General features: G+C 71.1%; 59 protein-coding genes. 42 read left to right on the top strand and 17 right to left on the bottom strand.

Annotated features, from left to right (window positions below; translation table 11 throughout):
- From ACWCQM_RS38790 to ACWCQM_RS38775, 4 genes are all read left to right on the top strand, one after another.
- The coding region (locus ACWCQM_RS38790; RefSeq protein ID WP_450919782.1) for a hypothetical protein at positions 1–228 on the top strand (228 nt) is incomplete at its 5' end.
- Positions 229–1098: 870 nt separating this feature from the next.
- A complete protein-coding gene (locus ACWCQM_RS38785; protein WP_450919781.1) occupies positions 1099–1875 on the top strand; it encodes a hypothetical protein in 777 nt (258 codons plus the stop codon).
- Positions 1872–2318, top strand: coding sequence for a MarR family transcriptional regulator (locus ACWCQM_RS38780; RefSeq protein ID WP_267942938.1), 447 nt, complete (start codon positions 1872–1874; stop codon positions 2316–2318). Before ACWCQM_RS38785 ends, ACWCQM_RS38780 begins: the two co-directional genes overlap by 4 nt.
- A gap of 36 nt (positions 2319–2354) precedes the next feature.
- Complete coding sequence (locus ACWCQM_RS38775) at positions 2355–2528, top strand: hypothetical protein (protein WP_450919780.1); 174 nt, start codon at positions 2355–2357, stop codon at positions 2526–2528.
- 158 nt (positions 2529–2686) lie between these two features.
- On the opposite strand, the gene ACWCQM_RS38770 is transcribed toward ACWCQM_RS38775, so the two are convergent.
- Positions 2687–2962, bottom strand: coding sequence for a hypothetical protein (locus ACWCQM_RS38770; RefSeq protein ID WP_450919779.1), 276 nt, complete (start codon positions 2960–2962; stop codon positions 2687–2689).
- Complete coding sequence (locus ACWCQM_RS38765) at positions 2962–3198, bottom strand: hypothetical protein (RefSeq protein WP_267942935.1); 237 nt, start codon at positions 3196–3198, stop codon at positions 2962–2964. The genes ACWCQM_RS38770 and ACWCQM_RS38765 overlap by 1 nt, the downstream gene beginning before the upstream one ends.
- Positions 3199–3327: 129 nt before the next feature.
- Here ACWCQM_RS38765 and ACWCQM_RS38760 point away from each other — a divergent pair, with 129 nt between their 5' ends.
- The gene (locus tag ACWCQM_RS38760) at positions 3328–3696 is read left to right on the top strand and encodes a hypothetical protein (protein ID WP_450919778.1); all 369 of its coding nucleotides are present in this window, start codon (positions 3328–3330) and stop codon (positions 3694–3696) included.
- A gap of 401 nt (positions 3697–4097) precedes the next feature.
- Here ACWCQM_RS38760 and ACWCQM_RS38755 read toward each other — a convergent pair whose 3' ends face one another.
- A complete protein-coding gene (locus ACWCQM_RS38755) occupies positions 4098–4874 on the bottom strand; it encodes a hypothetical protein (protein ID WP_450919777.1) in 777 nt (258 codons plus the stop codon).
- Between the two features lie 102 nt (positions 4875–4976).
- Positions 4977–5567, bottom strand: coding sequence for a telomere-protecting terminal protein Tpg (gene tpg, locus ACWCQM_RS38750; protein ID WP_450919776.1), 591 nt, complete (start codon positions 5565–5567; stop codon positions 4977–4979).
- Between the two features lie 131 nt (positions 5568–5698).
- Here tpg (ACWCQM_RS38750) and ACWCQM_RS38745 point away from each other — a divergent pair, with 131 nt between their 5' ends.
- Entirely contained in the window at positions 5699–7213 is a 1515-nt protein-coding gene (locus ACWCQM_RS38745; protein WP_450919775.1) for a hypothetical protein, read from the top strand.
- 89 nt (positions 7214–7302) lie between these two features.
- On the opposite strand, the gene tpg (ACWCQM_RS38740) is transcribed toward ACWCQM_RS38745, so the two are convergent.
- Both tpg (ACWCQM_RS38740) and tap read right to left on the bottom strand, forming a co-directional pair.
- Positions 7303–7860, bottom strand: a complete 558-nt coding sequence (gene tpg, locus ACWCQM_RS38740) for a telomere-protecting terminal protein Tpg (protein ID WP_450919774.1) — start codon at positions 7858–7860, stop codon at positions 7303–7305.
- 12 nt (positions 7861–7872) lie between these two features.
- Positions 7873–10128, bottom strand: a complete 2256-nt coding sequence (gene tap / locus ACWCQM_RS38735; RefSeq protein WP_450919773.1) for a telomere-associated protein Tap — start codon at positions 10126–10128, stop codon at positions 7873–7875.
- 248 nt (positions 10129–10376) lie between these two features.
- Here tap and ACWCQM_RS38730 point away from each other — a divergent pair, with 248 nt between their 5' ends.
- Positions 10377–10640, top strand: coding sequence for a hypothetical protein (locus ACWCQM_RS38730; RefSeq protein WP_450919772.1), 264 nt, complete (start codon positions 10377–10379; stop codon positions 10638–10640).
- A gap of 4 nt (positions 10641–10644) precedes the next feature.
- Here ACWCQM_RS38730 and ACWCQM_RS38725 read toward each other — a convergent pair whose 3' ends face one another.
- The 6 genes from ACWCQM_RS38725 to ACWCQM_RS38700 form a co-directional block, all read right to left on the bottom strand.
- Entirely contained in the window at positions 10645–11478 is an 834-nt protein-coding gene (locus ACWCQM_RS38725; RefSeq protein ID WP_450919771.1) for a DciA family protein, read from the bottom strand.
- On the bottom strand, positions 11475–13739 hold the full coding sequence (locus tag ACWCQM_RS38720) for a hypothetical protein (protein ID WP_450919770.1): 2265 nt from the start codon (positions 13737–13739) through the stop codon (positions 11475–11477). The genes ACWCQM_RS38725 and ACWCQM_RS38720 overlap by 4 nt, the downstream gene beginning before the upstream one ends.
- 1039 nt (positions 13740–14778) lie before the next feature.
- Entirely contained in the window at positions 14779–15330 is a 552-nt protein-coding gene (locus tag ACWCQM_RS38715) for a GNAT family N-acetyltransferase (RefSeq protein ID WP_450919784.1), read from the bottom strand.
- Complete coding sequence (locus tag ACWCQM_RS38710; RefSeq protein WP_450919769.1) at positions 15330–16100, bottom strand: GntR family transcriptional regulator; 771 nt, start codon at positions 16098–16100, stop codon at positions 15330–15332. Before ACWCQM_RS38710 ends, ACWCQM_RS38715 begins: the two co-directional genes overlap by 1 nt.
- Positions 16101–16194: 94 nt before the next feature.
- On the bottom strand, positions 16195–16740 hold the full coding sequence (locus tag ACWCQM_RS38705) for a UTRA domain-containing protein (protein ID WP_450919768.1): 546 nt from the start codon (positions 16738–16740) through the stop codon (positions 16195–16197).
- Positions 16741–16781: 41 nt separating this feature from the next.
- On the bottom strand, positions 16782–17570 hold the full coding sequence (locus ACWCQM_RS38700) for a GntR family transcriptional regulator (RefSeq protein WP_450919767.1): 789 nt from the start codon (positions 17568–17570) through the stop codon (positions 16782–16784).
- Between the two features lie 446 nt (positions 17571–18016).
- Here ACWCQM_RS38700 and ACWCQM_RS38695 point away from each other — a divergent pair, with 446 nt between their 5' ends.
- The 13 genes from ACWCQM_RS38695 to ACWCQM_RS38635 all read left to right on the top strand — a co-directional run bounded on the left by ACWCQM_RS38695 (position 18017) and on the right by ACWCQM_RS38635 (position 29882).
- Positions 18017–18889 carry a hypothetical protein gene (locus ACWCQM_RS38695; protein ID WP_450919766.1) on the top strand — a complete coding sequence of 291 codons (873 nt, stop codon included), beginning with the start codon at positions 18017–18019 and terminating at the stop codon, positions 18887–18889.
- A gap of 170 nt (positions 18890–19059) precedes the next feature.
- Positions 19060–19452, top strand: coding sequence for a hypothetical protein (locus ACWCQM_RS38690; protein ID WP_450919765.1), 393 nt, complete (start codon positions 19060–19062; stop codon positions 19450–19452).
- A 232-nt stretch (positions 19453–19684) separates the two neighbouring features.
- On the top strand, positions 19685–20008 hold the full coding sequence (locus ACWCQM_RS38685; protein ID WP_450919764.1) for a WhiB family transcriptional regulator: 324 nt from the start codon (positions 19685–19687) through the stop codon (positions 20006–20008).
- Complete coding sequence (locus tag ACWCQM_RS38680; RefSeq protein ID WP_450919763.1) at positions 20005–20184, top strand: hypothetical protein; 180 nt, start codon at positions 20005–20007, stop codon at positions 20182–20184. The genes ACWCQM_RS38685 and ACWCQM_RS38680 overlap by 4 nt, the downstream gene beginning before the upstream one ends.
- A 447-nt stretch (positions 20185–20631) precedes the next feature.
- Positions 20632–22176, top strand: a complete 1545-nt coding sequence (locus ACWCQM_RS38675; protein WP_450919762.1) for a DUF2637 domain-containing protein — start codon at positions 20632–20634, stop codon at positions 22174–22176.
- A 135-nt stretch (positions 22177–22311) separates the two neighbouring features.
- Positions 22312–22860, top strand: a complete 549-nt coding sequence (locus ACWCQM_RS38670; protein ID WP_450919761.1) for a hypothetical protein — start codon at positions 22312–22314, stop codon at positions 22858–22860.
- Positions 22857–23063 carry a hypothetical protein gene (locus tag ACWCQM_RS38665; RefSeq protein WP_450919760.1) on the top strand — a complete coding sequence of 69 codons (207 nt, stop codon included), beginning with the start codon at positions 22857–22859 and terminating at the stop codon, positions 23061–23063. The genes ACWCQM_RS38670 and ACWCQM_RS38665 overlap by 4 nt, the downstream gene beginning before the upstream one ends.
- 123 nt (positions 23064–23186) lie before the next feature.
- The gene (locus ACWCQM_RS38660) at positions 23187–25955 is read left to right on the top strand and encodes a hypothetical protein (protein WP_450919759.1); all 2769 of its coding nucleotides are present in this window, start codon (positions 23187–23189) and stop codon (positions 25953–25955) included.
- A 16-nt stretch (positions 25956–25971) separates the two neighbouring features.
- The gene (locus ACWCQM_RS38655) at positions 25972–26424 is read left to right on the top strand and encodes a conjugal transfer protein TraB (RefSeq protein ID WP_380955181.1); all 453 of its coding nucleotides are present in this window, start codon (positions 25972–25974) and stop codon (positions 26422–26424) included.
- Between the two features lie 87 nt (positions 26425–26511).
- Positions 26512–28830: a hypothetical protein gene (locus ACWCQM_RS38650; protein WP_450919758.1), complete on the top strand. Its 2319-nt coding sequence runs from the start codon at positions 26512–26514 to the stop codon at positions 28828–28830.
- A 40-nt stretch (positions 28831–28870) separates the two neighbouring features.
- Complete coding sequence (locus ACWCQM_RS38645) at positions 28871–29059, top strand: hypothetical protein (protein WP_030634042.1); 189 nt, start codon at positions 28871–28873, stop codon at positions 29057–29059.
- 40 nt (positions 29060–29099) lie between these two features.
- Entirely contained in the window at positions 29100–29297 is a 198-nt protein-coding gene (locus ACWCQM_RS38640) for a hypothetical protein (protein ID WP_450919757.1), read from the top strand.
- A 90-nt stretch (positions 29298–29387) separates the two neighbouring features.
- Complete coding sequence (locus ACWCQM_RS38635) at positions 29388–29882, top strand: hypothetical protein (protein WP_450919756.1); 495 nt, start codon at positions 29388–29390, stop codon at positions 29880–29882.
- Between the two features lie 78 nt (positions 29883–29960).
- Here the strand turns inward: ACWCQM_RS38635 and ACWCQM_RS38630 are convergent, their stop codons facing one another.
- Positions 29961–30179: a hypothetical protein gene (locus ACWCQM_RS38630; RefSeq protein WP_450919755.1), complete on the bottom strand. Its 219-nt coding sequence runs from the start codon at positions 30177–30179 to the stop codon at positions 29961–29963.
- 100 nt (positions 30180–30279) lie between these two features.
- On the opposite strand from ACWCQM_RS38630, the gene ACWCQM_RS38625 reads away from it, so the two are divergent.
- The 18 genes from ACWCQM_RS38625 to ACWCQM_RS38540 all read left to right on the top strand — a co-directional run bounded on the left by ACWCQM_RS38625 (position 30280) and on the right by ACWCQM_RS38540 (position 41837).
- Positions 30280–31038, top strand: a complete 759-nt coding sequence (locus ACWCQM_RS38625; protein WP_450919754.1) for a hypothetical protein — start codon at positions 30280–30282, stop codon at positions 31036–31038.
- Positions 31039–31198: 160 nt separating this feature from the next.
- A complete protein-coding gene (locus tag ACWCQM_RS38620) occupies positions 31199–31798 on the top strand; it encodes a hypothetical protein (RefSeq protein ID WP_450919753.1) in 600 nt (199 codons plus the stop codon).
- A 156-nt stretch (positions 31799–31954) separates the two neighbouring features.
- Positions 31955–32416 (top strand): RRQRL motif-containing zinc-binding protein, encoded by a 462-nt coding sequence (locus tag ACWCQM_RS38615; protein ID WP_450919752.1) that lies wholly within the window; start codon positions 31955–31957, stop codon positions 32414–32416.
- Positions 32417–32444: 28 nt separating this feature from the next.
- A complete protein-coding gene (locus ACWCQM_RS38610) occupies positions 32445–32921 on the top strand; it encodes a hypothetical protein (RefSeq protein ID WP_450919751.1) in 477 nt (158 codons plus the stop codon).
- Positions 32922–32949: 28 nt separating this feature from the next.
- Positions 32950–33213 carry a hypothetical protein gene (locus ACWCQM_RS38605; protein WP_450919783.1) on the top strand — a complete coding sequence of 88 codons (264 nt, stop codon included), beginning with the start codon at positions 32950–32952 and terminating at the stop codon, positions 33211–33213.
- Between the two features lie 127 nt (positions 33214–33340).
- Complete coding sequence (locus tag ACWCQM_RS38600; protein ID WP_450919750.1) at positions 33341–33922, top strand: hypothetical protein; 582 nt, start codon at positions 33341–33343, stop codon at positions 33920–33922.
- Position 33923: 1 nt separating this feature from the next.
- A complete protein-coding gene (locus tag ACWCQM_RS38595; protein ID WP_450919749.1) occupies positions 33924–34091 on the top strand; it encodes a pRL2-8 in 168 nt (55 codons plus the stop codon).
- Positions 34092–34186: 95 nt separating this feature from the next.
- On the top strand, positions 34187–35143 hold the full coding sequence (locus tag ACWCQM_RS38590; RefSeq protein ID WP_450919748.1) for an AAA family ATPase: 957 nt from the start codon (positions 34187–34189) through the stop codon (positions 35141–35143).
- Positions 35144–35240: 97 nt separating this feature from the next.
- Positions 35241–35546: a hypothetical protein gene (locus tag ACWCQM_RS38585; protein WP_450919747.1), complete on the top strand. Its 306-nt coding sequence runs from the start codon at positions 35241–35243 to the stop codon at positions 35544–35546.
- A 91-nt stretch (positions 35547–35637) separates the two neighbouring features.
- On the top strand, positions 35638–36315 hold the full coding sequence (locus ACWCQM_RS38580; protein WP_450919746.1) for a GGDEF domain-containing protein: 678 nt from the start codon (positions 35638–35640) through the stop codon (positions 36313–36315).
- Positions 36312–36638, top strand: a complete 327-nt coding sequence (locus tag ACWCQM_RS38575) for a hypothetical protein (RefSeq protein WP_450919745.1) — start codon at positions 36312–36314, stop codon at positions 36636–36638. The genes ACWCQM_RS38580 and ACWCQM_RS38575 overlap by 4 nt, the downstream gene beginning before the upstream one ends.
- Positions 36639–36710: 72 nt before the next feature.
- A complete protein-coding gene (locus tag ACWCQM_RS38570) occupies positions 36711–37259 on the top strand; it encodes a WhiB family transcriptional regulator (RefSeq protein WP_450919744.1) in 549 nt (182 codons plus the stop codon).
- On the top strand, positions 37259–37936 hold the full coding sequence (locus ACWCQM_RS38565) for an Lsr2 family DNA-binding protein (RefSeq protein ID WP_450919743.1): 678 nt from the start codon (positions 37259–37261) through the stop codon (positions 37934–37936). The genes ACWCQM_RS38570 and ACWCQM_RS38565 overlap by 1 nt, the downstream gene beginning before the upstream one ends.
- 3 nt (positions 37937–37939) lie before the next feature.
- A complete protein-coding gene (locus tag ACWCQM_RS38560; RefSeq protein ID WP_450919742.1) occupies positions 37940–38431 on the top strand; it encodes a hypothetical protein in 492 nt (163 codons plus the stop codon).
- A 99-nt stretch (positions 38432–38530) separates the two neighbouring features.
- The gene (locus ACWCQM_RS38555; protein WP_450919741.1) at positions 38531–39046 is read left to right on the top strand and encodes a hypothetical protein; all 516 of its coding nucleotides are present in this window, start codon (positions 38531–38533) and stop codon (positions 39044–39046) included.
- Positions 39043–39729 (top strand): hypothetical protein, encoded by a 687-nt coding sequence (locus ACWCQM_RS38550; RefSeq protein WP_450919740.1) that lies wholly within the window; start codon positions 39043–39045, stop codon positions 39727–39729. Before ACWCQM_RS38555 ends, ACWCQM_RS38550 begins: the two co-directional genes overlap by 4 nt.
- A 240-nt stretch (positions 39730–39969) precedes the next feature.
- On the top strand, positions 39970–40899 hold the full coding sequence (locus tag ACWCQM_RS38545) for a ParA family protein (protein WP_450919739.1): 930 nt from the start codon (positions 39970–39972) through the stop codon (positions 40897–40899).
- Positions 40899–41837 carry a hypothetical protein gene (locus tag ACWCQM_RS38540; protein ID WP_450919738.1) on the top strand — a complete coding sequence of 313 codons (939 nt, stop codon included), beginning with the start codon at positions 40899–40901 and terminating at the stop codon, positions 41835–41837. Before ACWCQM_RS38545 ends, ACWCQM_RS38540 begins: the two co-directional genes overlap by 1 nt.
- Before the next feature lie 139 nt (positions 41838–41976).
- Here the strand turns inward: ACWCQM_RS38540 and ACWCQM_RS38535 are convergent, their stop codons facing one another.
- Entirely contained in the window at positions 41977–42285 is a 309-nt protein-coding gene (locus tag ACWCQM_RS38535; protein ID WP_267942947.1) for a hypothetical protein, read from the bottom strand.
- A gap of 295 nt (positions 42286–42580) precedes the next feature.
- Between ACWCQM_RS38535 and mobF the strand changes: the two genes are divergently transcribed.
- Entirely contained in the window at positions 42581–44551 is a 1971-nt protein-coding gene (gene mobF, locus ACWCQM_RS38530; RefSeq protein WP_450919737.1) for a MobF family relaxase, read from the top strand.
- A gap of 523 nt (positions 44552–45074) precedes the next feature.
- On the opposite strand, the gene ACWCQM_RS38525 is transcribed toward mobF, so the two are convergent.
- A complete protein-coding gene (locus tag ACWCQM_RS38525) occupies positions 45075–45356 on the bottom strand; it encodes a hypothetical protein (RefSeq protein WP_189846507.1) in 282 nt (93 codons plus the stop codon).
- A 981-nt stretch (positions 45357–46337) separates the two neighbouring features.
- Between ACWCQM_RS38525 and ACWCQM_RS38520 the strand changes: the two genes are divergently transcribed.
- From ACWCQM_RS38520 to ACWCQM_RS38510, 3 genes are all read left to right on the top strand, one after another.
- Positions 46338–48002 carry a replication-relaxation family protein gene (locus ACWCQM_RS38520; protein ID WP_450919736.1) on the top strand — a complete coding sequence of 555 codons (1665 nt, stop codon included), beginning with the start codon at positions 46338–46340 and terminating at the stop codon, positions 48000–48002.
- A 39-nt stretch (positions 48003–48041) separates the two neighbouring features.
- Positions 48042–48545, top strand: a complete 504-nt coding sequence (locus ACWCQM_RS38515) for a hypothetical protein (protein ID WP_450919735.1) — start codon at positions 48042–48044, stop codon at positions 48543–48545.
- A gap of 68 nt (positions 48546–48613) precedes the next feature.
- A complete protein-coding gene (locus tag ACWCQM_RS38510) occupies positions 48614–48850 on the top strand; it encodes a hypothetical protein (protein ID WP_450919734.1) in 237 nt (78 codons plus the stop codon).
- Between the two features lie 206 nt (positions 48851–49056).
- Here the strand turns inward: ACWCQM_RS38510 and ACWCQM_RS38505 are convergent, their stop codons facing one another.
- Entirely contained in the window at positions 49057–51939 is a 2883-nt protein-coding gene (locus ACWCQM_RS38505; RefSeq protein WP_450919733.1) for a Helicase associated domain protein, read from the bottom strand.
- Positions 51936–52892, bottom strand: a complete 957-nt coding sequence (locus ACWCQM_RS38500) for a hypothetical protein (RefSeq protein WP_450919732.1) — start codon at positions 52890–52892, stop codon at positions 51936–51938. The genes ACWCQM_RS38505 and ACWCQM_RS38500 overlap by 4 nt, the downstream gene beginning before the upstream one ends.
- Between the last annotated feature and the right edge of the window lie 523 nt (positions 52893–53415).

Here is a 53415-nt window from a genome sequence, read left to right as displayed (position 1 = left end):
ATGACCGCCCCGCCCGCACCCGCCGGCCCCGCCATCAGCCTGAGCAAGGTGCGGGTACCACAGCGCGATGCGCTGTGCAAGCGGGGCGGTCGCTGCGCTCCCTTGGCCACCGCGATGCGGTGGCGGTCCCCTCCGCTGCGCTTCTGGGACCGGTGGGGCCGGCCGCTGCGCGCCCGGCTGGCCCGCGCGGTGCGCGGCCCTGGTTGCGGGGTGTGGTGGTGCGGCTAGTGGGGCCTCCAGTTGGGTAGTTGAGAGGAGTGCGGGGCGCTCCTGGCGGGTCCGCTGCGCTCCCCCGCTGGGCGGTCCTTCCGGCTGCGCCTCCAGAACCTTGAGGGCCCGAGATGCGGGCCGGGCTGGTTAGGAGGGTGGGGGTCGCTCGTTCGGGTTGGGGTTTCAGTATAGCGGGTGCATCCGGAAGATGCACATGTAGCATTGGCGGAAGCAGAGGACACCCCCCAACCAACCTGGTCGGGCGCTCCTTTTGCTGAACCGTCAGCACCGCAATTCGGTTCGCCCTTTTACCCGAGGAATAACGAATTGGGAAGCTCGGCCCGAGCCACAGAACGGAACCTCAGATATCGAAAGGTTGGAATTCCGGCGTACGGAGGTACCGGAGCCAAACGGCCCCCCGGGCCGGGCGGCGGAACCAGCAACGGACCCCGGCCCCTCTTGTTTGCGCTTGTCCCGTCACGGCTGTGACCACCCGAGACTCAGAGCCGGTGCTGCCGTCCACTGCGCACGCGAACGCTGCAGAGCCGCACGCGAAGCCGCCTCAGCAGTGTCGGGTCCGGCGGGCCCGTGGGGGAGACCTCAACCACTGATATATAGCGAGATCAAGAAACCGCAGGTCAGAGGGTTGCGAATCTTGAGATGTGTACCGGGTGAGGGGACATATCCCGATCGATGTGTCCCTCCTGAGGGGGCACATCGACCCGTCAATGTTCACCAGGGGCAACACGGAATCTAGCCCCATGTCAAGCTCAGGCGACACGAGTGGACGGATGTGTCCCGCGTGACGGGTCGTGCGGCACCAGGGGGGAGATCTGTCCCCCCTGGGGGGACACAACTCAGGTGTCATGTCGTGTCGGAGCGACATGCATGTCAAGCGGAGGTGACATACTGCTCCGCGTCGCAGAGATCAACAGCTTGGAGAGCAGCCTCGTGTCGACAGATCCGCAGCGCCGCCGCCCGGGGGCTCGTGGGGCGCCGGAGCCGCAGCCGAAGCTGCCGCTGCCTGACGATCCGGCTGACGCCTGGGACCGGCCGCTACGGCCCATCAAGGATCTGGACGAGGTCGCCCGTGCGTACCCGGGCCGCAAGCTCACTCTCGACAGCGAGCGCAAGTCGCTGGAGTTCTACGGGCCGCCGGACCAGCCGAACGCCTTCTCCATGGACAGCCTGGAGTTCTTCCTCGTCATCGCGCAGTTCTTCCGCGAGGCGCTGCCGCTGCGGCTGATCCTGCTGATGATCGCGTGCCAGAAGGCCGGCGGACGCATCCCTCTGACCCAGGACGAGATGGCCCACGTCCTGGACGTCACGCGCACCAAGGTGAACGAGTCCCTCAAGGAAGTCATGGGCCACGGCATCGTGTTCCGGGTGAAGCGCGGCGTCTACCAGTTCAACCCGCCCTACTCCTATCGCGTTGCCGAGTTCATCCCCGGCACGGAGACCACGGACGCGCAGTACATCCGGGTCGACCAGCACGAGACCATTGCCAAGATCCGGTCGGATGAGAGCCTGCCGGACCTGGTTCGCTTCCCCTCGCTGGAACGAATGCGCCAGGAGATCCAGCAGATGCGCGAGGAGCGGGCGAAGATGCGTGCTGAGCGCCGCCAGGAGCGGGTACAGCAAAAGGAGAAGGGGGCCGAACAGTGAGCGGTCTGCATTTCGCCGCGGTCAACGCGGAAGGCGTCGTCGCCGATCTGGACCTGCTGCCCGCGGCCTACCGCGTGCTGCTGAAGATGCGCGCCCACAGCGAGCCGGGCGGCCGGATCGAAGTCGAGCAGGCCACCCTCGCGAAGATGCTCAAGCTGAGCCGGACTGCCGTGAACGCCGCGCTCCGCGACCTGGACCTGGCACTGCTGGTGAAGAAGCAGCGGGCTGGCGTCTACCAGCTCAACGCCATGCTCGCCGGCTACCTCTCCCCCGAGGACGCCATCGCGGCCGTCAAGGCGATGCCGAAGGACGAGCGACTGAACGCGCCCGGCTTCGTGGAGCGTTACCGGAAGGCCGTGGAGGCCTACCAGGACCAGCTCGCGGAGAAGCGCCGGGTCCGCGAGGACGCCAAACGGCGGCAGAACCTCAAGGCCGTGTCCTGACCCCCACCCGCTCGTACAAGGGACGGCGCTGCACCCATGGGTGCAGCGCCGTTCTCGTACCAGGCGGCCCACAGGGCTCACCGCCGCGAGAGCAGCAGGGACCTGTACTTCCAGTACGCGATGCGGGCCTGCTCACGTCTGGGCGGCACGCGCCGCGACAGGGTGCAGCAGCTGGAGCAGGGCGAGGAGAGGCGAGCCGCTGCACGGTGAGGCGGGCCTTGCTGCACGAGCAGCACCCGTGCGCCGCCCGGGGCCGGCCTTCCTCTGTCATCGCTCTCCAGCACCTCAAGAACACCGTGCAGCAGGGCGTGCTGCACGGTGCAGAGTGCGAGCAGCACCAGGAGCAGCGCGAGGTACGTGGGCGGGTGCTACACCTCGAGGAAGGCGACGACCACGATGGTCTTGAGCGCGGTGACCCAGTACACGAGCCGGACACGTTCGACGTCGTCGACGTACTGGCGCAGCTGCGGTCCGGTGCTGTCGCCGGGGAGGAGTTCGCCGGCGTCGGGGTCGACGGAGACGACGACCAGGGCGCGGTCCAGGGCGTGGAGTTCGGCCTCGCTGGTGATGGCGTCCAGCTGCTTGGCGGCGGAGTCGGAGAACGCGATGCGGGCGCGGCGGCGGGGGCCGTGCGGTGCGGGCATCAGGCGACGGCCGGGCGCTGAGCGGCGAGCCGGGCGAGATGCGCTTCGCGCAGCTCCTCCCACGGGGTGCACTGCTCGGGGTCGGGCAGGCCGTTCGTCGCGATGTCCTCCAGGACGGCGGCGAGCTGGTCGGCGCTCTCGCGGGTCCGGGCCGCGTACGCGCGCAGCCCGTCAGCCGTGTCGGGCTCCAGCTGCTGACGAACGGTGTTGTCGGCCGGGGCCGGCTGGTTGCTCATCGAGGGCCTCCAGGACGCGAACGGGCTTGTACCACCACGGTATCGGCCTACGGCGGCCGCAGGGACCGCTCTGCTCACTCCGGACGGACGGGAGGCTGGTCACCCGCATCCCGCCGTCGTTATCGAGGTATGGACGTCTCCCTCACCGACCTGGTCAGCTCCCTCGGGGACACCGTCGTCGACCTCCTGGAGGCGGGTGAGACCGAGGGGTGGTCTCCGACGACCGCCGACGACGCGCTGAGCTTCGTGGACGTCCTGTGCGTCGCCCTGGCCGCGCACGGCGGGCCCCTGGAGACGTCCCTCGCACAGGTCCGGGCGCACATCGCGGCGGCCCAGCGGGGTGTACGGCGGGATCTGCCGCCCGCGCCCAGGCGAGGCAGCGCGGCGGCGCGGGCGCAGGAGCAGGACGGCACGGCGCGGTTCCGGGCCTGGCGGGATGCCCGGGTGCACCAGTGGCCGGCTCCACCTCGCGTACGCCGGAGCAGCCTGGATGCGTGAGATCGCGGTCCTCGGCCCTCCCGTTGGCAGCTACAGCCCGTGCTGTCGAGCCGCGCGCGGGTGGCGGGAGGGAAGGTGTCACGTTCCCTGAGATGTGGGCCGAGAAGGCCGCAACCAGACCCGCATATCGGGCATTGAGTACGTCTCGGGGGCGGCGTGACACTTCTTCGGGGCGGGCGTGACAGGCGGCGTCACGCACACGCTCCGTTACCGTGACACCGTTCGATGGCTGGCGACCCCCAGACCCCCAGACCCCCAGAGTTTCCCGCGCAACGCGTCTGCCTGGGAAAACGGTCCTCCACCCCCCAGGAGTAACGGTCAAAACGCGCATATCTGGCAGCCAACCCCCCAGAGCTCACCGGTGGTTCCGGGGCTCTGGGGGTGTGCGGACGGTGACGCCGTCACCGCTCGGGGCGGGCGCGGGCGAGAACGGCGGCCAGGTCTCCGGCGGCTTCCGGCTCGGTGGCGGCGAGGCGGGCGGCGAACGCCAGCTGGCCGACCTCGACTCCGGGGACCAGGCGGAGGAGTTCGGCGAGCAGCGCGGCGTGCGCGAGGACCGGCGGCGTGAGAAGGCCGGCCGCGGCTTCGCGGGCGGCCGGGTCGCGGTAGTGCCCGAGGCGGGTGGCCAGCGCGCGGGCGAGCCAGGCGTCGACGTCGGCCTGGATGTAGCCGCCGGCGCGGCGGGTGAGCTCCTCGCGTACGGCTTCGTCCCCGGTGCGGGGCTCGGCCTGCTCCAGGGCGCCGAGCTCGCGCAGCGCCTGGAGCTCGTCGGCGCGGGCCGCGATCCGCATCGCTTCGCGCAGCTCGGCCTCGCGGGCGGCGGCGGCCGCGGCGTCGGCGGCGAGCTCGGCCCGTACGACGTCGTCGGTGTCCGGGTCGTAGACCGTGCCCGACGGTGCGTCGGCGAGCAGCTGGGCGATGCGTTCCCACTCGCCGAGTTCCGCCGGGCCGCGCTCGTCCAGGGCCAGGTCCTCGAAGCGTGAGTTCTGCCGGGCGTCGAACCGGGCGACGTCCAGGGCGGCCGCGGCGGCCTCAGCGGTCATGCCCCGGGCGCGGCGCCGTACCCAGCGCCGTCCCGTACGGGCCGGGTCGGCCGGCTCGCGCGGCACCGCGACGTACGGAGCGGTCGTACGGCGGCCGGTACGGCGGGGCGGCCAGGACGGCAGGGGCGTGGTCATCGTCGGCCTCGCATTTCACAGGGAATGAGGGGCGGGCCGCCGTCAGAGCGCTGAACGGCGGCCCGCTGAAAACGGTTATAGCAGCCCTGGAATTGTGTGGTGTCAGAACTCGAAATCTATCGACTGGACGTGGGTGAAATCCGCGCGCAGCCCCTGGGCCCGGGTGCCCCATTCCGTGAAATAGGACTCGGTGACGGCCTGGGCGACGACCGGATGCAGCTCCTCCTCCGTCGCACCAGCCTCCTGGAGCTGGAGGATCTGCTGCACGTAGGTGGGCGAGATCGCGGTGGTGATGTGCCGTTCGCGCCCGTCGTCGGAGGACCCGGAGGCGGCGAACCCGAAGTACGCGACGACGTGCACCATCATCCCGCCGGAGGTGGCTGCCTGCTCCCTCGCTTGTGCTCTGACCTGCGGTTGCCATTCGGACTCGGTCTCTTCGACCAGGGCGGCCTGGAGGCGCTTCTGCGGGGTCGTCAGCGTCCCGGACCGGTAGCGCTCCACCGTGCGGCGCGAGACGCCCAGACGCTCCGCCAAGGCCTTCGTGGACCCCTTCGCCCGCGTGAGAAGGAATTTCACCTGAGCCTTCGCGGATTTCGGCGCGGGCCGGGTGAAGACCTTCCGCTCCGCCCGCGCGAGGGCGTCCAGGACCTTGCCGCGGCCCGGGGCCGGCTGCTGCTGCTCGTGATCGCTCATACCTCCAGGGACCACGGATCGCCTGTGGACAGAGGAGGGCGGGGCTTCGGCGGTGGGAGGCTGTGGCGGATTCGGCCCCGGTAGGGGAAACCGGTCGCGCACTCGCCTTGTGAGGCCGGACACTTGGACGTATGCGGCAAACTCCCTCCTCTTACCCCGTTCCGGAGCCTGCGTACTTCGAGCGGATCCTTCGCCACGACCCGACTTCGCTGACCCGGCTGATCGCGACCAGCAGCGCCGCCGTCCCGTTCGCCCGGACCCCAGCTCCCCAGGGCCTCAACCCCCTCGCGCCGTGGGCCCTGTTGGACGTTGCGTGGATCTCTCTTGCCCGGGGCAGGGACAACCGCCACCCCGCTACCGGCCAAGACCTCAACGAGATCCTCGACCTGTTCTGGGCCCTCGACGACCCGGTCACCGAGGAACCGGCGGGCATGGAGCGCTGGGAAGGTTTCTTGCAACGAACGCTCCACCATCAGGCCCCGTGGCAGGAGGACAACTACTCGCAGCTGAGCCGCACCATCGCCTGGCTGTCTCAGACCCCTTACCCTGCCGACTCCGAGGATCCCTTGAAGGTGATCGTCCCGGGCTGGGACGACACCCTTCTCGGCTGCTCGCTGGCGGACTACCTCGGCATCGCCAACCTCGTCTGGGGCTGTGCCACCGCCCACCCGAACCCGCGCTGCCGCGGCCGATTCGCCGTGGACTGGTACCCCTCCGGGGACTACGACCAGTTCGACGGCATCCGCTCCCCGAAACAGATCAAGGCGGTACTCAACCAGCACCTCGTCACGACCAGGAACAAGCTCCGCGCCTCCTTTCCCACCGGCCACGACCCGCTCCGGCGGCGCTACAGTCACAACCCGCTCAGGTCCACCCCTCTGGTCGGCGGCGTCGCGGGCGGCTACCTCGTCCCGGTGCCGGCCGCCGTGCTGGACAAGGCGTCTCCCCTCGGCCTCTACTACACCGGGGGCGACAACATGTCCGCGTGGGGCCAGTCGTTCACCAACGACGTCGGCAAGCTCTTCGAGCACTACGTCGGCCGCCACCTCGACCTGCTGCCCGACGCCACCGTCCGGCCCGAGACTCTGGTCAAGATCTCCAGGAAGGAGAGCAAGAAGACGGTCGACTTCTTCGTCGTCTTCCCCAACCTGGTCCTGCTGATCGAGGTGAAGTCGACCCGCCCCAACGAGCATCTGAGGTCCGGCGGACCGGAGTTCGCCACCTTCCTCAGCAACACACCGGTCAACAAGGGCTTCGAGCAGATCAACCGGTCGGTCGACTTCCTCCGCTCCGGCAAACACCCGGAGCTCGATGGCATCCCGACCGACCGGCAGATGATCGGCATGGTGGTGACCGCGGAACCCTTCCACCAGATCAACACCCCCGCACAGCGACAGCACCTGCCCAAGACCACGATCCCCGTGATGGTCACCGCCATCGCCGAACTGGAGCAGGCAGTCACCATCACCGGCACCAGCCTGGCCGACCTCCTCTGTGCGGCCGTCGATGCCGATGCCGTGGACTTGCGCCAGATGTTCCCCCGGTACGAGTTCCTGGAGAACAACGCCGTCCTGGAGCAGGGCTGGTCCGCGATCCCGTTCGCCCGACCCCGTCGCCCCCGGGACCAGAACGGCGCTTTCGCCTAGCCTGCCAGCGGCCGACGGACCGTCGGGCAGACCGCAGAAACACAGTGGGCCCGGACCACACGGTCCGGGCCCACTCGTCGTTCAGGGCTCTACAGGTCGAACTCGAGGTGTTCGATGTCGGTGAAGCGGACTTCGTCCAGGGAGCCGGCGCGGCGGCCGCCGTCCTGGAAGTAGACCTCCTTGAGCGCTTCGGCGGCGATCTCCTGGAGGCGGGCGTCGGACGCGCCCTGCTCCTGGGCCTCGAAGAGCCGGGCGGCGTGGACCGGCGGGAGGGCGAGGGTGAGGTGGCGGATGCGGTCCTGGTCGGTGGAGCCGATCGGGGCGGTGTAGCCGAGGCGGGCGCGGACGTCGATCATGATGCCGTCCGTGGACGCGGCCTTCGCCTTGGCCTTGGCCCGGATCTGCGGCTGCCACCGCTGCTTCACCTCACCGTCCAGACGCCCGGCGAGATCGGCGCGGGGCTTCTTGATCTGGTCCTTCACGTACCGCTCCACCGTGCGCTGGGACACCCGGAGCATCTGCGCGACCGCCTTCGTGCCGCCGAGCTGCTTCACCAGGTACCGCATCTGCGCGCCCGCGCTCTTCGGCGCCGGGCGGGTGAACGCCTTCTGCACCGCCTTGTTCAGGCCGTCCCCGATCAGGCTCATGCCGGTCTTCTCCTACTCTCCGTTGTCGGCGGTGCTGACGGTGCCGTCCTTGATGGACCGGGCGAGGTTGAGGTCCGGGGCGTTGAACCGCTCGCGGACTTCCTCGCCCCACAGGACGGTCTGGGTGCCCTCGTGCTTGACCAGGCCGGGGTTGACGCCCAGCTTGAATCCACCCGGGAGCGGCTTGCCGTCCCGGTAGGGCAGGACGTCCAGCGGTGACTCGCCGTTGGCGGCGTAGACGACGCAGTCGGACAGGACCGCGATCGGGTACTGCCCGGTGAACGCCGCGTGCTTGACGATCTTGCGGTGCAGGTTGATGCGGGTGCGGGAGATAACTGCCGCCCGGATGTCGGGCCGCCACGTCGGGCGGTCCAGGGCGCGCCACCGCTCGCCGGTCCGCCAGCCTTCCCCGCGCGGGCGCTCGCGGAGCTTGCCGACGCCGCCCTTGGCCGTCGCCTTGATGGCCGTGATGACGATGCCCAGCTCCGGGTCACGGCTCTTGTAGCCGTCCATCGCCGTCAGGAAGTCTTCCGGTGAGAGGTCGGTGGTGACGCCGATGTCGGCCATGGTGGCGAGGTAGGCGTCGCGCAGCCGGGTGTACCAGCCGTCCAGGTAGCGGCCGTTGTCGTACCGGACGTACGCCTCGGTCGGGGCGACGTCGTATCCGAGCTCCTGGGCGTACGCGACGGTCGGTGTCGCGTACCAGGCCGGGCCGGTCGGCCGGTCGCCCTTCGGCGTGAACGGGGAAGGCAGCAGGCTGCCGTCCAGCTCCACCCACTCTTTGCCGGCCTTCACTCGGTTCAGGTCGACGTGGGAGAGGTCGACCAGCCAGGATCCGGGCAGCTTCGGGTCGAACACCGGGTTCATGACGTGGGTGGGCTCGCCGAGGCCGACGGTCAGCCCGTTGGCCCCGGCGCCGAAGGCCATGTTCACGTCCAGGCCCACCAGGAAGCGCAGGGTGCACTCCGCGTCGGTCATCGGCCGCGCCCAGTCGTAGGACTCCTCGAACAGCATCTCGGAGGGGCCGCGGACGTGGAAGCGCGGCAGGTTCAGGTCGTTGAGGACCGGGTGCCCGTTGGGGGCCTCGGGCGGTGCGCAGTCCACGGGGTCCGAGCCGAGTGACCCTGGGGTCTTGGTGTCGGCCTGGCGCAGGGCGCCGGTCTCCTCGTCCCGTACGGCGTGGGTCGGCGGGTGCAGGGCGGTCATCAGTTCCAGGCTGGTGACGGCGGTGGAGCCGCGCGGCGTCATCACCCTGGTCGCGTAGGTGCCCAGGACGCGGGTGAGCTCCGCCGGGGGGAGTTCTGCGGCGTGGTCCCAGAAGCGGGGGTCCAGTGCGTTCCAGGAGGGGATGCACAGCTGTACGCACTGGCGGTCCGATCCCTTGGCCGGGCGGTAGATCCTCGCCCACGGCCCGAAGCCCCTCTTCGTCAGCTTCCACTCGGCCCGGGTCAGCTGCTTGATGACCTTGTGGCCCTCCGGGATCCGCCCGGCGTCCTTCTCCTCCGCCGTGAGCGTGACGGGCAGCCCGTAGCGCTCCAGGGCGGCCTGGGTCAGGACGAGCAGCGGGTCGGCCGGCCTTCCCGGCCCGGACAGCTTCGGCTGCCCGAGCTTCGCCTCCCTCAGCGTCCACTCCACCAGCGACGGCAACGACTTGGCGGGCACGTCCAGGACCAGGCCGCCGACACAGTAGGCCAGCACCTGCCCGTCCTCGACGTCGACGACCGCCAGCGGCCCGTTCTCGAACCGCGGATCCGTACCGCCCGCAGGGGTGTTGGCCGCGGCCGCCTTCCGTGCGCTGGGGCGGCGCGACGTCGACGGCCTGGTGGTGCTCTCCGGACGCGGCGCGGCCGCCGGAGCGTCCACGAGATCCGCAGCGGGAACCTGCGGCTTCACCGGCTCACTCACGACTCCGGCGCTGGAGATCGGCTCGGTGGGCTGCGGCTCAGCCGGAGCGGGCACGGCGCCGGTGAACGTGGCGGGAACCGGGGCATCCGGCGCGGGTGCCGTCTCTGTGGCCGGGGCCGGGGTGGCGGGGTAGAGCTCCGCGAGCTTGTCCAGCAGCCGGGCGTACGCGTCACGCTCCGGGGGACGGGGCTCGGTCTTCCCGGACTCCCAGCCGGACACCGTGGCCCGGCGGACCTTCAGCGCGCCGGCGACTTCGTCGATCGTCAGGCCGTGCGCGGAGCGCAGCCGTTTGCGTTCCGCCGGGGGCGGCAGGGTGGCGCGGGACGCGAGCAGGGCGTCGACCGCGTCGAACAACTCGGACATGGAACACCTCCTGACCGACACTCTACCCCACGGAACGTACGAACGGCCAACTTTTAGCGTACGAATACCGTACGAATTGCGTACGAGCCCCTTTCGAGAGGGGGTGCAGCCCTGCTTACGGCCGGTCCGCTCAGGCCGAGCCCGACCGGAAGGCCGGCCCGGCGCCTCACTGCTCCTGGTCCCCCGTCACGGGCAACTTCCCCTGAACTCGCTGCCGGGTGCACGGGTGGCGGGCCAGACTGGGCTCCATGACGCAGGCACCCCGGGTGTACGGCACCGAGCACGACCTTCCTGCGGCCGGACCGCAGCCCGGCCGTACCTACCGGGAGCTGACCGGCGGACCGCTGGACGGGCAGCTGATCGATGTCACCGGCTGGACGGACGAGGAGATCACCACCGGCGCGTACCTGATCACGCTGCACAGCGCGTACGGACCGGGCGGGCGCGCCTCGTACGCGCCGACCATCGGCCGCCCCGACGGCCCGTGGGTCTGGGAAGGCGACGTGCCCTGACATCTCACGCCGTACGGTCCAGCCGCTGCGGCGCGGCCGCCGCCGGGGTGATGGTGGCCAGCCCGGCTCGTTCGGCGGCGAGGCGCTGTAGAGCCCGCGCTCGGGATATGTCGCTCGGCCGGACCTGCTGCTGGGCGGCCGCTTTGGCTCGCAGTTCATCGAGGGCCTGGCGGCCGTCGGCGAAGTGCTCCTCAGGTTCCCGGAGCCGTTCGCGGAGCTGCCGTTCGGCTGCGGCCTGGATCCTCGGGTTGGGGTGCTGCTGCCCGCTCCAGGTGGCGCGGTGGGCGGCGATGGCTTCGCGGTAGCCCTCCGGCGGATCCGTACGCCGCATCGGTGCTGCGGGTGCGGTCGACGGTGGGTCCGGTTCGGCGGCCGCCGTTGCGGGCGCGGCGTTTACGGGTGAGGGTGCCAGGACGTGCAGGGCGCGGACGTTCGCACCGGGCACCTTCTCGTTGGCCGCCGCGACCAGCTTCGGCGCGCTCCACCGCAGCTGCGTCCCGGCTGCCGGAAGGTCGGGGACGACGTCCAAGCGGCCGGTGTCCGCGTCGAAGGCCACGGCCTTCACGCGCCCGGCAAGTTCGGGCACGACCGCGGCCAGGATGGTGTCGAAGGCGGCGAGGACGCTTCCGCCAGCGGCCGGGGCGGTCATGCCGCGCTCGGTCATCATCCGGTTGATCGCACTGCCCAGCCCGAGCGGCTCACGGCCGTCGCGCCGTGCGACGGTGGTGGTGCGCCGCTTCGGCTTCTTAGCGGTGGCGCCGTTCTTCCTCGCCGCTTCCCGGGCCGCGAGCAGGGCCTGGCGGGCCAGGTCGACGCCGGACACTTCGCCGCTGCTCACGACCGCTCCCAGGTGGAGTAGCTGAGGTTCAGGTGCCCGAGCCGGGCGTGGTGCTGTGCCTGGTCGACCAGCTGGTTGCTGAACAGTCGCCTCGCTGACGGCTCCCCGTAGTGGTCGATGTGGTCGAGGAGGACCTGGTGGTCCTTCATCGCCCGCACCCGCCAGTCACGCACCTGGTCGGCGGTCAGCTCCTCGAGGACGAGCTCCTGGTCGTCGTCGGCGACGTCGGCGGTCTCCGGCTCCACGACCGGAGCGGCGGCGGCCGGGCGCGGCGCGGGCAGCGCGACCGTGGCCAGCGAGGCGGCCGGGACGTCGTCGGCCGGCTGCGCGGCGGCTGCTTCGGCGCGGGCCGCTTTCGCCTCGGCCTTCCGGGCGCGGTACTCCTCCCACTCGGCCGCCTGCGCCCACGCCCTGGCCGTCACGGTCTCGTGCAGCTGCCGGTCGGTGGCCGCCCGCCGCTCGGTCGCGGAGGCTCCGGGCATCGCGGCATCCACGGCGGCCCCGACCGCGTGGCGGGTGGCACGGCTGTCGGCCTGCCGGTCCTCGCAGCGCGGGCAGTCCCGGCCGGAGTCGAGCAGCGAGCCCTCATCGCACCGGGGCTCCGCACACAGCCGGATCTGCGGCAGTCCCCGACCGATCAGCCAGCCCACCGGGTCCGTGATCGGGCCACCCAGCCGCATCTGGTTCTCCAGGCGCCGGGCGAGCCGGTCGGCGAGGATCTGCGGCGCGTCGCCGGAACCGGCGAACCCGGTCACCCGGGCCAGCTCGGCACGGACCTTGGCCTCCACCAGACACCGGGTACCTCGGCTCTCCAGGCGAGCCCAGACCAGTTTGACCGGGGCCAGGACGGCCCGCAGATCCAGCGACGGCAGAGCCACCCTCCCCCGCTGCTGCCTGCCCTGGCCTTCGCCCTCCAGGACCCGCTCGCTGCCACCGGCCACCGGCCCGCAGCCATCCTTCCCGCCTTCAACGACCGGGGACTTCTTCGGCTGTTCCCCGCGCAGCGGGCCACCCTCGCCGTCGACCAGCGTCAGCCGGGCAGCTCCATCGCCGTCCACGGCCTGGTCCTCGCGCTCGCACGCGCGGTCCGGCAGATCACCGAACCCACCACGGCCTTCGCCGGAAAAACCACCAGAGAGCGAGAGAGAAGAGCGGGGAGTAGCCAAGGAAGGGTGGTCAGTGTGAAGGGCTGCCGCAACGTGGGGGTCTGCAACATCCATCTCATCGGCAACCGAGGCATCGCTGACCTGCGGATCTTCATCGGACTGCGACGGTTCACTATGCCCTGCTGCAACACCGCGCTCTGAAAACACGGGTTCCAGGGCCTCCGCACGGTCCTCCCGGACCACGTCGGCACCACCACGGCCATGCGCAGCAGCGACCGCCGGCACCAGCAGCCGCGACCGGTTCGCGAGCCCGGACGCCGTCCCCAGGCGCACCCGGAACACCAACTCCCGGCCCTCCAGCCGTCCGAGGATCCCAGCCGCCGCGGCGGCCGTGCACCCCATCAGCCGGGCCAGCGTTGCCGCCGCCCGGCCGCGCTTGGTGTCCACGCTCCCGCCGCACAGCCGAACCCGCCCGGACTCCCGCGCCTCCAGCACCAGCAACAGCAGCGCGAGGCGGTCCGTCGCCGCGCCCCGGCCGGTACGCGTACCGATCAGCCCGGCAGGCGACACCCGGCCATCCCGGTGCTTCCACCCGGGCCCCATCACGGCCTCCAACAGCCGCTTCAGCGTCACGTACTCCTTCTTCGCCAGGTTCAGAGGGTGCCCGAGCACGCTCTGCGCGTCCCACAGCGGCACCACCTTGCACTCCAGCCCGACGTCCTGGCCGTAGTCGCCCTCCGCCGTCTCCACCGACACCACACCCGAGCGACGCAGCCCCGGAACGACGTCGGAGGCCATGTACGACACGGACGCCCCGATCCACCGCCCCAGCTCCGAAGTGCGGATCTCCACCACACCCGTCTCCGACGGCGTCCGCGACGCCAGAACCAGCACCGCCAGGCGCACCGCGTCCGACGCACCGCTCAAACCGTCCGCGTCCAGCAGCTCCCGTACCGCACCACCCAGCCGGGCGCGCGCGTCCCTGCCGAGCGACAGCGGATGACCCGCCGCCCGCTTCGGGACCGGCCCGGCCTGCGCCGGGACCGACCGCAGCCGACGCCGCGAGCTCCCGCCCGGCACGTCGTCGACGGAGTTGTCCACGACCTCCCAGACGTCGTGGTCCAGCACGGCGGCCGACGCCGCGCCCGCGCTCACAGAGCACCGCCCTTATACCGGGTGACTGACCCGTACACGTGCGTTCCTACAAGAGAAGAGAAGCGTGTCGCAAAAGGCGTAGAAGAGGATGAAGCGACCGGCGATCCCGTCACACGGGACGATCCGGACGACCAAACCCACCCGAAACGGGCGGGGGTCCGCTTTCCATAAACCGGGAGATCAGGCACTATGACGGGGACACCAACTTCATATCGGTAGCTCAGACCGTGACCAGCCCCCTTGCGGGAACGGCCACGATCACGTGGACCCCCGAGCCCGACGGCCTGCCAAGGCCACCGGAACCCGGGGTGAAACGACACCGACCTTCGACGGGCCCCTGCCACGGGAAGCCGTAGAAGATCACTTCGGCCGAACTTCACGGGCCCCCTGCCACGGGAAGCTCACGAAGCTCTGTTGTTGGCCAGACCTCACCGGCTCCCTGCCATAGGAGCCCCGAGGAACTGGGGTGAAGCGCCCGCTTACCAGGCGGGATTTTGCTGATGTTGCGTGTTGCGTTGAAAGTCCCAGCTCAGTGAGCTGGAGCCTGGAGCCGGGTGTGAACCGGAGACCAGGCGGCCGACCTGATGGTCGGCGCGATGGGCCGCGCGAGGCCGAAGTGGATTCCCGTCCACCTCATTGGCGCGCGCGGCCGGTGACCTAGGTCATCCCGACCCCCTCGATACCGATGGTGGAGTCGGCCTGCCCGAAAACGATGTGCCCGAAGGTGTGACCGCCGGAGCCAACCGGCCGTGCTGCGCGTGTAGTTCCGCGCGAGCGGGTACTCTTCATCCCGCGATCACCTCCCTTTTAGGTGCATCGTCCGGCGAGGCAGAGCCTCGTTCGAGAAGCCCCAGGTGACCGGCCCCGGTCCCTGGGGTTCTCGCGTTATGGATCATGTCTGCGCACAGCCTAACCCCAGCACCTGACGAAACCGCCGGACGCATTCGCACAAATTCCCCAGCACCACGAATGCCGCTCCCGCCTGACGGGAAGCCAGAAGCGAATTGCAGGGCAGGCGACATGCTGATCGGGAGGCCTCTCATCGCTTTGTCTCTGACGTGCTGGGAGCGGTCAGCAACACGCCCGGGTGGCGTACGACCGAGGCTGACCGTTGCCCCAGCCACCCGGACAGCCGATGAGTGGGAGCCTCGGTGCGGACATGCTCAAAGCCTTCGCGTAGGTAGAACTCCTGCAGCGCCTGGTTGTCGCGCCAGCAGTCCAACCGGACCCACGGCTTACCCTGCGCGCGGGCCTGGCTGCCGGCCCAGTCGAGGAGACGGCCGCCGAGGCTGCTGCCCTTCGCGGCCCGTGTGGTGATGAGCTTCGCTACGTAGACGGCGCTGTCAGGGAAGTCGCTCGGTTTCCAGAAATCCATGTCGGCCGGAGCGAGAGTCACCGTGGCAAGCAGCGAATGGTCCTCAACGACCCAGGTGCGGCCGGCTTCGATATCGATCATCCATTTCGCCAAGGCCGGACCGCGAGTCTCCGGGTTCCGCCATTGATCGATTCCTGCGGCAGCAAGCCAGCCTTCCGCCTCGATGCGCAGCCCCATCAAAGCGTCGACATCCGCCGTGGTGGCCAGCCGAAGCATCACCGGTTGATCTCCATTTCGTAGATGATCCGATTGCGGTCGCCCGGGGCGATCGTGACCATCACGCGGATCGGAACGCCGTTGCCTCCGTAGCCAATTCGAGCGTGCTGGCATACGGGAGTGCCCGGGAGGTTCTGCAGGTTGAGGCGCTCGATCTCGGTGCTCGTGGGCATCCTGATGTCGAGCTCGTCGCGGAGGCGGTGCTGCGGGTTCCCCGTAGCGGCGAGGATGCCGCCCTTCATGGCCACGTCGCGCTCCTCCATGAGAGGGGTGCCTTCAGCGATCTCAACCGGAAACCACGAGTCCGCGAGTTGGCACGGCTCACCGTCGACGAGACGAAGCCGCCGACGGGCAACGACGGGCGTGCCCGGCTCCAATTGGAGCCAGTTGGCGATGTCCTTGGGCGCGGGTTCAGTCGAGACATGCGGGATGCCTTGCTCAGGCTCTCTCCCCTGGGCTCGAACCTGCGCCTTCCAGTCGTCAACGTTGGTCACAGGGTCGTCGCTTCGCTCCCCCCGTTCGTACTCACCGGGATTCCAGAGCAACGGGTTGTAGACCCGCACGAACACGCCCGCGCCCTGCCGGGCAACGATGTGACCCGACTCCTTGAGCTGGGTGATGGCCCGATACACGAGCAGCTCGCTGACATCGAACTCCTCCGCGATCTGCTTCGTGCTGGGCAGCTTGTCGCCCGGCTGCAGCGCGCCGGAGTCGATCCGGGCGCGGAATTCCTCCGCGAGCCATCTGGATGTAGCGGGCTTCCTAGTCATGGCGGGAACCTTAGCGCAACTTCCTATAGGAAGTAAGCGGGCGGGGTCGTCCAATCGATCAGCGACCGACCGAACGACCCCGAGGGCCGTTCGGTCAGCTGGTGGGCACGCTGTAGCGCAGCACCCATGCATCCGGAGCCAGGGTGTGCACGGTCACCTCGACAGCGCGACCTTCGCTGGTTCGGCCGACATGGATGATGCGGATCAGGAGAGTGCCGGCCTCGATGCCGAGCGCGGTCGCTTCAGCCTCGCTCGCCGCGTGCTGCTGGATCTCCTCAGTGACCTCGGCCTGCTCAAAGCCGGCCTCCGCCATACGCGAGATGATCCCGCCCTTGCCCGGGTCGGGCTGCTCAATTCCGGCGGCTTCGGCAACATCGAGCGGGATGTAGGAGTCGGCCAGCTGCACCAGGCGGTCGTCGCTGAACATCAAGCGCTTACGAGTTGCCGCCTCGGCTCCGACCTCCACACCGAGGATCGTGGCGACGACGGCCGGCACCGCGTCGCGCTCCACGACCGTCTCGACGCGCGGGATGCCGCCCAGCTTCCGGATTTCGGTGTCGAACGCCCCACGCGAGGCTCCCTCCTCCCGGCGCGCACGCAGGTAGCGGGTTGAGGAGTCACGCACGATCTTGTCGCTCACGGTGATGAATCCGTTCTTCGTCTGGTGATGGTGATGGGTCGTTATGCCGGAGCGCCTGGTGCGTCCGGCGGGTCGATCGGCCAGGTGTAGCTCAACGTCCAGAGCGTCGTCGACACCACGTGCACGCAAGCTTCGACAACTCGCCCCTCTTCACTGCGGGCTACGTGCGTGATCTCGTACACCTGGCGCTCTACGGGAATGGCCAGAGCGCTGGCCTCTGCCGGAGTGGGCGAGCGGACGTCGATGGTCTCCGTGATCGTCCGCTGACCGTGGCCCAGCTCTTCCAGCCGGGACTTCGAGCCTCCCGCTCCGGTGTCCTGCTGTTCCAGCTGTGTACCGAACGCGATTCTGCCCGGGAAGTAGCTGGTGGCCAACTGGACGACGATCTCGCCCGCGAACATGACCCGCGCCCGGATCAGCACCGTGTCCGGTACCGAAGGGTCCACATCCAGCAACTCGGCAATGCGGGCCGGAGGGGTGCCCCGGCTGATGTCGGTCTTGCTGGCCGGCGCCATCCCCAAGCGCTCGATCTCGGCCGCGAAGGCACCACGAGCCCCGCCTCGTTCACGGGCGACACGCATGTACCGGCCGGTTCCGTCGCGGTGGATCTTCCCCAGGATGGGCGACACGATCGTGCCCAGCTTCTGGACGCCGATGGTCAGTCCCCTCTCGGTCAGGTCGCTGTATGCCCGCTGGACCGTGGTCCGTGAGCCGCGACCAGCAGCCACGAGTTCGGCGATCTTCGGCAACTTCGCGCCGGGCAGGTACACGCCTTCAGAGATCTCGTTCGCGAGCTCGTCCGCGAGCTGCTTCCACCGTGGCGTTGCCATGGCACGCCTCCCTTCCTACGGTCTGACGACCCATCCAACCTTAATTCCGGTATTAACGCACGGGACCGCTTGACCCGAAGGAAAAAACCGGGATTATTCAACATGCCTGGTGTTGCGGTCCTTGAACGCAGAGTCACCGCACCTCCGGCGAACTTCCTATCGGAAGCTGTTGACGGTGCCGCTCCTGCGGGTCTACTGTCTGCATCAACTTCCGATAGGAAGTTGATGCACCACCGCAGAAGCGCTTCCCCGATGGGGAGGACCAGGGTCGATAGCACGACCAAATCCCCTGGGCCGGTCACCTGGCCGGATGTCTTCCGCTGCACGTCGCAGCGCTGATGCGCTGTCCGATCGACCAGGACGCCGGCCTCGGCCGGAAGCCCTGGGGGTCGGAGAGCCCACCCGCGACGCAGCCCCCTCTCCCCTTCCACCGGAGGAGTTCCCTCATGGCCGCAATCACCGCGGAGCCCAAGGCCCGCAAGCGCCGGAAGACCCGTACGAAGAACGTCAGCAGCCTCTCGCCGCTCGTCGCCTCGCAGTTCACGGCGAGCCAGATCGATCTGACGCCCGGCAAGGAGCACGCGATCTGCCCGGCCTGCACGTGCTGGACGCCGATCACCGGGGTCCTCGGCACGCCGGTGCTGGTCCCGCACCACACCACCCCGTACCACGACCGCACCCCCAACCCCCGGCGCTGCTCCAACAGCAACCGCCGGATCGTCCTCAACACCGCGCCCGAGGCGTGGCGAGAGGAGATGGCGGAGCGGACCGAGGTGTCCGCGTCGGTCGCCTCCCGCCGGGCGACGAAGGTGCTGCCCAAGCCGAAGAAGGGCCCGGCGCCCACCCCGGTCCACCGCCTCGCGACGCAGGGACCGCAGAGCGCACCGGCCCTGCCCCGCCTGGTCCCCCTGCTTGAGCGCGCCCGCCGCGCCGTCGACCGGCACCACATCGGCTGCTTCCTCTGCAGGGCCGGCGGGCGGTGCGAGACGGGCCGCGCCCTGGAGGTCCGGGCCGCTGAGACGCAGGCTTCCTGCACGATCGCCCGGGAGCAGCTGCACCGCCAGGAGCGCGAGCAGGGCGGCCGGTCGGCCGCTCCGACGCGCCGCTCCGAGTGGGCGGCCGTGCTCCCGGCGGTCCGGGACGCCGACACCCGCCGTATGTCCGTGCCGGTCCCGCGCGGCCGGGCCGAGGCGCCCGCCCAGGCCGGAACCGCGAACGTGCCGACGGAGCCGGAGAACCTCGAGGCGTACGACCGGCGGCAGGCCGAGCTCGGCCAGCAGTACGCGCAGCGGAAGGGCTCGGTGGCTCTGTCCGCCTGACCCGCCCGGGACGAACGACCGAGGCCCCGGCCGACCCCACGAGAGGGGGTCGGCCGGGGCCTCGGCTGCTCGTAGCAGTCGACTCCCCAAATGGGGAGTGATCGCGACAGCCCTTGGGATTGCAGCCCTCGGGCTGTCCAGGACCTGACTCGGAGGACCTGATGCAGCACATGATGACACGCACGATCCCGGCTCCGTCGTCCGGCATCTACGACGACATGACCGAGGACGACAACAAGCGCGGACCGGAGCGCGACGAGACCGACCACTGCTTCCAGCAGCTCGTGAAGCAGCTGGTGGACGACGGCGATACCCGTGCCGCCGTGGCCGGCCGCCGGGTACGGCGCACGCTCCAGGAGATGGCCCCCGGCTACGTCCGTCAGCCGGTGCTGATCCTGCACCGGCCGGTGATGGGCGGCCAGTGCCCGCTCTGCGAGCGGTTCAACTGCACCGGGCACGACTGCCCGCCCGGCGTCACCGCGCTGGACGAGCAGGGTCACAAGGACCTGAGCGACAAGGTCGGCAAGAAGAACGAGCGCAGCGAGAAGCCCTACCCGAAGTAGTGGTTCCCCTCATACGCGCCGCCCGGACCGCGCAGCACCTCGCGGTCCGGGCCCTCACCGTCCACGGCCTGGCCCACCCGATCACCCTCGCGCTCCTGGCGGCCGCCTCCACGGCGGCCGCCAGGGCGTGGGAGGCCGGTCACCAGGTGACAGACATTCACCCCGCCAGCACAGCGAGCAGCCCCGGGACGCACCCCGGGGCTGCTCCGTACGGACCTTCCAGGAGGCCCTGATGAACCCCTTCTCCATCGTCACCGCCGTCTACGCCCCCTCCGCCGACCTGCCGGTCAACACGAACTGGCGGACCCGCAGCGCGTGCCGCACCGAGGACCCGGACCTGTTCTTCCCCATCGGCACCACCGGCCCGGCCGTGGTCCAGGCCGAGGAGGCCAAGGCTGTCTGCCGCCGCTGCCCGGTCATGGAGGCCTGCCTGGACTGGGCGCTGGAGTCCGGCCAGGACCACGGCGTGTGGGGCGGCACCGACGAGACCGACCGCCGCCGGATCCACCGCCGGGCCGCGCGCCTGCGCCTCAAGGAACAGCGGTCCGCGGCGTGACGAAGCGCGGCTTGTACGAGCTCTACATGGCCGCCGCCGACGCCGTCCGCGACCACGACGCCACGTGCACCACCTGCACGCCGGAGCGCCGCTGCCCGCCGGGCGCCCGCCTGTACGGCGAGCTGGTCCGGCTCCAGGACGACTACCTCGCCCAGCAGCGCACCCGGCGCACCTGACCCGCCCCCCTTTCGCGCCCGCCCGGCGGAAGCCGTTCCCAGTTTCGGGCCCGCCCCGCGCCGTTTCGCGAGCACGCCCGCCCGCCTCCCGGACCGCCGGCCTTCTTGGGCGGCCGGAGCGGGTAGAGCGGGTGTCCGGTTCGCAGGTAACCGTCCGCACCATCGGCCGTTTCGGGAACGCCTCACCGCGTTTCGGGAGCGGCCACCGCCGTTTCGCGCCCACCCGGACAACCCCTTCTGGAGGACCTCGTGACGATCACCGACTGGCCGCGAACCGCGGCCGAACCCGACCCCGCCTCGCCCCCGCCGCACGCCGTTTCGGAGACACCGGCCGCCGTTTCGGGAACACCCGGCACCGTTTCGGAGACACCGGATTTCGTTTCGGAGACGCAGAAGCGGAATCCGGACGACACCCTTCCCGTTGTCCCGCGCGGCCCGCTGACGGGTATGCAGAAGCTCGCCGTCGGCGGGATCGTGGCCTTCGCCCTGGTGCTCGCCGGCATCGGCCTCTACCTGTCGTTCGCGCACGTCGCGGAGTTCGCGCACGAGGAGCTGCGCTTCGGGTCGCTGGAAAAAGGCCGGCTGTTCGCTGTCGGTGTCGACGTCGGGATCATGGTGATGATCGCGGTCGACCTCCTGATGGCGTGGCTCAAGCGGCCCATCACCTGGATCCGCTACCCGGTATGGCTCCTGACCAGCGCAACCGTCGTCCTCAACGCCGCCTCCGCCGCCCCGAAGGACCGGCCGTGGGAGCTGCTGGACTACGTCGCCGCGTTCGCGCACGGCGTCGTCCCGATCCTGTTCATCATGATCGTGGAGGTCGGCCGGGACGCGATCGACCGGATCGTGCGCCCCGGCCGGGAGGGCCACGACGCGATCCCGCTGATCCGCTGGATCCTCGCCCCCGTCGCCACCCCCCGGATCTACCGGCGGATGCGGCTGTGGGGGGTGGCCTCCTACAAGGAGATGGTCCGCCGCGAGCAGGACCTCCTCGCGTACGAGCAGTGGCTCAAGCGCAAGTACGACGGCGACCTGTCCCAGGCCACCGACGACGAGCGGCTGCCGATGAAGATGGCCCCCTACGGCTACACGGTCAGCGAGGCCCTTGCCATGCCTGACCAGCAGGAAGCCGACGCGGAGCAGCGGGAGGAGGAGGCCGAGCGGCGGCGCCTGGAGGCGACGACGCGCAAGGAGCTCGCCGAGAAGCGGGCCGAGGCCGAGCGCCTGGAGGCCGACGGCCAGCTCGAAACGGTGAGGGCCCGGGTGGACAGCGAGAAGGGCATGGCCCGCGCGCAGTCCAAGGCCCAGATCGCTGCTGCCGAGCGGGCCGCCGCCCGGGACGAGGCGGCGCTGGAGACCGTCGTTCAGGCCGAGGCCCGCACCCGCCGGGCCGAGGCCGAGCGCCAGGAGGCCGAAGCCCGCGAGGCGACGGCCGACGCTGACCTCCGTACGGCCGAGCTGGAAGCCGCTGCGGCCGAGAAGCGGAAGGCGGCGGCGGAGGCCGACCGGGTCGCCGCCGCCGAAGCGCAGGCGGTCGAGACCCGGACCATCGCCGAAGCCCGCCGGGCTGCTGCCGAAGCCGACCGGCGTGCTGCCGAAACGGAGAAGGCTGCTGCCGAAACGCGGCGGGCTGCTGCCGAAACGGCGCGCCTGGAGGCGGAAGAGATTGAGCGTCAGGAGGTCGCCGCCGCCGGTATCGAGGCCGCCCGCAAGGCTGCCGCCGAAACGGCGAGGGCCGCTGCCGAAACGCGGCGGGCTGCTGCCGAAATGGAGCGGGCCGCGGTCGAAGCCGAGGACATCGCGCGGCTCAAGCCGCGCGAGCGGGGGCTGCGCAAGGTCGCCCGGATGATCCTCGCCGTCGGCGGCGACGCCGAGAGCCTGCCGCTCGCCGACATCCAGCACGAGCTGCTGCTCAACTCCCCCGGCACCGCTTCCGAGTACCGCGCCGAAGCCGCCCAGATGCTGGCGGACGGCTACGTGCCGGGGCAGTGACCTGCACCAACAGGCCGTTCGACGGTTCCACCGGCCCCCGAGACGAAGACAGCGCCTCGGGGACGCGGTGAAGGCGCCGCAACGCCACGACAAAGCCTCCCAGATCGCCCCCGCCCCCAGAAGGAGAACCCCCTCATGGATATCAACGCCCTGTTCACGGATGCGGGCCTGCGGGCCTTCACCGCGACCGTCCGCGACCAGCACGTTCGTGACGCCCAGCAGTACGGGCAGATCGCCGACATCGTGCGCAGCCGCCTCCAGCAGACGCCGATCGAGGGCGACCGCTGGATGGCCAAGAGGCTGCGGGCCTGGAAGGTCGCCCGGCAGCTCAAGGCCATGGAGAAGGCGTCCACCGAGGCCGCGGCCAAGGCCGAGGCCCTGTACGCGACCTACGTCAACGAGGTCCTGGAGCTCCCGCAGCGCAGGGCGGTCGCGGAGGCCAAGCGCCTGGAGCGCAAGCAGGGCCGCCAGGCCGCCGTCGGCGCGGCCGTCGCCGGGTCGCTGAACCGCACGGTGACCGCGCTCAACACCCCCCAGGAGCAGCCCGGCGGCACGGTTCCGCAGGCGAGGCCGGCGGAGTTCGTGACCCCGGACAACCCCTGGCAGCAGTGGCCGATGGCGGCCGGCGGTGAGCGGCCGACGAGCACGATCAACGACTACTTCGCGAAGGGAGAGGGGCAGTGACGGCGACGCCTCGGCAGACGCAAAACCGTGCGAAGCACTGGAACGGGCGGGTTGCCGAGGCCACGACCGATCAGGAGCGGGCCGGGGTCTGGTACGACGCGTGCCGGACCCTGGCCCGCCAGGCCGAGCGCGAGGGCAAGCCGAGCCTGTGGCCCGCGCTCACCCAGGTACTGCACGACTTCTACAAGCAGCACGGAGGGTGACGAAGTTCTTCTTCATCACCGCCTCCTCCCCACCGCCCGGAGCACCCCAAGGCGCGCGCGTGTCGTGCGCGCGCGAGGGTGCCCCAGGCGGTGACCGTCTGTCAACTCCGAGAGGGAGACGTCATGGCCGACGACGACGGCCCCAACAACGTGATCAACTTCCCCCGCGTGGGCTTCACGGCTCCCACCGACCCCCCGGCCGAGCCCTCCGAACCGGCCTCCGCCGACGTACCGTTCGCCGCCCCCGCAGACCCCGCCCCGGCCGCCCCGGAGGCGTTTGCACCCGCGACGCGAACCGACCCGATGGGCGTCATCGCGGCCCTCCCGGACCCCGGTCAGGGAGCCCCGTTCGCCGCCGCTCCGGGGCCCACCGCGACCCCGGCTCCGACCGGTGCGGCGGTGCCGTCGACCTTCCGCTCGGAGGGCGCCCCGGCACCCGCACCGCCGGGGCTCGGCTCGCTGTCCCTGGCGGCGGTCCTCGCGGTGTCCCTCGCGGCGATGCGCGGGATTCACTCCAGCATCGCCACAGGCCGGGCCAGCCGGGAGCAGCGTGAGGCGGTCGCGAAGACCGCGAGCAGCGGCAAGGACGGCTCACCCAAGGGCGGTTCCAAGAAGCCGGTGCCGTCCGGACCGGAGAACGGCCGCAAGGCCCTCCAGAGCGGTCCTGGCGGCTCGTCAGGACGCTCCGGCTCCGGTGGTCCGGGCCGTTCCGGGCGGGGCGGCAGCGGGTCGCTCAGCGGCTCGGGAGGCCGGGGGCGCGGCGGGTCGACGACCAAGTCGCCCAGCGGCTCCGGCAGCGGTTCCGGTGGTGGCCGAGGACGGGGTTCGGGCGGTAGTGCAGGCTCCGGCGGTGGCGGCGGTCGCACCAACTCGCCGAAGAAGAACAGCTCCGGAGTCACCCCGCTGACGCGCACCTCGCAGGGCGGCGGCCACAGCCTCAAGAAGAACCGCAACCCCGGATCGTCCGGGGGCTCGGGCGGTTCGGGCGGCGCCGGTAAGGGGCCGAACAACAGCGGCGGTGGCGGCAGGAAGAACCGCGGCCCCGGTGGCGGTGGCGGGTCCGGCTCCTCCGGAGGTGGCTCCGTCCTGAACCGCAAGCGCGGACCCGGCAGCACCGGGACCGGTGCCGGGGGGTCCGCAGGTGGCTCGCACAAGAAGCACGGGCCGGGCACCGGCAAGACGACGGGCCCCAACCTGGGCAAGGGGAACAAGACCACACCCCCCACGAAGGGGACAGGCGGGAAGTCCACGTCCGGTCCGTCCGGCCCGAAGGTTCCGAAAGGGTCGGGCACCGGGAAGGGCACAGCGTCCGGGCCGAAGAGCGGCACGAAGAAGTCGCCGCGCGGGACGACCGGCCCGTCCGGGATCCTGCGCAAGAAGCCCGGCACCACCACCTCGGGCACCGGCCCGAAGACGAAGCCGAAGTCGAAGGGCGGCAGCGGCTCGGGCACCACGGCGCCCGGCAGCAAGCGCGGCGGCGGGAAGAAGACCAAGCCCCGCTCCGGCAAGGGCGGGACGGGCCCGGCCTCCGTGCCCGCGCCGGTGCCCACGGCACCGGGCGGGAAGTCCCGCAAGGGCAAGAAGCAGGTACTGACGCCGGGCATCGCGCACGGCACGTTCGCGTCATCGGTGAAGCAGGACTGCCGCTGCCGCGCCTGCCGCCGCTTCAAGAAGGAGTACAGCCGGAAGGTCCTGGGGGCGATGAAGTCCGCCGCCCGGGGCCGGACGACCTTCGGCGAGGCTGTGCACGAGACCGCTGAGAAGCGGCTCAAGCGCCGCCGCAAGAAGATGGGCCCGCCGGTCGTCACGAAGGTCAAGGTCAGGAAGCCGAAGAAGAAGTCCGGCCCGAAGACCAAGACCACCAAGCCCGGCAGCACCAAGCCCGCCGGCCCCGCCGGGAAGGCTCCCTCCGGGCCCGCAGCGAAGACACCGTCGGGTCCGGCCGCGAAGGCCCCGACCCGCCGCACGCCCTGGTCCACGGCCAAGGCGCGAGCCCGCAAACGCGCCCGGATGCGCACCACCACGGTCCCCACCCCGGCGACCGGCACCACCACCACGCCCCCATCCGCGCCGCCGGTTCCACCCAACCCCCCGGCAGCTGCACCGGCCCCGGCCGTCGCGCCCGCCGCGCCGGCCGGAACTGCCGGTGCTGCCACCGCCTCGCCCCCGTCTCCGGCTCCGCCGGGTCCTGCTGCTGTACCGGCCCCGGCCGCCGCAGCCACCGGACCCGGTACGGCTCCGGCCCCGGTGGGCGGGGGCACGGTGCCGGGCACCGGTCAGCAGCGACTGACGCCGTTCGAGGCGATGGGCATGGCCACGGCGGTACCCGCCCAGGCCGGGCCGATCACGGTCGAACGCGCCGATACCCCCGGGCCCAGCCCGGCGTCCGGTGCGGGCGGTCCCGCCGACCACCCGAGCACGAAGGAGAACAGCGTGAGCACTGCTCCCGACACCCGCGACAGCTGGATGGCCCAGTGGGGCAGCGGCGGCATCGCGGACATGGACGCCCAGCACCAGACGGAGGTGACCCTCGACGACACCCTCGACGTCCTCGAGGAGCTCACCGCGCAGTCGTTCACGGCGCACGAGACCTGCAACAAGCTCTCCGCCAAGGCCCGGCAGATCCGGTACGAGCTGGAGGACCTGGCCGCCGACCTGCGCTCCACGCACAACGTCATCGGCCGCCTGACCGGCGCCGCGATGGCGAAGCTCGCGGAGTCGATGGAGGTGCTGGACCGCAAGGCCAGGGAGATGGCCACCAAGTCCCTGACGGCCGCCGAGCTGTCCGAGAGCGCGGAGAACGCCATGTTCGACGCCTACCGGCCGCTCCAGCAGGCCACCGAGGACACCGGCCTGGCCGTCCCCGCCGCCCGCATCCACAACCAGAACTAAGAGAGGAGATCACCACGTGAGCGACAACCTCCCCGCCATCCCCGGCATGAACAACACCGTCGCCAGCAGCACCGGCGGTACAGGCGGCGGCGGCCTCGGCTTCCTCGCCCTCGCAGGCCGCACCGCGAAGCTCGCCGCCTCCGCCCTCTTCCTCAAGGAGGGCATGCACCGGCTCCGCTCCCACATGGAAGCCAACTCCACCGCCGCCCTGCGCCTGGCGGAGATGTGCGGCCAGGCCGAGGTCGAGCCCCGCTTCACCTCGATGATCGAGGACGTCTCCACCGCCCTGACCGGCGTCGCGGAGGCATCCGGCGACATGGTCAACGCCGCCGACTCCGTCGACACCGACGCCCGCGGCTTCAACGGCGCGCACGAGCAGGAGTACCGCCCCGGCTACGAAGCCTCCAACGGCTCCGGAGTCCAGCAGGCCAAGCCCGGCTTCTACCGGCGCACCGGGCGCCGCAACTAACCCCAACCCACCCCTCCGCAGCCACGGGGCCGCACCCACACCGGGCGCGGCCCCGTGGCTGCGCCCTGCCCAGATACGGAGGCTGCGTTGAACACCACCGACCAGGCGGCACCGGCCGTCGACACCACCAAGCGCGTCCCGACGCACGTCATCTACCGGCGCGTCCTGGCCGAACGCACCTCCTACGCCCTCGCCGCCGCCGGGATGGCCGTCGGACCGCAACTGGACGACAGCGCCTGGTCCTACCTCGCCTCCGGCGGCATCGGACTGGGCACCCTGGCCTGGCTGTACGCGAAGACGAAGAACACCGAGGGCCAGGGCCTGAGCGCCATCGTCCGGGCGCAGCGCGCGATCCCGTTCCTCACGGCCGCCGGCACCTACGTGGCGAACCTGATCACCCCCGGCTTCAACTGGTGGGAGATCGTGGACGCCGCCGCGTGGGCCGGGCTGATGGGCTGGATGGCGCCGCTCACCCGCAGCGCCGGCCTGGTCCTGGAGCTCACCGAGCACCAGGCGCAGACCGGCACCGGCCTAGTGCCTCGGGAGCTGACGTACACCGAGTTCCTCGCCGCGAAGTGGGCGCAGGCCACCGGCGACGGCACCCGGCTCGTCTCCATCGCCCCCTACCGCGCCGACCGGCCCGACTTCGAGGCCGTCGTCGTCGCCCAGGCCGGGAAAGCCGTCCCCACCTTCACGGAGGTGCAGCTCGCCGCCGCGTTCGACTTCCCGGTCGGCACGGTGCGGATGCGCCCGGTGCAGGGCTCGGGGCCCGGCCGGATGCGGCTGGTCGCCCGCCCCACCTCCGAGGACACCGAGGCCGTCGCCGAAGGCATCCGCGGCCTGTGGGAAACCGCGGTCGCCGCCCCGGGCAAGGCAGCCCCCGGCGTCGACCTGATCGACCACCGCACCGAGAAGGACCGCATCGTCCTCCTGGTCGCCTCCCCGCCGGGCAAGACGATCTACCTGCCGCACACGGCGATCTGCTCCGCGTTCGGCATCGACGACCCCTCCCGCCTCGTCATCGAGACCGACGGCATCCGCCAGGGCGTCGTCTCCGTCTACAGGACCAACCCGCTGATGAAGGTCCGCAAGGCCACCGTCGACGACCTGACGATGGACTCCAAGGGCCGCATCACCATCGGCGTCTGCCACGACGGCAAACCGGCCCGGATGCGCCTGTGGGAACCGGGCCAGGGCGCGCTGCGCGGCATCACCGCAGGCGTCACCGGCGCGGGCAAGAGCGTGCTGCAGAACCTGATCCTCGCCGGGGAGAAGCGCTCCGGCATCGTCTCCTGGGTCGGCGACGTCCAGGGCGGCATGAGCCTCCCCGAGGCGGAAGGCAGGGTCGACTGGTTCGCTAAGGGCCCGGTCGAGACCCTGCTGATGCTCACGGCCGCGCACGCGGTCATGAAGTACCGCGAGCGCATCAGCAACGAGATGGGCCGCGGCGACTTCGCCCTCGGCAAGCCGTGGCCGCTCATCAACATCACGCTGGACGAGATCAACCGGCTGCTGTCCCACCCGGACGAAGCGATGCGCAAGGCGACCGCCTACCTCATCGCCGACATCCAGAAGACCGGCCGCAAGGTCGGCATCGGCATCCGGCTCGCCGTGCAGTCCCTGCACCTCAAGGACCTCGGTGACGACGACGCGATCCGCCAGCAGGGCAAGGTCGGCGCCCTGTTCCTCATGCGCACCGCGAGTTCGTCCACCAAGGAGATGGGCCTGGACGGCATCGCCCCGGCCGGCTTCCAGATGGAGAACATCCCCGCCCGGATCTACGAGAACGGGCAGATCGAAGCGCTGTTCTCCGGCCAGGACGACGAGGACGGCGAATCCACGGCCGGGATGGCGTACATGTTCCTCGACGGCCGGGCCAAGTTCATGCGCACCTTCTTCGCCGAGAAGGTCGACGGGGTCTATCCGGACCTGATCGCCCTGTACGGCGAAGAGCCGGCCAACGGACTCACCCCGGGCGAGGCGGCGGCCGCGCAGGCCAAGGTCGGCCTCTACGACCTGCGGCACACCAACCCGTACGCCGACTGCGACACCCTCGCCCAGGCGTTCTCCGGCGCCCCCGGCAGCACCCCGGCAGCCAGCGACCCGGCCCCCGCAACCGGCACCGACGGTGAAGGTGATGGCGGCGAAGCTGCGGCCGCGCCCGTCCCGTTCGGCGGGCCGTTCGCGGACATCCCCTTCGGCCTCGACAACGACCCCGGCGAGGAGCCCGGTCTCCAGGACCAGATCCTCGAACTCCTCGCGGACGGGCCCAAGCCGCTCAAGGACCTGCGTGCCGCGCTGCCGGATTTCCAGCCCTCCAGCGTCAGCAACGCCTGCTCCCAGCTCAAGGCGAAAGGCCTGGCCACCACGCGCAAGCGCGGCGTCTGGCAGCTCACCGACAACTGACCCCCACCCCGGCACCCCGACTCACCGAAGGAAACGAACCGTGGCCCTCTCGATCTCCCTGGTCGTCCTGCTCGGCATCATCGTCCTCATCCTCGTACGCACCGGCTACCAGCGGATCATGCCGGGCATCGCCGTCTGCCTGTTCGGCTTCTTCCTCGCCGGCACCGGCATCGCCCCCACGGTCAACAGCGCGATCTCCTCCCTCACCGGCTGGATCAGCAGCTTCTGACCAGCCCGATCCCACCCGCCCGTACGCGAAGGAGAGCCCGATGAACAACCGCCCCCTGGTCCTGGTGGCCGACGCGGCCGACGTCCTCGCGGCCAGCCCCGAAGCTCGCGCGCTCGTCACCGAGCTGCTGCTCACCGGCCGCCGCAACGGCCTGGTCGTCCGCACCGAGGACCGCCGGTCGCTGACGCAGTACCCGACGCCCGATGCCCTCGACGAGGCCGCCGCCAACCCCCAGTAGCCCCCGCCCCGCTCCCCCACCCCCTGCGCCCTCCCCGCCCACCTGGCGGGGAGGGCGCCCCGCTTCCCCCCCCTCGAACCGGAGATCACCGTGGACTTCGAGCCCATTACCCGCCCGCTCACCGACGACGAAGCCCGCGCCGAAGCCGAGCGGATCATCACCCAGTCCTTCCAGCCCGCAGCCCCGCCCGTACGGCACTTCCCGACGTCGTTCCGCGACAACACCAAGGTCCCGCCGTACGGCGACACCCCGCCCGTCCACCAGGACGACAAGCGGATCGTCCCGGCCTGGGCCGCCGGAATCGCGGTCGCCTCTATCGGCGTCGGCGCGGGCATCACCGGCATCGGGTGCGGGGCCTGGCTCGTACTCCAGGGCCTGGCCTCCGTCACGCTCTACGGCGTCCTCATGGTGACCCTGCCGTTCGCCGGACTCGCCATGGTCGCCACCGCCATCGGCGGCGCGATCAGCAAGGCCCGATCGGTGTCCAAGACGGTCTACGAAGGACCGGTCGTGCAGAACACGCAGATCACCAACACCAGCAACCAGCGAGGGATGTTCTCCCGCACCCGCAACGACGTCCGCTGACCCGGGCGCCCTGCCTCGCATCCGACACCGCCCGCCAGCCGGGCCTCGGGTGCGGGACAGGCCGTCCGGCCTGACCGGTCAGTCGTAGTCGATCCAGATCCGCCCGTCGTCATCGACCTCGGCACCCCGGATCTGCCCGTCGACGACCGCCCGGTCGATCGTCACCTCGACCTCGTAGTCGACGTCGATCCACAGCACACCGTCGTCGTCGGTGAACGCGGGCCAGATCGTGCCGTCCGTGTCGATGACCTGGTCGAAGACGATCTCCACCGGCTCATCGCGGGTGAACCACCCCATCGAAGCCGCCCCCTTCACCTCTGCCGATTCCGTCGCTCACCCACAGCTTGGCCCACTCGCACGCTCCGTGAACCCTGCTTCACCAACAAGGAGTTGCCCCATGCAGCCCAACGACCACGCGCCCCGTACCGACCGCCAGGACCTCGCGCACCTCCCCGTGCCCGTCCCGAAGACGCCGCCCAAGCAGTCCGTGTTCGCGGCGCTGCGCAGCTGGTGGGACAAGGCGTGGGAGGACGACGGCGTCCTGAACCTGATGTGGATGGACATCCTGAACGTCCCCCAGGACGGCCCCCGGAACATGGCCCCCTGGATCCGGGCCGTTGTGATGCTGGTCGGAGCGTCCTTCGTCGTCCTGGCGGTCCTGGCCGCCGGTGAGGCCGCCCTCCGCGTGCTGCACCAGCTGCTCACCGCCGTGCCCACGGTGCAGGTCGGCGTCGACACCTCCGACAGCGTCCTCGCCATCGTCGACCAGCCGGTCCGCACCTACATCGCCCAGCACTCCGCCGGCCTCCCGATCGCCGCCTCCACCGTCTACACGCTGTGGCTGGCCACCGGCATCGCCGCCGTGGTCCTCGGCTACTTCACCCGGAGCAACGCCCTGCGGGCGATGTGGACCGGCTGGGGCGCGACCACGGTGTTCATGGTCTGGACGGCCACCCCGGACACCAGCCGCACCGTCGCCGTCGCCTTGACGGTCCTGGCCTGGACGCTCCTGTCCGCGCTCGCCCTGAACGGGCTGACCCTGCGCCGCACCGTCGGCCGCCCGGCCCACCCTGCGAAGGTCCCCGCGCGGCCCGACGTCCACATCCACATGCCCCCGGCCGCAGACCGGCACAGCAACTGCCCCTTCCGGGACTGATCCGGTCGCTCCGCCCGGTCCTTGCCCACCCCGGTGGGCGAGGACCGGACAGGCCGCCCGGCCACCCACCACACCCCGCGCCCCGCCGACGCACCTTGCCGGCGGGGCGCAGCGCTGCCCACGTACCGCCCCCGACCGATCGCGAAGGAGCCCCAACACCGTGGCACTCATCGACTTCTTCACCCGCAAGCCCGCCGCCCCCGCCCCGCCGGCGGAGGCCCCCGAGCCGGAGGCGTGGCCGGAGATCGGCGAGACGTGGAAGCCCGAGGGCCTTCCCGTCGCCGAGCGGTACTACAACCAGGCCCACGCCGTCGTCCTCGTCGCCCGCACCAGCCAGGACCCCTACGGCACGGCTTACTACCTCGTTGCGTGCCTGGGCTGCCACTTCCTCAGCACCCGCACCAAGTACCACAGCTCCTACATCCGCTACGCGCTGGGACAGGCCGCCGAGGCCGCCAACGCCCACGCGAGCACCTGCCGGGCGCTGCCCCGCGAACTCCCGCCCCGCCCCGACGAGGACACCGCCCGGAACCTGCTGCGCTCCTGGGTGACGGCCATGGCACGCCGGAACCTCCTGCACCCCGATATCGACCTCGACCTCGCGGAGTTCGACTCCGGCCGCCTGGAGCTCCAGCGCACCAACGAGTGGATCCAGACCGAGCTGGAGGCGCTCGCTGCTGACCGGAGCGACCTCCTGGTCGTCCGTCGCGACGACCGCACCGGCACCGTCCGCTTCCGGGCCAGGCCTCTCCCTCGCTGACCGGCCCCGTACGACCGCCCGCACCATCCCTGCTCCTTGGAGGTCCTTCGTGCTCACGCCCCGCCCGCGCCGCCGGATCGGCCGCCCCCGCCCGCAACGCCCCGGGCCCCGCTACCCGTACCGTCCCGCCCGGCTCCCCGGTACCTGGAGCCGGTGATGCCCCGCACCCGCAAGAAGCGGTGGGAAGTAGCCCGGGTGCCGCGCGGTGAGACGGCCCTGCCCGAGTTCGATCGTGGCGCCGTACCCGAAGGCCTCGTTACGCGGCGCGCTTTGCGGGAGATGGGGTTGAGCCCCGGCGACAACGAGGGTCCGGTCGCGATCCTGCGGTGCCGCCTGTGCGCGACCCGCCCGAACTGGTCGTGCCGTCATCCGACTCGCGGGTTCCTGCTCCGGGTCGACCTGGCCCGGCCCAAGCGCGTCCCGACGTTGGCTCAGGAGCTGGCTCTGGACCGCGCCATCGCCGCCAGGAGCACCTGCCCGAAGTGCGCTCGCCGGTACGTCTACTGCCTGCCCCTGCGCACCGTCGGTTCCTGCGACCCGTGCGCCCAGGGCTACGAGCCCAGCCCCGACACCTACTTCACCACTGCCACGTCGGTCACGCACCGGCTGGCCGCCTGAACACCTCAACCGAAGGAGCGATCACACCGTGACCGAGACCCTCACCCCGCCCGCCATCAGCCCGGCGGCCGGCTCTCCGCTGGCCCTCCTGTTCGAGATCGTCGCGACCACCGCCCGCCTCACCACGGACGAGGAGCGCGACGTGGCGGAGACCGCGGCCGCCGACCACATCTACAGCGCCTACCCCGACACCCTCGGCCAGGCGGTGGACCACGACGCCTGGACCGGCTACCCCGCCCTGCGCGACCCCGCCGTCCAGCCCAGCGCCGTGGCACACCTGGACGGCGGGCTGTGGCTCCACCACACCATCACCGCCGACGCCGACTACCGCGACGCCCTCACCCTGCTCGTGCCCTGCACCTGCGGCCACGGCTACGTCGCATCGCTGCTGGAGGACGAGAACGACCTCCTGGAGCTTCTCCAGGAACTCCGCCCCACCGGCGGTCACGCCGTTCACAGCGGCGACACCGGCGGCCCGTACTGCGCCAGCACCCCGACCCGCTGAGCCGGTGCGAACCCCGCCCTACTCGCTGATGGCCGCCGCTGCGGTGACCGTGGCGCTCGCCGCAGCCGCCGCCGTCCTCAAGGCCGGCCGCTGGCAGCTGTACGCCGACCGGCACCGTATCCACTTCACGCCCGTCGCCCGTCGCTCCTGCCCCGACTGCCGGGGCGAGGGCGGCTGGTGGGCTGGCGGGCCGTTCCCGGAGATGGAGGCGTGCGGCTGCTGGTCGAACCGGCGCGAGCTCCGCATCCGGCTCCTGCCCGTCCCGGCCTGGCCGGACGAACCCCCGTTCTGAAACGGACTCCGCCCCCGGCCACACATGGCCGGGGGCGGAGTCCGCTCACGGGTCGGCCGCAGCATCGGCAAAGAGCCGGCCGCCCCGCACCCCTTCACCCGCAATTCGAGATCAGGAGAACCCCAGCATGCCCCGTCTGCCCCTCGTCACCGAGCGCCTGGCCCTCTTCGCCACCCTCCTGGCGACCTTCGGTGAGCTGCATCCCGCCTGTGACCACTGGGTCCAGGGCTCGAAGACCGCGTCCCGGAAGCGCATGTACGGCGAGGACCTGGTCCACGCCGACGGCACCCCCGCCACGGAGGACTCCACCCGGCCGACCATGACCACCAGCACCCTCGGCAGGCGCGCGGTCGCCTGCCACGTCGCCTCGTACACCGCCGTGCAGCTCGGGGCGACCATCGCGGTCACCCGGGCGTTCGGCTACCGGGTCACCCCGGCCGCCCTGCTCGCCGGAGCCGCCATCAACGCCGGTACGCACGCCGCGATCGACCGCGGCGCCTTACTGCTGTGGCTGGCGAAGAAGACCGGGAAGACCGGCTACATCGAGCACTGCCAGACGGTCCGCATGGACGACGACGGCAAGCTCACCCGCGAGATCAACGGTCCCGGCACCGCGTGGATGGAACTCGACGCGGCGCTCCACCGAGCGATCGGGATCGGCGCGGCCGCCGTCACCACCTGGCTCACCACCCGCCCCGGAGCGCGCTGACATGCCGAACGAGAGGGCGACGAACCCGCCCCGCGGCGAGTGCACGCAGTGCTGGTACCACGCGTACGCCAGCCGTCAGGCCCACGCCGCTCTGGGCCCGCGTGAGGACTGCCCGCAGTGCGTGGACCACATGAAGAACGGCCACCCCGACCACATGATCGTCCGCTGACGACCCCGCACAACGCCGCCGGCCCACTCACCCATCACGCCGGGCAGCACCCCGATCCCCGCTGCCCGGCGCCCCTTTGTTCTGAGGAGATCCGCATGACCGAGCTCATCTACCCGCCGATGCCCGAGAACAGCCTGGTGGTCCTCATCGGTCCCTCCGGCGCGGGTAAGTCCACGCTCGCGCGGACCTGGCCCGCATCCCAGGTCCTGTCCCTGGACGCACTGCGCGAGGTCGTCAGCGACGACGCCGGGGACCAGGCCGCGACCGGCGACGCGGTCGCCGCCCTGCACCTGCTCCTGGAAGCGAGGATGCGCCGGAGGCTCTTCACCATCGTCGACGCCACCAACACCACCCGGGAAGCCAGGGAGCCCCTGGTCGCCGCCGCCAAGCGGCACAACATGGTGCCGATCGCGGTCATGGTCACCACGCCTGCGAGCGTCTGCATCGAGCGGCAGGGCCCACGACCGGCGAACCGCACGGTGCCCGATGCCACGATCATCAAGCAGCACCGGGACATGGTCGACTCGCACCAGACCTTTTCCCTGGGGAAAGAGGGTTTCGCGACCGCCTTCTCCGACCGCTTCGACCGGCTCCTGCCGTTCCTGGAGCGCCTGAGCGCCGCCCGGCAGGCCGCTCTCGGCCTCGACGGCAGCGACGGGCTCGGTGACCTGAACCTCCCGGCCCGGATGTTCGGCGAGGACATCGTTCCGCTGTGGCGGTGGAAGCCCGGCTCGAACGTCGCCGGCGGCGACCGCGTCGCGGAGATCCGCCTCGGGCAGCAGTACCTCACCCTCGCCCTGCGCACGGACATCGACGGGGAGGGCGACATCGGGTTCGACGTCGCCGTGCCGTGCCCGCACGACGACGAATGCACCGGTAGGGCCTGGGCGCCCGCCTACAGCATCACCTGCCTGTTCCGCGCGCTGAACGGCGACCTGGACGACGACGAGGGCATCGTCTGCACCGTCCACGGCCCCAACCACGCCGACGACCAGGACGACGAGGGCACCCCCGGCATCGAGGAGCGGGACCTCGAAGCGGTCCACGGCTGACGGACTCTCCGTGCCGCCCCGGCCCCGGCTCACCGCCCGGGGCCGGGGCGGTCGCGGTGGTCCCTCAACCGCCGCGACCCGAGAGGAGATGGACGTCATGCCCCAGCCCCCGTACTACGAGGTCGACGTCCCCATACGAAGCACAGAGACGCCCGCCCGGATCGGGGTGCACGTCTTCACCGGCTGGGCGGACAGCCGCGCCGCCGCCGTACAGGCCGCCCACGACGCCTACGACACGGCCCGCACCGCAGCGGAGGCCGGACGCGAGATCCCCCACGGGCGCGCGGACGGCTGGTGCTGCTGCGGATACCGGCCCGGCTGGGAACTCGACTGGTCCGCCGCAACGGCCGACCTCTGGAGGAGCCCGTACAGCTGGCTCAACTCCACGACCTACGACCTGTAGCTCCACCCCGGGACAGGCGCACATCGGCGTCCAAACCAGTTCGCCTGCCCCGGGCCACCCACCCCGTACAAGACGAGAGGGAGCCCTCAGTATGAACTCCGCCGCACGCTTACCGGGCCGGATCAGCCCGAACGCCCTCCTGATCACCACCGCCGCCGTACCGCTGACCGGCTGGGCCGTCCACGCCGTCGCCCTGCACAAGCGCCTCGCCGCCACCCGCCGCGACCCGCTGACCGGGCTGCTGCGCCGCGACGCCTACACCGCCCGCGCCCGCCGCCTCCTGGCCCGCCATGGCGACAACCTGGCCGTCGTGATGGTCGACGCCGACCACTTCAAGCAGATCAACGACACCCTCGGCCATGCGGCGGGCGACGTCGTACTCGCTGCCTTCGGTGCCAGGCTCACCGCCTGGGCGGGCCCGCGCGCTGCCGTGGGCAGGCTCGGAGGCGACGAGTTCGCCGTGGTCCTGGAGCTGGCCTCCGACCGCCGTGCACAGCGCCTGGAGCAGCTGGTCCGGATGCTGCACACCCCGGTCGTCCTGGACGACGGGCACACGGTCGACGTCGCCGCCTCGATCGGCGCCGCGACCCCGGACGTCCTGGGCACCCGGGACCTGAGCGCGTTGCAGAGGACGGCCGACGCCGCGCTCTACGACGGCAAACACACCGGCCGCGCGGTCCTCGCGACGGCACAGCACGCCACCGTGCCCTCGATCAACGGGCGTCGAATCGGCCGCCCGGGGACCGCGACGTGGGGGCGGGCCGCATGAGCGCCACAGCGGCGCGGACTCCAGCAGCCGCCCGGCGCCCGGCCGTGACCCGTACCCGCAACAAGAAGCCGGCGGTCGAGCCGGGGCTGGTCCCGGCGCCCGGCAATCTCCTGGACTGGCGCGACGGCAGCCACTTCGACCGGTGGCAGGACCGCCCCTGCGCCCTGTGCGACCAGCCCACCCCGATGCGCTCCCACGCCGGTGAGCCGGTCCACAAGAGCTGCGCCGAAACGTGGATCGCGGCGAACCCGACCGAGGCCCGGCGCGGCCGGTTCGCCTCCGACGCCCAGGCCGGACGCCGCCGCGGCGACGACCACGCCTGACCCGCGCCGTCCCGCCCTCGCACCACACAGCACACACCCTGTCTCGCCCCGCTCCTCTTGAGGAGGTTCCTCATGCCCGGCTCCCGTCCCGGCACGGCGACGCTCGTCCCTGCCGACACCCGGATTCCCTTCCCCGACGCCGACCAGCCCCTGGCCTGCCGCACCGATCCGGTCCTGTTCGCGATCGAGGACGTCAGCACTACGAACGACCCGCGCGCCCGGGAGAAGGCCACCGCCCAGGCCAAGAAGGCCTGCGCCGGCTGCCCCGTCGCCGCCGAGTGCCTCAAGTGGGCGCTCGCCAACCCCGACCTCACCCCGACCGGGGTGTGGGCGGCGACCACCAAGCGCGAACGCAAGCGGCTGCGCCAGCAGCTCGTGGCCCGGCTCGGTGACGACTGGCCCGGTGTGGTGGCCGAACAGGACCGCCGCCGACGCGAGCAGCAGCGCACCGCGCGCACCGCCCCGCCGACCGTCCGGGACCAGGCCCTCGCCCGGCTGGAGCTGGAGCTCGTGCCCACCCGCCTGGAGCCCTACAACCCGTGGAAGCAGCCGATCACCCCTCAGCAGGCCGCCGCCAACCGACGCGTGCTCGAACTCGCCCTCACCGGCAAGGCCGCGTGATGTTCACCGACTGGTCCAAAGCCCTTGAGGCCGAGTCCCTTCCCGTGGACCCCACCTCCGCGCAGCAGCTCGCCGCCGCGGCCCGGGTCACCGCCCGCAGCTCCCACGACAAGCACGACATGACGTTGCTCCTGGACGTCCTCGGGCTGCCCGCCGACCCCGACACCCTCACCGCCCTGCTCCCCCTTATCCCGGAAACCGGAGACGCACCCACCATGACGACCACTCCCGCCACCGAGGCCATCGACGTCCCCGTCACCCCGCTGACCTTCTCCAACCCCGTCCAGGAGCTGCTGGACTGGGCCACCGCCCACCCGGCCACCGCCGTCCGCAACCGGGCCAACCGCATCACCGCCGACCTTGCGGAGATGACCGAGCGCCGCGACACCGAGGCCGCCCAGCGCCAGGCCGAGGAGAAGGTCGCCAGGGCCAAGGCCGAACTGGAACGCGCGCAGGAGGAGCTGCGGACCGTGAAGGCCGGCACCCGCCCCACGGCGGCCGCGCCCACCGGGGCCCGTACGGGATCGGGCAGCGGCCGCAGCAGGGAGGAACTCGCCGCCATCCGGTCCTGGGCCCGGGAGAACGGCCACCAGGTGGCCGACCTGGGCATGGTGCCCAAGCGGGTTCAGGAGGCGTACGACGCCGCGCACCAGGGCTCTGCCCGGAAGGCCGGCTGACCCGTGGACACCAACGACGCCATAGCCCTGGACGGCTTCCTGGAAGAAGCCACCGTGCCCGGCGACCTGCACGGCAGCACGGCCCGGTTCCGTATCACCGTCTCCCCCACCGACGAGCGCACCGACGAGATGGTCCTGCCGTGCGGGGTCACCGACCCGGAGCTGGCCCACGCCGTCCTGAACGACCTGGTCCCCGGCGACAAGCTCCGCGTCACCGGCCACCTCCACCTCCCCCGCACACCGGACGATCCCGTGTGGCTGGCCGTCACCACCCTCGCCGTACTGGAGACCGCGCCCCTCCTCACCGACCCGGCCGTGGTCACCACGGCGGTGCTGGAGCGGTACGGCCCCTACGTCTGCTGGTTCGACGCCGATACCGATGCCGTGGACGTCTTCACCGAGACCGGCACCTGGGTCGGTACCGCGCCCGCACCGGATGAGATCGGCGACCTCCTCGACGTGTTCGAGCAGCGTCAGTCCACCGGCGGCGAGTGACCACTCCGCACCCCCGACCAACCCCGGTGCCGTGTCCCGACCGAGAGGCCGGGGCACGGCACCTTCCCTTTCCCTGCCCCGCACCCGAGGAGCTCTTGCGTGTTAGCCGTCCTTGTCCCCGCCGCTCTCGCCGTCGTCGCCGCCCTGCTCGGAGCGATCGTCTCCGGCCGTTTCCAGGAACGCGCCGCCGAGCGGCAGATCCGCGTCACCCACAGCGAGACGATCCGCCGCGACCGCCTCGAAGCCGTCACCGCCCTGGCCTGCGCCGCCAGCGACCACCGCACCGCGATGTGGAAGCGCGGCGACGCCACCCTCACCGGGGCCGGCCCCGAACGGATCGCAACCCTGCGCGGCGAGAGCCACATGACCCGCAGCGCCATCGCCCGACCCCAGGTCGCCCTGCGCGTCCTCATCGAGGACCAGGCCGTCCGTACCGCCGCCGACCGCATGGTCACGCTGACCTACGCCATGCGCGAGGCGTACGCCACGACCGAGGACCTCACCGCGGCCCGCGAGGCCGCGAAGGACGCCCACGACACCTTCGTGAACACCGCCGCCCACTACCTCCGCCCCGCCAGCACCCTCCCCACCACCGGACAGGAGAGCACCCGATGATCCGTCGCCTGCGCCGCTGCGGACATGCCGCAGGGGCCGTCTCCCCCGAGGACCAGGCCGTCGTCGACGAGTTCCGCGCGATGCTCACCGCCCTGCGCAACCCCGAGCCCTGGACGCCCGGCACCGCCCGGGACATCGCCGTACGCGTCGGCCCGTTCGTGGAACGCGCGCACACCCGCCCCGGCGACGACCACGGCCCCGACCTGATCGCCGTCACCCTGGTCCACCCCGACACCCCGTACGCGGGCGCCTACCTCCACGGCCGCCAGCTCGGCTACACCGGACACGACTGGCTACGCTGCCCGACTACGTCGATCGTCGGCTACTGGCAGCCCGGCTACACGCAGCTCACCCACGCCGCCAACGGCCTGCACCTGCCCGACGACGTCGGCATGGCCCCCGCCCACTACGCCCTCTACATCGAGGCCCGCAAACGCGACGACAGCCTCGACGGCTACACCCTGCTCCGGCTCGGCCCGTACACGCAGACCCGGCACGCCCAGCAGGACGGCGACCGGCTCAGCGCCGCACTGAACGGACGGGAGACCACCCTCGTGTCCGGCTACCGCATCACCATGAGGTTCGGGCCGCTCTGTGTCAGCGACCACCAGCTGTTCACCGACCCGTACGAGGGCGACGTCGTCGCGCTCCTCAACACCGCCATTACGGACGTGCGCCCGTGACCTGACGTACCGAAGCCCCGCCCCCGGCCTCGCCGCCGGGGGCGGGGCTTTTTTGCGTTCCAGAGCCCGTACCCGTCAACTCCGCCTCGCTCAGCACCCGCTGGATCAAGGAGCCGGAAATGGACTCCCCAAATGGGGAGTGTTGCCCACAGCCCAGTGCTGGCAAGGGTTCCAGGTGTGCCAAGATGCCTCTGCCGCGCACGGTGCGGCCCGTGCAGGAGCAACAAGGAAGGGGCGCCCGTGCTGAACCCAGGCGCAACGCAGCCGATCGAACCACCCGAGGGAAGCACCGTCATCGGCACAGGGAAGGGCGGCGTCGGCAAGAGCACCGTCGCCGCACACCTCGCGGGCGAGTCCGCAGCCGAGGGAAACCGAACCCTCCTCATCTGCGTGACCGGACAGGATGACGACGACCTCGGCATCAAGCGGTTCAACCGCGGAATCCACCCCGAGGGCCCGTCCGTCATAGACGGTGAAGGCCTCTACAGCGCCATACACGACCGCACCCCGCTCCGGCCGATCCGCGAAGTACGCCCGAACCTGGACGTGATGCCCGGCGGCCCCAAGGTCGGAGAGATCGACGGACTCCTGATGCTGCGCACCCTCCAGGAGGGCGCAGGCGTCGTCATGTCCCTCGCGCAGGCCCTGGCCCCGATCGCCCCCCTCTACGACCGGATCTTCTTCGACAGCGCCCCGGAGAAGGACTCCCTGGAGCAGCTGGTGCTCGCCGCCGCGAAGTACCTGATCGTGCCGACCCGATCCGACGATTCCTCGGTCCGCGGCATGGAGCGCATCAGCAAGAACTTCAAGCTCGTGAAGACCCAGGTGAACCCCCACCTCGAGATGGCAGGGGCCTTCCTCTACGGCTCGAACCGCACCGCGACACTGATGCACGCGGCCGTCTACGAGGACATCCGCGCAGCGCTGGGTGAAGGCACACCGATCCTGAAAACGATCGTGGGATACCGAGAGGTGCCCGCCCGCAACGCCCGAAAGAAGGGGCTGCTGTTCGGCGAGTACGCCGCCCTCCTCCCGACCTCCGCGACGCAGTACGACGTGAAGGCCGGCCGCGCCACGTCGGCCGACGTCGTCCCGGACACCATCATCCCGCTGGCCAAAGAGATGCGGGAGCTGAACCAGGAAGTCCTCGACCACACCAGGAGTGCCTGATGGGCCTGTTCGACGTCGACGAAAAGGAAGCTCAGCAGGGCCAGGGCGGAGGCGGCCTCTTCGGCGGAGGGCTCGCCGCAGCAGCCGGTGCGCAGACCGTGGTGGTCAAGCCGCTCCCCGGTACCTCTCTCGGTCAGATCCCCGCGCCGTACCAGCCCCACAGCGAGGGCGAACTGTCCGACCAGGAGCGCGAGGACCTCGAAGCCTGCAAGGCCGGGGTCGACAACCTCCGCAACGCCTTCTGGATCGCGGGCAAGTCGTTCGAGACGATGAGCCTCGCCAAGCTGCACCGCGAGGAGAACCCCAACTACGCGGCCTGGGTCTGGGACACCTGGGAAGTCTCCGAATCCCAGCTCCACCGGCTCATGGACGAATGGCGCGTCGGTGAGGCGCTCGCCAACCTCGGGCACAAGCCGCCGGAGTCCCACGTCCGCGCGATGACCACTCTGCGCCGCCAGACGAACGACAAGGTCGCCATCACGGTCTACGACACCATCGCCCGGTGCCGCCCCCGCGTCACGGGAGACCTGGTCGAGCAGGTGGTGAGCGACCTCGGTGCTCTCCCGAAGGACGCCAAGCCCGCCGACGTCGGCCGCCGCGTCCGCGACCTCCTGACCACCCCTGAGAAGCAAGACAGCGCCGAGGAGAAGAGCGACGGCGTCCCCGACATCAGCTCGCTCAACGCCGACTCCCCAAATGGGGAGTCGGCCCAAGAGCCCAGCAATACCAAGGCCGACGCGCTCGCGGCGAAGGACATCGAGCGGCTACAGATGACGCTTGCCTCGCTCCAGGCAGCCGCGAAGAAGGTCAACAAGGCCGTGGCACGTCGGGCGGTCGACACGCAGCCGGACATCGCCGTACCGCTCATCCAGGAGATCGGTTCACTGCTCCAGCAGATCGACCGGTCCGTGGCGATCAGGCTCCCGAAGGGGGAGTGAACGGCAGGTCCGGCCCTCAACAAAGCCCGGCTTACGCCCTGCACATGGCACGCGCCCGCCCCGACGCGAACGGGGCGGGCGCGTGCCTGTTCGGATCAGGGGACGTTGCCACGCCAGGCCCGCGGGCAGAGCTCGGAGATCAGGGCCCGGTGAGGATGTCGTGGGTACCGATGCGGCGCCAGATGACGTGCGGTGTGCCGGGGCGCACCTCGGTCCCGTACTCGAACGTCGCGCGTCCTGCGGGGCCGGTGCCCATGGACCAGGTGAGCTCGTAGACGCCCGGGGTACGGCGCACGCCCTTGATGCGTAAGCCGGGGCGGAACTGGCGGCCGGTGCGCAGGTCGGGGACGAAGGCGTCCAGGACGACGCGGCGGAAGCGCCGGCGCTGGGCGGGGGTGAGGTGCTGGAGGTCGGTAGTGAAGCGGGGGCAGGTCTCGAAGGTGGGCATGGTGGTCTCCTCCGGGCAGCACGACGAAGCCCCCGGCGGTTGCCGAGGGCTGCTGTAGGCGGTGCTCGTTGGTGGCGCTCGTTCCTTGACGCCTGGTGGTGCTAGGTGGTGCTTGTCGGTGTCGTTCGGGTCGTCATGCGCGTGGTGCCGGAGAGCGATGACGTTTGTGTTCGGTGCGGGGCCGCTTCCCGCCCGGCGGGCGCCGGTGAAGAGAGTTGTGCCGTTGCTCCCGCCTGGCGGGACGTGCTGCTGATCAGCCCTCTCGTGCAGGTCAGTGCCGTGTGGCGTGGTCTGTATGACAGTCGACATCAGAGTGATTCGGGCCGGTCAGATGTACCGCTACTACCTCCGCGAGACGGTCGTCGGTGATGGCCGGCGCCCGGCCCGCACGCCGTTGCGTGCCGCCCAGGAGCAGGCCGGTGTCCCGGTAGGGCGCTGGATGGGCCGCGGCCTGGCCGCGCTCGGTCTCGCGCCGGGGGAGGAGGTCACCGAGGCGCAGCTGCGGAACCTGTTCGGCGAGCGCGGCCGCCATCCGCACGCGGACCGGATCGAGGCCGACCGGCTCGCCCAAGGTGCCTCCCCGGCGGAGGCGTATCGGGCTGGGGCCCTCGGCCGCCGGGTGACGGTGACGGGTGTCGACCTCGTGTTCCGGCCGCAGCCGAGCATCTACCTGCTGTGGGCGTTCGGGGACGAGGAGACCCGCCGGGTGATCGAGGCCGCGCACGAGCGGGCGATCGTCCGGGTGCTGGAGTGGATCGAGGACGAGGTGGCCGTGATCCGGTACGGCACGGATGGCAACTACCGGGTGAGGCCGCCCGGTGGCCTGGTCGCCGCCCGCTTCCGCCACTACGAAGCGCGCTCCGGGCGGCCCTTGCTCCATGACCATGTGCTGCTGTCGGTGAAGGGGCAGCGCCTGGACGGGAAGTGGGGCTCGATCCACACCACGGCCCTGTTCGAGAACACCGTGGCGGCTTCCGCGCTCTACAACGAGCTGATCGCCTCCGAGGTCTGTGAGGAGCTGGGGCTGGCGACCGAGCCGCGCACCGTCACGTCGGGGCGCCGGCCGGTGATGGAGATCGCGGGGGTGCCGTACGGGCTGATCCGCTGGACTGCCCAGCGCAGCGACCAGATCGCCTCTTGCCTCTCGGAGCTGGAGCACGAGTACGTCACCGCCGTCGACGACGACGGCGAACCGAAGTACCTGCCCGTGGTCTCCGAACGCGCCCGCGCCAAGCTGAACCAGATCGCCGCGAGGAAGACCCGCCCGCCGAAGAAGGGCAAGGCCCGCTCGCTCGCGCAGCTGCGCGCGGACTGGAAGGTGAGCGCGATCCGCACCTCCGGTGTCCCTGCCGACGTCATCTCCTCGCTCCTCGAGTACGCCCGTGCCGCGGCCGCCGCGATCCGGGCCCGGGTCGCGGCCGCGGTCGACATCGCGCTGGCGGCCGTCGACGTCACCGCGACGGTGTTCGTGATGAACAACGGGGGCCGCTTCCACCGCCGTCACCTGCTCGCCGAGGCCCGCCGCCACCTCGCCCTGGTCCTGCGCGGCCGCCGTCGCGACCCCGGCCTGGACGACCAGGTCGTGGCCGCCGCGATCTCCGCCCACTGTGTGGATATCAGCGAGCCGACGACCGTACGCGGCCTGGAAGCCGGCTACCGGCTCTACACCGCCCGCTGGGCCCTGTCCGACCTCCCCGCCCGACGCCGCCCACCCGCTGCGTCTGATCCGGAGCGGCGCTCCTCGACCGACTCAGGCGAGCCGCCCGCGCCCCGGCCTCCGGGCCAGGACGCGGGGGAGTGGGAGATCCCTCGCGTCCCGCTCCAGTACGACCGTGCCGTCCTGGCCGGTGCGGTGGTCCGCGAGCAGCTGCGTACCACCGCCGCCACTGCCGTGCGGGGCCGGGCGTACGACGTCGTCGCTCACCAGCAGGCGGCGATGCCCGAGCAGCTGCTCGCACCCGAGTCGGCCGACCCCGAGCACGACGACCAGGACGACAAGCCCGGCCGTCATGAGGCGCTGGACCTGGCGGCGTTGCGGGCCCTGCGGGACTCCCGCACGGACGTGGAAGCCCTCGACCTCACCGCCGAACGCCTGCGCCACCTCCAGGACGCGTTCACCGCCGCAGCCGACCGGGCCCACACGACGATGGACCGCTACTCACACCGCGACGATGCCGAGATGCCACAGCCGGGACGCCCGGACGATCAGCAGGCACTTCGCCCGCAGGAGCCCGGACCGCACCGTGGCCGGGAGGCCGGCCACTGAGCGGGCCCGATGGCGTGCGCGATGCGGTGGTGCCCATCGGCGATGCTCCGCGTCCACTCCACCGAGTGGAGCCCACCGAGTGGAGCCCACTCTGATCTGATGCGCCCGGTGACGATGGCCACCACTCCCGGGCGCACCATCCATCGGAGTTGGAACGCCATGACCAGCCATTTTCCAACGGGCACCTGTCTCTTGGAACTGGAGTCCGGCCAAGCAGGCTCGGGTCAGTGCATGCCTCGTGCAGGGGCCAGTTTTTGAAACAGCGCAGCGAATGCCCGTGGTGAGTTCCACTCACCACGGGCATGGTGAGTACCTCCTCCCGCCACATCTGCATGGTGAGTTCCACTCCCCACCGCGTGGTGAGTGGAACCGGACGCCGACCCCTTGACCAGGTACGGCCCGGCGCGCGTTTCTCCTTGACACAGCACGTTCGGGTCGCCGGTCAGGCCGTGGTCAAGGGGGTGTGTGGTACAGGGATCCGCTTCGCTGGCCGGGCAGGCTGGGGCCTGCCCGGCCTCGGCTGCTAGTCCCACAGCCCCTTGACGAAGCTCCCCAGCGTTCTGACCCAGTCGGGCGGGTCTGCGAGGAACTCCTCGGTGAGGCGGGCTAGGAACGTCCGAGCGGTGCCGTGGGCCGCGCCCTGGGCAGCGCCTCGGACTATCGCGGCGGGTACGTCGGCGCCGATGGCCGGTTGCCGGACGGCGGGCGGCGGGTCCGCAGGTTGGTCCGGTGCGGCACCGGAAGGCGGCTGGGTGGGCGCCGGTGCGGAGGGCTGGGTGGGGATGGGGACGTTGTCCCGGGTCATGATGCTGCTCCCTTGAGCAGAAGTGGCGAGGACAGCGGACACCTGCGTGGTGTCGTCCGCGGGGGTGTGTGCCGCGCGGTCGGCGGTCCTGCTGCGGCTCTCTGCGTGAGAGCGTCCCTGTGAGGTCTCGACCCGGGCCCAGGGTGGCGTTGTGACCAGCGTAGGCCCGGTGGGGTCGTTCACTGCCCCGGGTGTCTGGTGGGTGCTCATGGGAATGTCCTCCAACGGGAGTTCGTTCAGTCGGGGCGGGACCGTGTCAGGTCGCGGGTGCTTGCGTCTCGGGCTCGTCCGGGAGCGGTGTCTTCACCCCCTGGGGCCGTCAGGGAGCTGCTGGACAGCACTGGATGTGAGGGATTTCCCGAGGCATGACGAAGGCCCGGACCACCCGGTCCGGGCCTCGCGCCTCGCCGTGCTGCTAGAGAGCCGAATGCCTCATGGACGCAGTCGGCGCACCCCCTTGACCACGTCCGCTACCGCCTCGTGCGTGGCCGCGTTTCCCCTTGACCGGGGCGGCTCACGGCGGCGGTTAGACGACGGTCAAGGGGGTCTCCTGCACGCTGCTCGCTGCCCCGATCACTCCGGCCGGGGCGGCGAAGGAGACGAGACGATGACGACCATCCACCCGAGGGCCGGGCTGCACCACCGCACGGGCCGGTCCCCGGCAGACAGGCGGCCCTGTACCGGACCGGCCGAAGGGGGCTCCCTGGGTGCCCACTTCGGAGGCCCCTCGGGAACCCCCTTTGGTGCCCGGCACCCCTGGCGGGAGGAAAACTCCTTGTCAGCGCCGCAATCGGCGCGAAAACTGCGCCGTCACAACCCTCTTCTCTCCTCCTTGTTGTCCGTAGTGGAGGAGATCATCGGGTTCCGGGGGGCCGGACGCCCTCCCCGGCCGGACGCGGCCACCGGCAGCCGCAGCAGCCGCGACGGCGGCGGCCTGCCGAGCAGCCGGTCGCGAGCGACGACGACGAGGGAGCAGGGCTGATGGCGGGGAAGCGGAAGACCAACCCGGCGGGATCGACGAACAGCTACCGCGCCGACGTGCTGCACGTGCTCGGAACGCTCAAGGTGGCCACGGCCGACCAGATCCAGCGGATCAGCGCCCCGCACCTGACCTTCCGGCACGCCGACAAGGAACCGGCCTCGAAGCGGAAGCAGGCCCGTACCGCCTCGCACACCGGCGCGCTCTCCGACATGCGGGGGCACGGGCTGTCCGAGAACGGCGGCTCCACCGACACCGGCGACACCCTGCGCAACCTCACCTCCAAGGGCCTGGAGGCCGCCTCCTGGGAGCTGCGGCGCCCGGCGACGGAGATGGGCTCCACCGCGCGCGGCGCGGGCTCCTCCGGGGCCTCCCACCCGATGGCCGTGAACGAGACGGTGATCGCCCTGCTGCGCCCGAAGCCGGACGTGGCCAAGCTCGCCGACGACCCGCCCCACATCCAGGCGGCCGCCCAGGCCGCCGTCGACACCCCGTCCGGGGTCGGCACGATCGGCTCGTACTGGACCGAGGTCCCGCTCCCGGCGACCGGTACGTGGAACGCGCCGGGCAAGGGCGGCGCCCAGGCCGACGTGGTGCTCACCGCACCGCAGGACGGGGTGCCGTTGTTGTTCATCGAGGTCGACAACTGCCACGAGACCGCCGAGGAGCTCGCGGCGAAGCTGGAGAAGTACGCCCGGTTCTTCCGCCGGAGGGTGAAGGACACCGACGGGCAGGAACGGCCCATGTGGCGCACCCGCTGGACCGTTCCCGAGCACGAGTACGGGGAGGCACCGCACCCGCCGGTGCTGCTGGTGTTCAACCACATCGGCGAGCGCAACCCCAACCGGACGATCCCGCGCCTGCAAGAGCTCACCCGCCACCTCTGGCAGGGGGAGCGGATGCCGGAGGGCTACCACTCCTACGACAGGAGGATCCCGATCGTCGTGGTCGGGCTGAGGCCCCTGCGCGAGCACGGACCGCAGGGCCCGGTGTTCTTCCGCTTCGGCCGAGACCGCCCCCAGCCGCTCCTGGACGCGATCGGCAACCCCCGTCTTGCGGCGTTCCTCGCCCGCGAGGCAGAGGAGTCCAGGGTTCGGCAGGAGGAGTACCAGGCGCAGCTGCGGGAGATAGCCCGGGAGCAAGCGGCGAAGAAGGCCGTCGAAGCGGCACGGGAGGCGGCCCAGCGCGAAGCCTCCCGTCCAGCCTGCGCCGGCTGCGGGGCGCGGTTCACCGACGAACGGTGGGAAGCCGCCGAGGAGACGGACTGGGGCCGCCCCGTCGACACCCACCCTCACCTGTGCGACGACTGCAAGGCCTTCACCGTCGCGAGCGCAGCCCCCACGCCCGGCAGGCAGGAGGAGCACCAGGAGCCGCTTCCCGAATGGGCGCGTCAGGAGTTCATGCGCTTCCCTCATCGTCCCCACTGCACCGAGTGCAAGGCGGCGTTCACCGACGAGCGGTGGAAGGCGGTGGAGCGCACCGGCTGGCATCCCCTTGGGCAGGAAAAGCATCCGACGTTGTGCGAGACCTGCGCTCAGGAGTACGAGGACAGCATCAAGAACGCCTGGCCAGACAGCCGCCCTCGTGTGTCCACCGAGGAGCGGCCGGAGCCGAGCCCGGCGCCCAGGCCGAAGTCCGGCGGATGGTTCTCCCGGCTGCGCTCCTGATCCGAGGCGGCGTCAGGCCCTGCGCAACCTTCGGGTCCGGTGGGCGGTTATCCGGGGGTGACGCTCTCGTACCTGCCTGCCGGGTCTGCCGATGATGTTCCCTACGAGCCGTGGGAGGGCGAGGAGGAAGCGCTCGCGGCGGCTGCGGCGGCCGGCCGCCGCGCGGCGGCGTGGATCCGCTCCCTGCCCACGGGACCGGCTCCCGGCCCGGTCGGCTCCTGGCTCCTCATCGACCTGCCGGAATCGATCGAGGCGGCGACGGCAGCCCTGGATCCGCAGGACTGCGACCGCATGGACCCCGGCGGGGTGATGGTCGACGGCACGGGCGGCCTCGATGCGGAGACCCGCAGCAAGCTGGTGTTTGTGCCGTGCGCGGTCCAGGACGCCCCGTGGCTCACCCCGGACCAGCAGATCCGGATCGTGGCGGTGGCCTCGCTGGTCACCGGCGCGGCCCGGCTCCTCGCGGAAGACCCGGGCACCGCCATCACCACGGGCGAGCTCTCACGGATGTGGGCCCTGGTGGACCACGCCACCGGCGCCTGAAGCACGGCACCCAGCGCATCGGCGTGCCCGAAGTGACACACAAATCGAACAAGCGATCTAATGCAGATATGGACGCGACCGCCTTCCCCGACGACCTGGTGCAGACACAGCACGCCTGGAACACCACCTACGACGCGCTCACCGCACCCCACCCCCACGACCCCACCGCCCTGCGCCGACGCCTCCTGCACCTGTCCGTACGGCTCTGGTGGCACCCCTACTGGCAGACCGCCCCCTCCGTACCGGCCGCCCGCTCCGCGCTGCGCCAGGCGGTCCGCGCCCAGCGAGCCGGCCGAGCTGCCTGACCGGACGCGTGAGTGAAACGCCCCCTGAAACGCGGGAGTGAAACGGAGGGCCGCGTTTCACGCTGACCTGCAAGAACGCCAGCACTGGGGGAGCAGGGCGGGGCGCGTTTCACTCCGTGTTTCAGTGGCCGGGCCCGTGTGCGGCTGACGACAGGGCGGGCCCCAGACCTAAGAGGTCCGGGGCCCGCCTTGGTGGGGGAGCTGGATTAGAGGTTGTCCCAGTAGCTCTCGCGCTCGGACGGGGGGCCGAAGCGTTCGATGGACCGGCATGAGCAGTTCGCTCCCTCGAAGAGTTCCTCCTCGCACTCCTCGTGGTGCTCCCGCTCGGACCGCGGCTGCCTGGCTACCGGCGCGGTGGTCTCCGAGGGGGGCTGCTCCGGGGCGGCCTCGATGGCCGGTGGCGGCCCGGCCCAGTCCATGCCCAGCGCGGCGAGGGCCGCGAGCTGGTCGGCCTCCAGCCGGTCCCTTCTCGATTTGGTGTTCGATACCCACACGCCGAGCTTGATGGGTACCGGTCCGGCTTCGCCGTCGACGGTGATCTCGACAACCGCCCCCCGGGGCACCGGCCGGTCGGCGCCTTCCTGCTCCACCCATTGCGAGAGCGCCGCCAGGCCCCGCTGGAACGCCACTTGAGCCCTGCTTGGCCCCTTCGCCTTGGCCTTCGTCGTACGGGCTGCTGCCGGGGCTGGAGAGGGCAGCTCAGCGATCGGGATGCCGAGCTTGGCCAGACGTTCGCGCTGCTCCGGCATCAGCTGCGCCTGGACGCCCGCGTTCTGCTGCTTCCACCGCCAGGCCCCGATGTCATCACCGTCCATGACCACGCCCGGGGCGATGTACGGGAGCACCCCGTCGGCGTCGACCAGGTCGGCGAGCACCCGGTAGTGCCGCTGCCAGTTCAGCGACCACGGGCAGTTCCAATCCGGGTCGATCGCCGCCAGCTGCGCCGCCCGCTCCGCCGCGCGCTTGGGGTCCTTGCCGAGCCCGCCCTTGCGCCGGAGATTGGCGAGGTGCTGCCCGATGGGCACCATCGCCTCGCCCTCGCCCCACACGGCGTCCTGCCTCGGGGCGAGGTGCCCGGTCGCCTGCCGGTAGGACCGGAGAGCGGCGAGCTTGTTCTCCCAGGCTTCCTCGCCGGGTTCCCAGACCATCCCGGCCTCCGGGGCGTCCAGGAGTTCCTTGCGGTGCGGATCGAGTTCCCCGGCCCGCAGCGCTTTCCGCTGCTGATGGACCCATCGACCCAGCGGGAACGACTTCGTGACTCCTACCTCGACCTCGACCTCGTAGGGCACGGCGTGGACGCCGGTGATCTCGTTCTCGGCCCGCCAGCGGATGAGTGCCTGGTAGCCCTCCAGCCAGGCCAGCGATTCGGGCCGGTAGACCCGGGTGCGCAGGAACGCGGCGATCGTGGCGGCGTCGCGCGGGGTGGAGAAGTGCAGCAGCGCCGATTCGGCGGCGGCGTCGGTGTCGTCGCCCTCCTGGTCCTCGCCGTCGCTCTCGCCGCCGGCCCCGACGATCCGCCCGTCCTCGTCGCGCTGGACGTGCACCGTGCGCTTCCCGCTGCTGAGCGCCCGGGAGGCGAGCTGTTCGACCAGACGTTCGTCATGCGAACGCAATCCCTGGAGTACGGCTACAAGCGGGCGGAAGCTGGCGCTGGCGACCATGTCCGTGGGGTCCTCGTTCGGCTCCAGGAACACCGGCACGATGATCCTGGCGACCTTCGTGCTGCCGTCCTTGTTGAGGCGGAGCGCGCGGCCGATGTTCTGGACGATCTCGACCTGTGAGCCGCGGGTGTCCGCGAAGCAGATCGAGTCCACTCCCCGCTCGCCGGTGATGTCGACGCCTTCGCCAAGAACGCGAACGCTGGCGAGGAAGGCGCGGTGCACCCTGCGCCCGTCCGCGTCGATGCCGTTGGCGAACTGGCGCAGCGCCTCGCGCCTTTCGGCCACCGTGTGGTCGCCGCACAGCCACGCCGACCACACGCGGTCCGGGGGTACGTGGCGTCCAGCCTCCAGCTCGTAGAAGTCCGCGTCGATCGACGACTTCGGCAGCCGGTCTGCGGCGGCCAGGTCGGCGTCGGAGGCGTCGTTCATGTACAGGTCGGCTGCGGTCTCGGGGAGCTTGTCCGCGAACGCGCGCGCTTCCTCGACCTTCTGGTGGAACGTCATCACCGTACGCAGGTTGTACGCCGCCGCGTGCTCCAGAAGCGCGGTCTGCAACAGGGCCAGCCGCCGGCCCCGCCGCGCCTCCTCCGACTCCCCGACCACCGGGGCCGGGTCGCGGATCTCCAGGACGTCGATCTCGAACCCGGCGAGGACCTCCCGCTCGATCGCCTCCGAGAGCCCTAGCTCCGCGCCGGGGAGCCAGGCACCGAACAGGCCGCCGGGGTCATCGGCCATGCTCGCGATATCCGCCTCCTTACCAGCGGTGCCCTTCTGGGGGCGGGCTGCGGCGAGGATGCGCGGGGTCGCGGTGAGGTAGAGCCGGAAGGCGGAGGGGATGCGGGCGTTGTCGTGGATCGCGGCCCACGGGCGACCGAGCTCGCCCGTGGTTGAGTGGGCTTCGTCCACGATGGTCAGGTCGAACGGGGCCATCTGCTGCCCGTACAGGCGCTCTCCGCCCGCCAGAGCGGCCTCCAGCGGCCCGCGAACCTTCCGCTGGCCCAACGGTGCGTCGACGTCCTCGCGGTCCACGAGAGAGGCGTACGTGGCGAACACGACCACGGGCCCCGACCCGGCCCACAGGGCCAGCTGGATCGGGTTCGTGGTGGTCCGCACGCCCAGCGAGTTGAGCACCGCGTCGTTCTCCAGCGAGCACACCGCGACCATCGGCGCCCGGTGGCCCACCGCCCGCCACGCCTGGGCGGTCTGCACGAGGAGATCCAGGGTGGGGACGGTGACGAGGATTCGGCCGTCCGGGAAGCACTCCAGGGCGCTCGCAGCGGCCATGATCGTTTTACCTGAGCCGGTCGCTGACACGATCGTGCCCCGGGCACCCTGCGGCGGCACAGTTGATCTTGCAGGGAATCCGACCCATTTCCGGAACGCTGCTTTCTGGTCCACCTGGTGTTTCTTGAGCGGAATCCTGCTCATCGTCCGTCCTCGTCATTCGGGTATTCCGGCAGGTGCGCAGGTGCTCGGTCGTCGGCTTCGATGAGTTCCAGGGCGTGGTGGTTGAGGTGTTGCAGGAGCAGGCGGGACAGGGCGCGGGCGGGGTCGCTGGTGTGGAGCTGGTCGTCGTCGGGGGCGCTGCCGTCGGGGAAGCCGAACTGGCCGGGGAAGACGATGGCCCGGGTGAAGAAGTCGCACAGGATGCCGAACATCTCCGAGTGGGGCATCCCCGTGAAGTCCTGACTCATCTCGGCCCGCGCGGCGTTCATGACCACGTCGACGAACGTGCGGCGGGCGGCCTCCTGGCGCAGGACCTCACCGGCCGGCCCCTCCTCGGTCACCTCCACCACCCGGTACAGGCCCTGCTCCCCGTACAGGCCGCCGGGCCGCTCGTTGGCCCGGCGGACCTTCGCCAGGGCCTCCTCCACCGACCGCGCCTCGGTGTAGTTGGTCAGCGTGGCCGCTCCCGGGTGCGCCTCGTCGGTCCGCATGGCCAGGACCCGGTACCGAGTCAGCCCGGCAGGCTCCCCGCCGTCCTCGGAAAGGCCGGCACCCGCTCCGGCCGCCGTCCCGGGCTCTTCGCCGTCCAGCTCTTCCTGCCACCGCAGGAAGGTCTCCGCCTCCTCTTCGGCCGCCTGGTAGGCGGCGTCGTACTTGTCACCGCCGTACGCAGCCGCTGTTTCGGCCCATGACTCCAGCAGCCCGGCGTGCTCCCACCGCTCCTCGGAAGCCGGGAGCAGCCCGTGCCTGCCGTCCATCAGCGCAGGCAGGACCCTGCTGAGGGCGGAAGGCGCAGCCAGAGACGGGACGGGCAGTACGAGGGTGTTCTCCAGCCCGTAGTCGTCCAGCACGCTGTACGTCCAGCGCCTGGCGGAGGACCACGTCAGGGTGATCCCCTCGGGCCACGCCTGCGCGTTCACGGAAGGCGTGCCCACGGGCCAGCGCCACGTAGCAACGCAGGAGCCGCGCTGCTCGTCAGTGCAGACCACCGAGTAGGAAGCCCCCGGGAAACCCGACCGAATGAGTTCCTGCTCCACAGCACGAACGTAGCGCTTCCAGATAGGGAAGAGATCCACTGCCATTCCTTCGTTTAGGGAAAACTGGCCTTCGATCAAAAGGAGCGCCCTGCCCGGATAGTTGGGGGGTGTCCTCTGCTTCCGCCAATGCTACATGTGCATCTCCCGGATGCACCCGCTATACTGAAACCCCAACCCGAACGAGCGACCCCCACCCTCCTAACCAGCCCGGCCCGCATCGCGGGCCCTCAAGGTTCTGGAGGCGCAGCCGGAAGGACCGCCCAGCGGGGGAGCGCAGCGGACCCGCCAGGAGCGCCCCGCGCTCCCCCAACTCCCCAACTGGAGGCCCCACTAGCCGCACCACCACACCCCACGCCCAGGCCCGCGCACCGCGCGGGCCAGCCGGGCGCGCAGCGGCCGGCCCCACCGGTCCCAGAAGCGC

The sequence above is a fragment of the Streptomyces sp. NPDC002125 genome (assembly GCF_053593715.1).
This window is presented reverse-complemented; position numbering and strand designations above follow the sequence as displayed.

Excerpts from the sequence above, each read along its gene's own strand:
- ACWCQM_RS38785 (WP_450919781.1), top strand. The coding sequence starts at position 1,099 with ATGTCAAGCGGAGGTGACATACTGCTCCGCGTCGCAGAGATCAACAGC.
- ACWCQM_RS38775 (WP_450919780.1), top strand. The coding sequence starts at position 2,355 with ATGGGTGCAGCGCCGTTCTCGTACCAGGCGGCCCACAGGGCTCACCGC.
- ACWCQM_RS38770 (WP_450919779.1), bottom strand. The coding sequence starts at position 2,962 with ATGCCCGCACCGCACGGCCCCCGCCGCCGCGCCCGCATCGCGTTCTCC.
- ACWCQM_RS38765 (WP_267942935.1), bottom strand. The coding sequence starts at position 3,198 with ATGAGCAACCAGCCGGCCCCGGCCGACAACACCGTTCGTCAGCAGCTG.
- ACWCQM_RS38760 (WP_450919778.1), top strand. The coding sequence starts at position 3,328 with ATGGACGTCTCCCTCACCGACCTGGTCAGCTCCCTCGGGGACACCGTC.
- ACWCQM_RS38755 (WP_450919777.1), bottom strand. The coding sequence starts at position 4,874 with ATGACCACGCCCCTGCCGTCCTGGCCGCCCCGCCGTACCGGCCGCCGT.
- tpg (WP_450919776.1), bottom strand. The coding sequence starts at position 5,567 with ATGAGCGATCACGAGCAGCAGCAGCCGGCCCCGGGCCGCGGCAAGGTC.
- ACWCQM_RS38745 (WP_450919775.1), top strand. The coding sequence starts at position 5,699 with ATGCGGCAAACTCCCTCCTCTTACCCCGTTCCGGAGCCTGCGTACTTC.
- tpg (WP_450919774.1), bottom strand. The coding sequence starts at position 7,860 with ATGAGCCTGATCGGGGACGGCCTGAACAAGGCGGTGCAGAAGGCGTTC.
- tap (WP_450919773.1), bottom strand. The coding sequence starts at position 10,128 with ATGTCCGAGTTGTTCGACGCGGTCGACGCCCTGCTCGCGTCCCGCGCC.
- ACWCQM_RS38730 (WP_450919772.1), top strand. The coding sequence starts at position 10,377 with ATGACGCAGGCACCCCGGGTGTACGGCACCGAGCACGACCTTCCTGCG.
- ACWCQM_RS38715 (WP_450919784.1), bottom strand. The coding sequence starts at position 15,330 with ATGCTTCGGCTGGCCACCACGGCGGATGTCGACGCTTTGATGGGGCTG.
- ACWCQM_RS38710 (WP_450919769.1), bottom strand. The coding sequence starts at position 16,100 with ATGACTAGGAAGCCCGCTACATCCAGATGGCTCGCGGAGGAATTCCGC.
- ACWCQM_RS38700 (WP_450919767.1), bottom strand. The coding sequence starts at position 17,570 with ATGGCAACGCCACGGTGGAAGCAGCTCGCGGACGAGCTCGCGAACGAG.
- ACWCQM_RS38695 (WP_450919766.1), top strand. The coding sequence starts at position 18,017 with ATGGCCGCAATCACCGCGGAGCCCAAGGCCCGCAAGCGCCGGAAGACC.
- ACWCQM_RS38690 (WP_450919765.1), top strand. The coding sequence starts at position 19,060 with ATGATGACACGCACGATCCCGGCTCCGTCGTCCGGCATCTACGACGAC.
- ACWCQM_RS38685 (WP_450919764.1), top strand. The coding sequence starts at position 19,685 with ATGAACCCCTTCTCCATCGTCACCGCCGTCTACGCCCCCTCCGCCGAC.
- ACWCQM_RS38675 (WP_450919762.1), top strand. The coding sequence starts at position 20,632 with ATGCAGAAGCTCGCCGTCGGCGGGATCGTGGCCTTCGCCCTGGTGCTC.
- ACWCQM_RS38670 (WP_450919761.1), top strand. The coding sequence starts at position 22,312 with ATGGATATCAACGCCCTGTTCACGGATGCGGGCCTGCGGGCCTTCACC.
- ACWCQM_RS38660 (WP_450919759.1), top strand. The coding sequence starts at position 23,187 with ATGGCCGACGACGACGGCCCCAACAACGTGATCAACTTCCCCCGCGTG.
- ACWCQM_RS38640 (WP_450919757.1), top strand. The coding sequence starts at position 29,100 with ATGAACAACCGCCCCCTGGTCCTGGTGGCCGACGCGGCCGACGTCCTC.
- ACWCQM_RS38630 (WP_450919755.1), bottom strand. The coding sequence starts at position 30,179 with ATGGGGTGGTTCACCCGCGATGAGCCGGTGGAGATCGTCTTCGACCAG.
- ACWCQM_RS38625 (WP_450919754.1), top strand. The coding sequence starts at position 30,280 with ATGCAGCCCAACGACCACGCGCCCCGTACCGACCGCCAGGACCTCGCG.
- ACWCQM_RS38615 (WP_450919752.1), top strand. The coding sequence starts at position 31,955 with ATGCCCCGCACCCGCAAGAAGCGGTGGGAAGTAGCCCGGGTGCCGCGC.
- ACWCQM_RS38605 (WP_450919783.1), top strand. The coding sequence starts at position 32,950 with ATGGCCGCCGCTGCGGTGACCGTGGCGCTCGCCGCAGCCGCCGCCGTC.
- ACWCQM_RS38600 (WP_450919750.1), top strand. The coding sequence starts at position 33,341 with ATGCCCCGTCTGCCCCTCGTCACCGAGCGCCTGGCCCTCTTCGCCACC.
- ACWCQM_RS38595 (WP_450919749.1), top strand. The coding sequence starts at position 33,924 with ATGCCGAACGAGAGGGCGACGAACCCGCCCCGCGGCGAGTGCACGCAG.
- ACWCQM_RS38590 (WP_450919748.1), top strand. The coding sequence starts at position 34,187 with ATGACCGAGCTCATCTACCCGCCGATGCCCGAGAACAGCCTGGTGGTC.
- ACWCQM_RS38585 (WP_450919747.1), top strand. The coding sequence starts at position 35,241 with ATGCCCCAGCCCCCGTACTACGAGGTCGACGTCCCCATACGAAGCACA.
- ACWCQM_RS38580 (WP_450919746.1), top strand. The coding sequence starts at position 35,638 with ATGAACTCCGCCGCACGCTTACCGGGCCGGATCAGCCCGAACGCCCTC.
- ACWCQM_RS38575 (WP_450919745.1), top strand. The coding sequence starts at position 36,312 with ATGAGCGCCACAGCGGCGCGGACTCCAGCAGCCGCCCGGCGCCCGGCC.
- ACWCQM_RS38570 (WP_450919744.1), top strand. The coding sequence starts at position 36,711 with ATGCCCGGCTCCCGTCCCGGCACGGCGACGCTCGTCCCTGCCGACACC.
- ACWCQM_RS38565 (WP_450919743.1), top strand. The coding sequence starts at position 37,259 with ATGTTCACCGACTGGTCCAAAGCCCTTGAGGCCGAGTCCCTTCCCGTG.
- ACWCQM_RS38550 (WP_450919740.1), top strand. The coding sequence starts at position 39,043 with ATGATCCGTCGCCTGCGCCGCTGCGGACATGCCGCAGGGGCCGTCTCC.
- ACWCQM_RS38540 (WP_450919738.1), top strand. The coding sequence starts at position 40,899 with ATGGGCCTGTTCGACGTCGACGAAAAGGAAGCTCAGCAGGGCCAGGGC.
- ACWCQM_RS38535 (WP_267942947.1), bottom strand. The coding sequence starts at position 42,285 with ATGCCCACCTTCGAGACCTGCCCCCGCTTCACTACCGACCTCCAGCAC.
- mobF (WP_450919737.1), top strand. The coding sequence starts at position 42,581 with ATGACAGTCGACATCAGAGTGATTCGGGCCGGTCAGATGTACCGCTAC.
- ACWCQM_RS38525 (WP_189846507.1), bottom strand. The coding sequence starts at position 45,356 with ATGACCCGGGACAACGTCCCCATCCCCACCCAGCCCTCCGCACCGGCG.
- ACWCQM_RS38520 (WP_450919736.1), top strand. The coding sequence starts at position 46,338 with ATGGCGGGGAAGCGGAAGACCAACCCGGCGGGATCGACGAACAGCTAC.
- ACWCQM_RS38510 (WP_450919734.1), top strand. The coding sequence starts at position 48,614 with ATGGACGCGACCGCCTTCCCCGACGACCTGGTGCAGACACAGCACGCC.
- ACWCQM_RS38505 (WP_450919733.1), bottom strand. The coding sequence starts at position 51,939 with ATGAGCAGGATTCCGCTCAAGAAACACCAGGTGGACCAGAAAGCAGCG.